This window comes from Luxibacter massiliensis, from assembly GCF_900604355.1.
GTDB classification, from domain to species: Bacteria; Bacillota; Clostridia; order Lachnospirales; family Lachnospiraceae; genus Luxibacter; species Luxibacter massiliensis.
Genome location: NZ_UWOE01000001.1, coordinates 2,591,272 through 2,648,942, shown reverse-complemented (window position 1 = coordinate 2,648,942; position 57,671 = coordinate 2,591,272). Strand labels below are relative to the sequence as shown.

Below are 57,671 nucleotides of genomic sequence, written 5' to 3'. Positions count from 1 at the left end.
GGCTGGACAGGGATCAGTTTATTGAGTATGCGGTAGGGCAGTATAAAAAAGCTAAGGAACGTGGGATCGATACAATTGTGGATGTGACACCCCTGGATCTGGGAAGAGATATTGGGATGATAAAGGAGGTTTCGGATAAGTCAGGAATACAAGTCGTAGCCTGTACTGGCATTTATGGCAACAGTTATGGCTGGCACCTGTATAAGGATCCAGACTACATAGCTTCTTTGTTTATACGGGAAGCAGAAAAAGGCATTGAGGGGACTGATATTAAGGCAGGCGTGATTAAGTGTGCAACTCATGGGGATCATATAAACCGGGATGATGAGAGGATGCTGAAAATTATTGCCAAGGTCCACAGGGAGACAGGACTGCCTATCATTACTCATTCCATAGGGCACTCCGGGTATGAGCAGCAAAATGTATTTGAGGCAGAAGGCGTGGACTTGAGTAAGGTGGTCATAGGGCACTTGGGAGATCTGGATGATGTGGATTATATAGAAAGGGTTGCAGAGAGGGGAAGTTATCTGGGGTTGGACAGGTTCAGCATTGACACCATTATGCCTCTTGCAGTCAGGGCGAAAGTCCTCAAAGAACTCTGCGACAGAGGATACAGGGATAAAATCATTGTAAGCCATGACTGTATGTGCTTTATGGACGGGCAGGACAGCCTGCATATTTTTGGGGGGACATGGGAGGATTTTTATAAGCAGGACCATGAGGATATGGAATACCAATATACGTATGTGTTTGACTATCTTTGGCCTGAATTAAAGAAACTGGGACTGAGCCAGGACGATTTTGACCAATTTTTAGTACGTACACCAAAGGCGTTTTTTGAAGGATAGGAGGCAGCTATGAGGGCGTTAGTATACGATAAGCCGGGCAGGGAAAACGGCAGTATACGGGAGATTCCCGTGCCGGAATGTAAAAGTGGGCAAGTACTGGTCAAAATTATGTCCTGCGGCATATGTAAGCCTGCGGAGAGGAGCCATGACCTGAATGGATCGGTTCTGGGCAGATATCCGGCGGTGCCTGGACATGAGATGGCCGGAATCATTGAGAAAACCGGGGATAAGGTAAGGTCCCTTAAGCCAGGGATGCCTGTCACAATCGACAATGGTGTTCCCTGTAAAACATGTAGTTACTGCAGAAAAGGTGAGTATGCCTTCTGTGAAAATTTTGGGTCCATGGGGCATAATCTGCAGGGGGGCATGGCAGAGTATGTTGTAGCAGATGAAGACAAGGTATATATCCTGCCCGAGGGAGTATCCTTTGATGAGGCTGCAGTATGTGAACTTGTAGGATGTGCACTGCGGGCTGTGGAGAGAAGCCGTGTAAGTATGGGGGATCATGTGCTGATCCTGGGCGCCGGGGCCAGCGGCAATATACTAACCCAGCTGTTTCTCGGCTCAGGGGCCTCATCAGTGGCAGTGACAGACCGGGTGGCCGGCAAGCTGAAAATACTGAAAGAAAAAGGGGCCGTCGTATATCAGGCAGAAGAAGGACAAGAGAGTAGGGTATTCGGCAAAATAGAAGAGGATTTTCCAGAAGGGTTTGATATTATTGTGGATGCATGTGGCAGTCCTGAATTTTCAAGAGATGCCCTTGGGTCTTTAAAAAGAGGGGGTACGTTTGTAGGATATTCTTTCCCCAATGGAGAGTTAAAGGAACTGCCTCTTCCAGTGGCACAGTTTATTGTCAATGAGTGGACGTATGCCGGGTCTACTTTTAACAGTGAATTTGAAACATGTTTAGAGCTTATCAGGAGCGGGAAAGTGGACTGCAAATGTCTGATTACAGGCCATTATCTGCTGGAACAATATTTTGAAGCGTTAGACATTAATCTTAGAGACAGTGAGTCCCTCAAAATTATTATACACCCTAATGGATATACTGGCTGAAGGAGGACATAGCTGCACAGTTGAGCCAGTCCGCGCAGAGGACTGTAAATGGAGGTACTTATGAAGAAGGCAGGTATATGTATAGTAATATGTATGATGTTGCTGGTACTGTCCGGATGTGATGCACTCATAGAGCTCCCGGATGAGCTGGAGGCAGAAAAAGGGCAGACTGCCAGCATAGAAGAAACGGTGTTTGAAGGGCCTACAGAGAAAGCAAAAGCACCTCAGGGGGTAAAGGCGGCGCTTGTCCCGGCCCAGGCATCCCTGTCAGGTTGTATTATCCCGTGTGAAGCAATTGAGGAGATTGGCGAAAGGTACAAATGGGATGTGCAGATGTTCGACGGTAAGGGGACGCCGGATGAGCAAAATGCAGCTATCATGAATGCTGTTGCATGGGATGCAGATATTATTATTACAATATCGCTGGATGCAAGAAGTGTGCAGCAGGGCATTCAGGCTGCAAATGCGGCAGGGATCCCAATTGTCAGTGGATCCAATGGGACGGATGACCCTAACCCCAGGCTGAACTTAGAGGACGAAGGTCTGGTGGATTTCTTATATGATGTAGGTCCTGATTATAAAATGCTGGGGGAGGATATGTCAGCATGGATGGAGGAAAACAAAGAAGGCACGGGGGAGGTTGTCGTCTATAGCTGTCCGGGGTCTTATTCTGTAGAGTATTTCGAGGAAGGACTGTTGGAGGGACTGAAATCAACGGGCCTTGAAGTCGATGATGAGCTGCAAATGTTTACTTTCGAGCAGATGGGGGATGAGCTGAACCGAATGGTAATCGGGTATGTGACGGCCAATCCGGGGACAGAATTTATTTTCCTGCCCTTTGATCCTGCCGCTGTCAGCGTAACGGAGGCCCTTGAGACAGCAGGGATACAGGATGTCAAGGTGTGCGGAGTCTTGGGGAACCCGGAGATGATATCTTTGATACGTCAGGGGACAGTTGCCGCGTGTACGGCTGCATATGATAATGTTTATCTTGGTTATGCAGTGGCGGACCAGGCTATCCGGGTTCTGAATGGACAAGAATTGTCAGAACCGCGGGGAGAAAATCTGCCCGGCCAGATTATTGATATTACGAACCTTCCTCAGGAAGGGGAAGCATGGACTCCCAATATGAATTATAAGGACGAATTTTATAAACTTTGGGAATAGATGAGGTGGGAATATGGGTAAGACAGGTATTCAAAATGGAAATCATGGGTTTATAGAAAAATACGGGATAGCCGGGATACTGTTAGTTATTATCCTGGTTTTCCATCTTCTGTCAGACTCCTTCCTTACAGTACAGAATTTCAGCAACATTCTTATGAACGAGGTGGTGACAGGGTGTCTGGCCCTGGGCGGTATTTTTATTTTAACAGTAGATGAATTTGACCTGTCGCTTGGATATATCCTTTGTTTTTGTATGGTATTAGGGGCTTTTCTTGCAAAATTGGGGTGTACCGGGGTGGCGGTGATTCCTGTGATGGTTCTGGCAGGCGCAGGGTGTGGCGCCATAAATGGACTGATTGTTACAAAATTTAAGGTCAGCTCCTTTATTGCCACAATGAGCGTGGGACTGACCCTGTCGGGCATTACGCAGGCGCTGTCCGGCGGGGGGATTCTAAATACAAATATTCCCAAAATACTGACTTCTTTCTCCAGGGGGAAAGTATTCTGGGTCGGATACAGCGTAATTCTGTTCTTTATACTCTGTGTGATTATCCGCTTCATGCTAAATGAGACAGAGTTTGGGAGGCATCTGTATGCGGTTGGGATATCCGGGCGGACAGCCGCCTATGCGGGGATCAAGGTAGGGCATGTACGTCTGGCGGCCTTTACTTGTGCAGGGTTATTTTGCGGTATTGCCGCAGCAGTTCTGTTGGGGCAGCTTGGAGCAGCAAGCTCTGCATACGGCACCTCACTCCTTTTGCCGGCTTACTCGGTTGTTTTTTTGAGTAAGGCGTCCTTTACCCCTGGCAGGATCAATGTGCCAGGACTGCTGGCGGGATTGCTCTTGTGTGCCCTGGGTGAGAATGGGATTGAGATTGCAGGCGCGCCCGTATGGGGAAGTTATGTTTTCCAGGGGGGTATCCTGATTGTGTCTATCTGGATTTCTATTGTTCTGACAAATAAGAGTCTGAGGACAAAGTAAAGGACGGGAGGTAAACAGGATGTCTGTAGGAATCAAGCATATTTCTGTATCTTTTGGCAATGTAACTGTACTTAAGGATGTGAGTCTGGATATAGAGGATGGAATCATATTAGGGGTGCTGGGGGCAAACGGGAGCGGTAAATCTACTTTGATTAAGGTACTGACAGGGATTTACCATCCTGATGAAGCAGAGGGCAGGGAAATACGGATTGGAGATAAAACGTGTCCGGACATCCCAGATTCCGGCAGGGCCTATGAAATGGGGGTGCGCGCCGTCCATCAGGAAAGTCCTCTGATAGAGGATTTTACAGTTGCCGAATGTATTGCCGCCTTTAAGGGGTATCCTGTTAAGGGCGGAAGGATCGACTGGAAAGCAATCCGGGAATATGCCCTGGGCCTGTTAAGCATATATGAGATTGACTTAAATGTAGAAGAGACAGTGCGCAATTTAAGTGCGGCCCAGAGGAATATGCTGGCCATTGCAATTGCAATTGGCATGGGGGAAGAAATTGGGAGTACAAGCCTGCTTATTTTGGATGAGTCGGAGGCTTCTATCCCTGAGAATGAGGCGGGGTTTTTCCTGGAACGTGTAAAAATGGTGGCAGAAAAAGGGATTCCGGTTATTATGATAAGCCATAGGCTGAAATCTGTCTTAAAATATTGCGACCAGGTTGCCATACTCAATGACGGGGAACTTGTCTTTCATGGAAAAACAGGAGATATTACAGAAGATGTAATTGTCAGCAAGATGCTGAGCCGGGATGGAAATAAGGGAACATATGAGGACACAGCTGGGAAGAATACTTTGGCCGGACTGTGGGATGTATTAAAGCGAAAGACTTGCTATACACCGGGGGAAGAAGTGCTGCGGGCTGAAAATTTGGGATATCATAAACTGAAGCAGTGTTCCTTTGAACTTTATGCAGGGGATATCCTGGGGATAGTAGGAGTTGCTGACAGTGGAATACAAGAAATTCCCTGGCTGTTAAGCGGGGCATACAACCGCCGCAGCGGGGAGATTTATGTGGAGAAAAGGCAGCTTCCCAGACGTATGAGCGTAAAGAAGGCTATACAGAGAGGCATTACACTTCTGCCTTGTGACCGGCCCAGGTCTGGCGGGATTATGGAGTGCTCTGCAAGAGAAAATATATTGCTTCCGGATGAAAAGAAATATTGGGGAAGGAAACAGCTGACAGAGAAGACTTTGGAAATGATGCAGGATATATTTGATATCAGGCCTGCAGGCAGTTTTGAAAAAAGTTTTGGGACTTTTTCAGGGGGGAACCAGCAGAAGGCCATTATGGCAAAGTGGATGAGCTTGAAACCAAAAGTATTTGTGCTGGATGACCCAACCTATGGAGTAGACCCAAATTCCAGGCAGAGGCTGTTTGAGCTAATAAAGGAGGCGGCGGGACAGGGGATGGGAATTATTATATTTTCCACTGAACCGGAGCAGTTAGCTGATCTGTGTACCCGGATCCTGGTTATCCGGGATGGCAGGGCTGCAGGGCAGATACAGAAGAAGGATGGCGTTTTAGAACGAGAAATGATTGCGAGGTGGAGCTATTTATGATACGGAAACCCGATCTTAGAAAAAACGGCCTGTTACTGCTGACATTACTGATGCTGGCAGTGTCTGCATTGTTGGTGCCCCAGTTTGCGAATCTTAGGAATATAAATGTAATCGGGATAGGCAGGGTACCGGTGGCTATGTTCGCAATGGCGTCTTTAATTCCATTGGCAGCAGGCGAATTTGATATATCACTTGGCTATATGCTGGGATTTCTCATGATGCTGGGCGGGAAGATGGCTTCTGTGGGGGGGACCGCACTGGGAGTGTTTGTAGTTATTATGGGGGCCAGCGTGCTCCTGGGGGTATTAAATGGCTTAATTACTGTTGTGTTTAAGATTCCTTCTACTATTTCCACCCTGGCTTCGGGGATGATTATGTACGGTGGGTCCCTGGGACTTAACAGTGGTAAATCATTTACTGGTGTAACCCCTGATCTGCTGCTGTGGATCAGCAAGATAAAAATTGTAAAGCTGAATATAGCTATTTGGCTCTGTATTCTCACGGGGGTGGCAGCCTGGCTGATCCTGGAACATTCACCTCTGGGAAGGTACATTTATGCAGCAGGCCACTCCAGGCGGGTCGTTTCCCTGGCGGGGATCCATACGGATGCGGTCAGGTTTGCCTCCTTTTTGATGGCCTCTGTGATCATGGGATTTTGTGCAGTAATTTTAATCAGCCAGTCTAGAAATGTATATCCAGATACAGGGCCAGGCTATTTGCTGCCAGGCCTGGCTGTTACATTTTTAAGCACCACGGCCCATACACCGGGCCGATATAATATACCAGGAGTAATCTGGTCAGCAGCCCTCCTGGGAATTGTCTTTAATGTGATCAGTATCCTGGGTGCACCCTTTTGGGCGGAAGCTGTCATAAATGGTGCGATATTGCTGGGGGTTGTCCTAGTTATGAATAATAGAAAAAATAAAAATTGAAAGAATTAATATATCCCCCGCTGATAGGAAAGGTACTATCAGCGGGGGATATTTGTATGTATAACCTTAACCTGTGCCCTTAACCGGATTCCTTTTTAAATCCCTGCGTCCACAATTGCCTGATTGATAACCTGCATCTCTTCCTCTGAGAGTGACCAGTCAAAAGCAGCGCAATTTTCCAAGGCCTCCTTTGGGTTCCGCACTCCGGTGAGGGAGGCGCCAATATATGGGTGGTGGGTAGTCCAGTTGACTGCTACCTGGGCAACGGGGACATTGTGTTCCCCGGCAATGGCATCCAGTGTTTTGAGAAGTTCCATAACCTTAGAAAATTTAGGTTCTTCGAAGAAGTCGTAGAAACCAAGGCGGGCGTCTCCTGCCTCAAATTTGGGAAGTTCACGGATGGCGCCGGTGAGTATGCCGGCTCCCAGTCCGCCATAACCCATTGTATAAACCCCCTTTTGAGCATATTTTTTCAGTATGTCTTCTTTCGAGCGGTTGACCATGGAATAAGGGAACTGCACTACATCAATAACTCCCAGGCTATAGAGGCTGGACAGGTCATTGTCCTCAAAGTTTGAAATTCCCGTATAAAGGATTTTTCCCTGCTGCTTTAGGGTGTTTAGGGCCTCTGCTGTCTCCTCGAAAGGTGTGTTGGCATCGGGCCAGTGAATAAGATAAATATCTATGTGGTCTGTCCCCAGCCGTGTAAGAGATTCTTCACATTGTTTGAGAATAGCCGCCTTGCTGCTGTCCCTGATGGGTTGTGAAGCGCCATACTTTGCTTCTTCCGGCCAGCGGATACCGCATTTAGTCAGCAGTGTGACTTTATCCCTGCAGGAGGCGATGGCCTTTCCAACCACCTCCTCAGAATGTCCCCGTCCATAACTTGGGGCCGTATCAATGAGGTTCACACCTTGTTCTACCATAGTCAAAATGGCTGCTATAGAATCCTTTTCATTTACATCACCCCAGCCAGTACCTCCTATGGCCCAGGTTCCCAGAGCAAGTTCAGAGAGTTTCAGGTCTGTGTTTCCAAATGGTTTGTAGCGCATAATCAGATCATCCTTTCTTTATTTGTTTTGTGTTTTCTCACAAATATTGTATACATATTGTATTATAAAAGTCAAGATAAACATGGAAAATAAATTACAAAAATAATACAATATTATTGACAAAGGTGTGGCTCACATATATAATGCGTGTATAAAGTAAAACAAATTAAGGAGGAAAAGGGATGCTGAAAGTATTATGTACTGCAGAATTTGATGATCTGTGGGAAGAAAAAATGAAAGAATACTGTGATATAAAAAGAGTAGGGTTCAGCCTTACAAAACAGCCAAAAGACAGGCTGAATGAGGAACAGCTTATTAAGGCCCTGGAGGGAGTAGAAGTATTTATTGTGGGATACGAGAAAGTGACAGAGAATGTACTGTACAATGCACCGGATGTGAAGCTTTTACTGAGCGTGAGGGATGGCCCTGAGGAAAATATTGATATTGAGGCATGTACAAAACTTGGGATTCCCGTATTGTTCAGTGCAGGAAGGTGCGGCCGCTCTGTACCGGAATTTACATTTCTTCTGATTATGGCTCTGGCAAAGCCGTTGATTAAAGTTGTAGAAGAAGTACGGGCGGGAAACTGGGTCAAAGAGAATGATTTAAAGTTCAGGAGGATAAATGAGAATTCCACAGAAGTATTTGACAAGACGCTGGGAATCATAGGCTTGGGCAGGAATGGGATCGGACTTGCCCAGAGGGCCCAGGCGTTTGGCATGAAAATTATAGGCTTTGACCCCTTTGTAGACAGAGAGGAAATGAAGGAAATGGATATAGAGGTGCTGGAGCTGAATGAAGTTATGGAACAGTCTGACTATGTTGTGCTCCTGGCACGTGTGACAGAGGAGAATAAAGGCATGATCGGGAAAAACGAGATTGCCCTGATGAAACCCTCTGCGTGCCTTGTGAATACAGGAAGGGCCGCGCTGCTGGATATGAACGCTCTGTTTTGTGCCCTGAAGGAGGACAGGATCAGAGGAGCGGCCCTGGATGTGCTGGATGAAGAGCCGCCGTCAAAAGACCATCCCATATATGGAATTGACCCGGATAAGCTGATTATAACTCCCCATACGGCAGGCGTCAGCGTGGAGAGGATTACTTTTCAATCCAGGGTTTTAGATGGGCACCTGAGAAATTATCTGAAGGGAATCCTGCCCCAGTCTTTCTGCAACCGGGAAGTACTAAAGCTGCCGCAGTTTGAGGGACGCGGTAAAAAGCTGTTTGGCGTCACGGAAAAGAGCATTGACAATAGTGATACAATTTTATAGTATGATACCAGGCACGCAAAGGATTTAAATGGGCAAATGGCAGGAAGGATGGTAGAATATGCACGAGGAGATAGGAAACAGAGATGATATGGAGAATGGGAAAGAGGCAATACCCCTTTATCATCAAATTGTTTCTGATATTAAGGATCAAATTAATAAAAATGAGATGAAAAACGGGGATAAACTTCCCACAGAAAAATGGCTCAGCGAGCATTACGGCGTTAGCCGGGTGACTGTCCGGAAGGCATTGGAGGACTTGATAGAGCAGGGGTATCTGGAAAAAAGGCCCAACAGAGGCTGTTTTGTACTCCAGCCTAAGTTTGAGAAAGACCTGTCCAGAATGCGCAGTATGCATCAGGAACTGCTTGCTTCAGGGATCACTCCCACATCGAAAATTATTTCCTACCAGGAAGTGCAGGCAGATTCATGGTTATGCCGGCATTTAGACTGCAGGGAAGATGAGACTGTACTTGTGATAAAAAGAATCCGGTATGCGGATGAAAGGCCCTTTGCAGAGCAGACTATCTATCTGCCGAAATCGCTGTTCTTAGACTTTAACCCATGGCTTTTGCGGGATCATTCCCTCCATGATATTATGCAGGAACAGCATGGGGTGGAAATACGGTATTCCACACAGAGCGTGACGGCTACAGTACCTGCAAAGGAGCGGATGAAGGAGTTGGAGCTTATAAATGAAAAGCCTATTCTCCATATCCGCAGTACAGTCTATACAAAGGATGACAAAATATGTGAGTATTCTGATACATATTTTGTAACAGACGTTGTGAGATATTCATTCACCTGGTATAAATAAGACCCAGGCAAAGGATGCCGTTGTTTTTTCCTTAATTGCAGTAGGACTGCTGTAAATATAGGTCTGCGGCTTACTCAAAATTGGATAAAAGGATACCCCATAGCCAAAAGTGGCGGCTGTGAGGGTATCTTTTTTTGCTTTTTTATAATATTGGTTCCTGGAGTCCTATATGGATCTAAGAGTCAAAGATCCCGATGCAAGCTATGAGGCATCAAACTAGCAGGGATGCAAGCATGGGGGTATAGACCCTCGCGGCAGTCGCCAAATGGACATGTAAACAGGTCCGCCTGGCTCATTGCCCGCGGGAATAAAAATATCTTATTAAATTAAAAAAAAGATACAATAATAATACAAATTGAAAATATTTGTATTGAAATCGTAAAAAATATATGATACAATACAAATACAAAATAAAAAGGAGGAGATACATGAAAAAGACTGGAATTATAAACCCGGAATTAATCCGTGAATTAACAGGCCTTGGCCATTTTGACAGCTTTGTAATCTGCGATATGGGATTTCCGGTTCCACGGGATGGGATAAAGATAGATTTAACGCTTGTCGAAGGCCAACCAAGATTTCTTCCAGTATTAAAAGCCTGCCTGGGGGAAGTAGTTGTGCAGGAGATGGTTCTGCTTGATGGAATAAAAGAGGCCAACAAGGAATTACACGGACATATTCTGGACATGGTACATAATCAGGAAATTTATTATGTGAGCCTGCCTCAGTTTAGGGAAAAGGCGAGAGAGGCAAAGTTTTATATACGGACGGGTGAGACAATGCCATGCTCCAACATACTTCTCGTGTCGGCATCAGGAGTGCGGGAACGGGTTGACAAATACAATATAGCAATTAAGGAGGAGAAGCTGTGAAAGCATTAGTGTATGAAGCACCAGGGAAGGGGAGCATTACAGACATCCCTATGCCTGTATGTGGGGATGACGATGTGATTATAAAGATCGAATCCTGCGGCATTTGTAAGTGGTCAGAATTGGCCCATAATTCTACGGGGACAAGCTTGGCAAAATATCCCTGCACACCAGGGCATGAATTTGCAGGGACAGTATATGAAAAAGGGAAAAATGTGACACAGGTGGAGAGAGGGGATGCTGTAACTGCCGATAATGCCAGTAATTGTGGGGACTGTTATTACTGCCGGAATGACGAATCTCTGTACTGTGAAAATTTTGCTTCCATAGGGCATAACCTGCAGGGTGGCTTTGCGGAATATGTGAAGGTCAAGAAAGACAAAATATTTAAAATCCCTTCAAATCTTTCATTTGATGAGGCGACAGTTGCTGAACCAGTTGCCTGCGCTATTCACTGTATGGATGTACTGGATATTAAAACAGGGGAAAATATCCTGGTGTTGGGAGTAGGCCCTCATGGATTAATACTGGGCCAGCTATGCCACTATTCCAATGCACAGAGAGCAGTGACCATAGGAGGCCTGGATAGTAAGCTGCAGATTCTGAAAGAAAATGGAGTGCCCGTTATTAAGATGGAGAGAAAAGATTACAAAATCCACGAGGAAGCTATCCGCCGGGAGTTTCCCCATGGGGTAGATGCCATTGTGGATACGACAGGGTATTGGCCCCTGGTGCAGAGTGTATTCAAATTCTTGAAAAAGGGCGGAAGGTTTATACAATATGGAAGCTATCATTCTGCAGAAGATTTTGTGATACCGCCAAGTTGGTTCAACGAGATACATTACAATGAACAAAAATATATCGGAGTTTCCTGCCAGACATTCTGTTTTGACCGTGCGCTGGATTACATGGCAAGCGGGAAGGTAAAAGTGGATAAATTTATCACACATAAATTCAGCCTGGATGAATATTTTGAGGCATTGGAAGTAAACAGGACAGACAGAGAAGCGATTAAAGTGATTATTAACCCATAGATAAAGGAGGAAGCAGTATGCTTGTAACATTGACAGAAATTCTAAGAGAGACAAGGGTAAAAAAATATGCGGTGGGCGCGTTTAATGCCACAGATTATCTGCTTGCAGAGACGGTAATCAAGGCCGCTGAGGAGGAAAATGTACCAGTGATAATGATGGTTCCGACCCCAGCTTTTAAGGTAAAGCAGACCCCTTACCTGATGCAGTTCATACTAGACAGAGCCAGGAAGGCAAGCGTGCCTGTCTGCATGCACTTGGATCACGGCAAAGATTTTGATATTGTGATGCAGGCCATCCATTATGGCTGCTCCTCTGTCATGTTTGATGGATCCCTCTTATCCATGGAGGAGAATATCAGCAGGACAAAAGAGATTGTCAAAATAGCACATGGCTGCGGCGTGAGCGTGGAGGCTGAAATCGGGCATGTGCCAGGTTCAAAAAATACCCCGGCTACAGGTGCACCTGATGAAAGTATGTATACAAACCCTGAGGATGCAGTACGTTTTGTGGAGGAAACAAAGGTGGACGCCCTGGCCGTCTCTATAGGTACAGTACATGGCAAGTTTGTGGGCACGCCAAAGCTGGATTTTGACAGATTGGAGAAAATTCGGGGAATGGTCGACGTACCTCTTGTGCTGCACGGCGGTTCTGGACTTTCCGACGAGGATTTCAGAAAGTGTATTGAGCTTGGAATCAGCAAGATTAATTTCTTTACCGGACTCGCAATGGCAATATCAAAAGCAGCCTACGATGCCATGGAAGAATCCAAAGGGAATATTATGTGGCCTGAGATTTCTCCTGTCGCAGAGCAGGCAGGAATTGACGCCACGAAAGAGCAGTTCAGGATCTTTAACACACAGCCGCTGGGTTTAACGCCTCCAAAAGGAAATCTATGATACATATTCTTTCGGGCAGGCCGTAGAAAAAGCTGCAGATTAAAATTCAACTTATTGAGAAATGAGAAAGGGGCATACTATGGAAAAAGTAAAACAAACGTTAGAGGCTGCCAATATCAGGCTTTCTTGGAGAGAGAGATTCAGCTACGGGGCAGCCGATGTATATGGGACATTGTTCGGGAACTTTCTTTCTACATTTATTTTATATTATTATACGGATATACTTGGAATCAGCGCAGCATTAGCTGCCAATATCTTTCTCGTATGTAACCTTGTAGATGCGTTTACTGCCATATCCGCAGGCCCGATTGCTGATAAAGTCAGGACTAAATGGGGTACGTACAGGCCCTTCTGCCTTTTTGGGGCCATTCCCCAGGCGATTGCGCTGGTGCTTTGTTTTACAAAAATCCAGGCTGGGGAGGGAACAAAAGTTATCTGGGCGATGGCTACATATTTACTTGTCAACGTGTGCTATGCTTTTATCAATACAGCGTACAGTACCCTCTGTTCAGCTATGTCCACCAATGTAAATGAAAGGGGCGTGCTGAACGTATTCAAAATTGGCGGTTCTGCAACAGGTTCCCTTGTTGTATCGCTGCTGGCGCTTCCTCTGGTTACCGCTATTGGGGCTGGAAACGAAGCAAGGGGTTATCAGGGGGCTGCAGCTGTAATGGGGATTTTGTCAGCAATTATGTTGTTAATCGCATTCTTTGGGACAAAAGAGCGTGTGGTCGTGGAAAAGACAGAGAAAGTCAGTGTAATTGCAAGTTTTAAAATGGTGTTGAAGAATAAGCCCTGTATTCTTATGATTTTCTTGCTGATGTTTATTGCATGGACATTTAATTTCCGGTTCGCGGTAGTCATGTATTATTGTAAGTATTATCTGGGAAATGAAGGTCTGCTGACGGGGTTTAACAGCCTGGTATCTCTGGTTGGCATACCTGCGATTATTCCAATTCCAGGACTTTATAAAAAGCTTGGCAAGAAGAATACAATGATTCTGGTGGCTGTGCTCACAATCATAAATGGTATTGTATTTTTAATTGCCCAGCAAAACTATTACTTAGTTGCATTCGGATTTATTTTATTCGGCATTACCTTGAACGCCTCTTTTTCAGTTGTTTGGGGGATGATTCCAGACACAATCGAATATGGAGAGTGGAAAACCGGCGTCCGTGCACCTGGGGCCGTAGTGTCCGCCTGTGCTTTCGCACGGAAAATTGCGATTGCAGTGGCAACATGGTCTGTGGGGCAGGCTCTGGCTATTATAAACTATTCTGCTGAGCTTCAGGTACAGTCTGCGGCAACAAATACAGGTATTTACTATTTAAATGCAGTTCCCCTTATTATCGGTGGAATCCTGATGTTGGTCGTGATTCTTCCATATAATCTGACACAGGAAAAATTCGAGAATATTTTAAAGGAGATCGATGCAAGAAAGGCCGGAGCAAAGTAGGGGGCATCTGACGGCTTATGGCGCCTGCCGGAGAAAGGAAGGGGATTATGAAAGAATGTATCATGGTTGTGGATTTTGGCACATCCAATGCCAGGACGAACCTTGTTAATATCAAAGACGGGAAAATTGAGGCGGGGTTTAGCAAACCTGTATTTTATAACAGTCCCCAGAAGGATTTCCATGAGATACAGGCAGATGATTACTGGCTGGCGTCTGTTGAGACTACTGGGAAAATAATGAGTTCCCTTGATAAAGAATGCCATATAGCAGGACTTGTATTTTCTTACATTGGAGACAGTCTGATTCCCACTGACAGTCAGGGGAATGCAACCTACCCCATGCTGGCCTCCTTCGATCTGCGGGCCAGAAATGATATGTCACTCTATACGGAAGTACTTGGAACCAGAGAGTTCGAAAAAATAAGCGGCTGCCCTCTGACTCCCAGGAATACTGGTGTAAAAATACATTGGCTGAAGAAGCATATGCCCCATGTGGCAGAAAAAACAGCTTATTATCTGACATTGCAGCAATATGTCAATATGAAACTGGGACTGGGCCCGGTCAGTGATTATTCTGTGGCTAACAGGAAACTAATGTTGGATGTCAGGACCCGGAAGTGGTCGGACAGGCTGTTAGACCTGATAGAAAGCAGTACACAGGAGATGGGGCCGGCTGTCACGGGGGGAGATAAGTGTATTGGGGAAATAACATCATATGGAGATGTGAGACTGCCATATAAGATCCCTGTTTTTCCGGGGGGCCATGATTCGGCAGTGGGTTTCCTGGGACTGGGTTTAAATAGCGGTGAAGATGGGATTCTGGGGAATGTAGGCGGTACATTTGACCATTATGGCTTCTTAAGGCCTGAGTACCAGGATACTTTATCCATTGCAGATGTCCAGACAGTGGCAGGCCCGGTCAGTGATAGTTATGTCACAATAAAAGCCCATCCTGCAGGAAAAGACTTACTTTGGTTCATCCAACATATAGCAGGCCAAAAGGATATGGGGTTATTGGATCATTATTTTAGGAGAGCTGCATTTGATGGGCAGAATCCGGCATATTACACTACTGGCCTGGATACAGGAAATGGTTCTTTTATTTTTCTGAATAATCTGTCAGGAATCCAGGAAATTTTTGATACCCTTGTAGAAGGAATGACCTTTCTTTCCAAAGAGTATCTGGAGCTATTTGGTAAATTAAACCTGAACTTCCAAACTGTAAGAGTCGGAGGCGGAAGCGGAAAGGCCGACCCATGGCTGCAGCTCAAGGCAAATGCCTTTGGATGCAGGACTGAAAAAGTAAGGAATCTGGAGGTGTCTTCTGTAGGGGCGGCTATCATTGGAGCCGTAGGACTTGGGATATGCAGTCTCCAGGAAGCGTTTGGCAATATGGTAACAATAGAAAGAAGCTTTGAGCCTGATAAGGAGATTCATAGCTTATATCAGGAGAAATATAGAAAATGGAAAGAACTCTGCAGGAAACTGCAGTAGGGATAGAAAAAGGAAAATACCGCAGAATGGCTGGATATTAGCTGCTCTGCGGTATTTTTTCACAAGAATTTAAAATAGGCTGTCCATAGAATGCAGACAATCATACCTTATTGAACTACTAATGTTCAATAAGTATATATTCGTATATCATTTGTGCCAAATCCGGGGTTGCAGCAGAGGGGGAGTTGTGCTAACATATGTATAACAACGAAAGCAGGTGATACTATGCTGATAGAGATTGATTTTAATAGCGATGAGGCTATTTATATCCAACTCCGCAACCAGATTATTATGGGGATTGCGACTTCCAGCATCCACGAGGGGGACTCGCTTCCTTCTGTGAGGCAGCTGGCGGATACTGTGGGAGTAAATATGCATACAGTAAATAAGGCTTATAGTGTTTTAAAGCAGGAGGGGTTTGTCCGTCTGGACAGAAGGCGCGGGGCGATTATAGCCCTTGACATTGATAAAATTAAGGCCTTGGAAGAGATGCGCCAGAATCTTCTTATTTTGCTGGCAAAGGGAAGGTGTAAGAATATTTCCAGGGAGGAAGTGCATAATCTGGTGGATGAAATATTTAATGAATATGAGTCTTATATTGAATAGACGGCAGAATTGCTGACAGGAGGAGAACATGCAGAATTATTACACAAAGCAGGCAGAACGTGCCATCAAATATGCAGGGACAATGGCAAAGAAGCTGCAGCACCCATATATAGGGACGGAGCACCTTTTGCTTGGCCTTTGTAAGGAATATACAGGGGTAGCCGGCCAGATACTGGCCATGAACGGTGTGGATGAGGAAAAGATTATCCAGCTGATGGATGAACTTATAACCCCAGAGGGCGAAATACTTATAAAGGAGCGGCCAAATGAGAGTCCGCGCCTTAGGTACCTGCTGGGAAACAGTGAGAAGGAGGCGGCACACCTTCATACAAAGGATGTGGGGACAGAGCATCTCCTTATGGCGATGATCCATGACGTAGATTGTGTCGCCACAAGAATACTGATAACACTAAATATAAATCTGCAGAAAATTTTGCAGGATATCCTAAATGCTGTTGGGATAGATCCAAAAGAATATCAAGAAGAAATCCAGGAAGAATCTAAGGGCAAGAATGCGGCGGCGGAACAGTTTTGTACAGATTTAACAGCAGAGGCGGCAGCGGGACACCTGGATCCTGTAGTGGGAAGAGAGGAAGAAATTTACAGGCTGATGCAGGTGCTTAGCCGCAGGACTAAGAATAACCCCTGCCTGGTTGGAGAGCCTGGGGTTGGCAAGACGGCGATTATTGAGGGATTGGCGGCAAGGATTTCCCTCGGGGCCGTGCCGGAAAATATGAAGGGGAAGAAGATCTATACCTTGGATCTTCCCGGGTTGATTGCGGGTTCCAAATACCGTGGGGAATTTGAGGAGCGCATGAAAGGGTTGATTGCTGATGTTAAGGCCAGCGGCAATATTATTTTGTTTTTAGATGAGCTTCACACAATGATAGGTGCAGGGGGCGCAGAGGGGGCGATTGATGCCTCCAGTATTTTGAAGCCGGCCCTGGCCCGGGGGGAAATGCAGCTTATCGGGGCAACCACCATTGCAGAATACCGCAAATATATTGAAAAGGATGCGGCCTTGGAGAGAAGGTTCCAGCCAATTACAGTGGAGGAACCTACACAGGAGCAGTCAATGGAGATATTGTCAGGACTTAAGGGGAGATATGAGCTGCACCACAAGGTATCTATCAGTGAAGAGGCGCTGAAGGCGGCAGTACAGCTTTCAGAAAGGTATATTAATGATCGGAATCTGCCAGACAAGGCCATTGATGTCCTGGATGAGGCTTGTTCCAGGGTGAATATGCGTGGATATAAAGTGCCTGCTAATTTGGAAGAGATGGAGAATAGCCTAAAAGAGCTTATCAGGCAGAAAGAGGCAAGCATTAAAGAAGGAGATTTTGCACAGACTTCCCTTCTCCATGCAAAGCAAAAAGAAGTGGAGGGCCGTCTGGCTTCAGTGAGAAAGCGGTTTGAGAGGAAGTCAGCCTTTCAGTGTCCGGAAGTGACAGGAAGTGATATTGCGGATGTGGTATCAGCCTGGACAAAAGTACCCGTTAAAAAGCTGGCGGAGAGCGACACAGACAGGCTTAAGAAGCTGGAACAGGTGCTGCATCACAGGGTAATTGGCCAGGAGGAGGCCGTCAGTGCTGTGGCCAGGGCGGTCAAAAGAGGCCGTGTTGGCTTAAAAGATCCCAGGCGCCCCATTGGTTCCTTCCTTTTCCTGGGACCTACAGGCGTAGGGAAGACAGAGCTGTCCAAGGCCTTGGCAGAGGCTTTGTTTGGCAATGAAGAAGCCATGATAAGGGTGGATATGTCAGAATATATGGAAAAGCACTCAGTGTCTAAAATGATTGGGTCTCCTCCGGGATATGTGGGACATGAGGAGGGCGGGCAGCTCAGTGATCAGGTACGGACCCATCCATATTCAGTGATTTTATTTGACGAGGTAGAGAAGGCCCATCCAGATGTGTTCAATATTTTGCTTCAGGTTCTGGACGACGGGCATATTACTGATTCCCAGGGACGGAAGGTGGATTTTTGTAATACCGTAATTATTATGACTTCCAATGCCGGGGCCAAGGCAATTGTAGAGCCTAAGAAGCTGGGATTTGCCGCCAAGGAGGATCCGGCAGATGATTACCGGCGGATGAAACAGAACGTGATGGATGAGGTTAAAATGATATTCCGCCCAGAATTTTTGAATAGGATAGACGATATTATTGTATTCCATTTATTGGACGGCACACATATGAAAAAAATCGTGACTCTTTTGTGCAGGGAGTTTACGAAGCGTGTTAAATCCCAGATGGATATTACGCTGTCTATCCGTGATTCTGCGAAAAAGCATATTGTAGAAAAAGGTACGGATGCAAAATATGGTGCCCGCCCCCTGCGCCGTGCTATGCAGACAGAGCTGGAGGATAAGCTGGCTGAAGCTATACTAAACGGGGATATAAAAGAAGGGGATATAGTGGAGGCAGGAGTCTCTAAAAAAGAAATTAAATTTTACACAAAGAATATAAATGAGTAGAAAATAGAACAAAATTATTATATAATACAGACAGGACAATTTAAGAAACTGATATACCTAGGAGGACAATTAAAATGGCAGCAGTAAAAGAACTATTACGTGCAGAGGGAGACGGGACACTCAGCTTTGGAGATTATACTCTGGCATCTAAGACAAAATTGGATAATTTCGAATTTGAAGGTGATATTTATAAAGTTAAGACATTTAAAGAAATTACCAAGCTGGAGAAGAACGGCATGTTTGTATACGAGTCAGTGCCGGGAAGCACTGTGGAGAATTTCCAGGCCACAGACACGAAGGTAGCGTTTTATGTATCTGCCCCCGAGGACGTACAGTTCACTTTGGAGCTGGAACCGGATAGTGAATACGAGGTATTCATTGATGAAGTATCCTCCGGAAAGATGGCAACCAATTTAAGCGGCAAATTAAGTGTCAGCATAGAACTGAGTGCAGGTGAGAGAGCACTGGTGAAAGTGGTAAAGTGCTAAGGCATGTTTGATAATTGCTGTGCCTAATCAGGCCGGGGATTTTGCAAGCACCCTTGGGCATGTCGGCCTGTATGTAAGAAGAATGGCAGAAAAGAGACAGGAATAGAAGGCCTGTCTCTTTTTGAGTATTAAGGCTGTGGGAGTGAGGGTAAAGTGACGCTGAATTTGATGTGGTTATAGAAAAATATAAGGAATTTACTGTAAAGCAGCGTGATCCAGGGCAGAAAAATAAAAAGATAAGGTTTGGAGAGAGAATTGTGTGACGATGGAGTGCAAAGGGGACAGACCCCTTTGCAAAAGGGACAGACCCCTTTGTACTCCTTTTAAATTTCAAACTGGGAAGGAGCAGTATGGCTAAGGGTAAGAAAAGTGTATTCTTCTGCCAGAATTGTGGGCATGAAGAGTCAAAATGGCTGGGGCAGTGCCCGGCCTGTAAGGAATGGAATAGTTTTGTGGAGGAGAAGATAAGCACTGCGAAAAGCATTACGGCCAAAAGTAGCCGGGATGTAGAGGTGGTGACTTTGTCGGAGGTGAATGCAGATGACCATGCCAGGATTCTGACTGGGATCGGTGAGCTTGACAGGGTACTGGGCGGAGGGATTGTCCCGGGTTCTCTGGTTCTGGTAGGGGGAGATCCGGGAATTGGGAAATCTACACTTTTGCTGCAGGTCTGCCAAAGCCTTTCCAGGGACAGGAGGCTTTTATATATCTCTGGTGAGGAATCACTGGCCCAAATTAAATTGAGGGCAAACAGAATGGGAGAATTCAAAGAAAACCTAAAGCTGTTGTGTGAGACTAATCTGGAGATGATACGTACAGTGATTGAAAACCAGAAGCCAGAACTTGTAATTATTGATTCTATACAGACTATGTACAGTGAAGATGTGGCCTCGGCGCCAGGAAGCGTTTCCCAGGTAAGGGAATCTACAAATATTTTTATGCAGCTGGCTAAAGGCCTGGGGATTTCTATTTTTATTGTGGGACATGTAACTAAAGAAGGAACAGTGGCCGGACCTCGTGTGCTAGAGCATATGGTAGATACTGTGCTTTATTTTGAGGGGGATAGGCATGCCTCGTACAGGATTTTAAGAGGGGTGAAAAATAGATTTGGCTCCACAAATGAGATTGGTGTATTTGAAATGAGGCAGTCCGGACTTGCCGAGGTAGAAAATCCATCAGAATATATGCTGAGTGGAAAACCCGAGAATGCCTCTGGGTCTGTCGTGGCCTGTTCTTTAGAAGGCACCAGGCCCATCCTCATAGAAATCCAGGCCCTTGTGTGCCAGAGTAATTTCGGGATGCCCAGGCGGACAGCAGCGGGTACAGACTATAACAGGGTGAACCTGCTGATGGCGGTTTTGGAAAAACGCATAGGACTGCCATTTTCTAACTATGACGCTTACGTCAATATTGCCGGTGGAATTAAAATGAATGAACCTGCCATAGATCTTGGGATAGTATTGGCATTAGTATCTAGTTATAAGAACAGGCCCATTGATGAGAAACTGCTTGTTTTTGGGGAAGTAGGGTTAAGCGGAGAGGTGAGGGCAGTCAGTATGCCTGAGCAAAGAGCTGCCGAAGCCAGAAAATTAGGATTTGAAACCTGTGTGGTTCCGGCAGTATCGAAAGACATGGTAAAGGATATAAAAGGGATTAAAGTCATAGGGGTCAAGACTATAAATGATGCAATGAATCTTATATAAAAATAGGAAGGATACAATATGGAATTTACAGAGAAAAATACGTTTTGGGTACATAGACCAGAGGAGTTTTGCTTTGCCCATGGGACAGTTAGTATTACCACAGAGCCGGGAACAGATTATTGGCAGAGGACATATTATGGGTTTCGAAACGATAATGCCCCTACCCTGCTTGTCAAAACAGGAGAACCATATTTCTCATTTACGGTAAAGACTCAGTTTGACAGCAGCCACCGTTTTGACCAATGTGGCGTTATCCTCTATCAGGACAGTGAGAATTGGATTAAAGCATCTATAGAATATGAAAATGAGGAGTTTCAAAGACTGGGGAGTGTGGTGACTAACCAAGGATACTCGGACTGGGCCACAACAGATATTCCGTCAGGCTGTAAGGCCATGTACTATAGGCTGAGCAGGAGGGAGAGTGATTTCCTTATAGAAAACTCTTATGATGGGGTTTTGTTTAAACAGATGAGGATCGCCCATCTTTTTCAGGGCGCAGGCATCATAAATGTAGGTATTTATGCCTGCAGTCCCGAAAAATCATCCTTTCACGCATTGTTTTCAGAAATGAAGTTTACAGAATGCCAATGGAGGGAGCATCAATAATTATTTGTATAATTTTTGTGAGGAGAAACCCCGCCCTTTGACTTCATTGACATGGCTGATAATGATAAATGCGCGGGAATCTATATCCATTACAAGCTTGTTTAGCCGTACCAGCTCTCGGTTTGAGATTATAGTAAGGATAATGGGTTGTTTTACGTTCAAGTAACCTGTCTCTGCCTGGAGAAATGTAGTCCCCCGGTCCAGATGTTTTTGAATTGCCTGGTTAATAGATTCATATTTTTCACTGATTATTTTTACTTGTGTCTGGGAGGTGCCCATCATAAGGAATTTGTCAAGTATTACTGAGTAAATCAGTACAAGGATAATTCCGTAAATTGTTTGTTCTGCATTAGAAAATGTGATCTGGAGTACAAGGATTGTACAATCGAAAGCATAGAGCATGGCAGAAACAGACAGTCCCCATTTTTTATTTAATACCAATGGAGGGATATCCATGCCGCCAGTAGAGGCGCCTGCATGAATTACAAGGCCAATTGCAAAACCAATCATGATTCCCCCACAGATTGTGGAGAGCATCCTGTCATCAGTCAGATGTCCTAGAATAGAAAACTCCTGGAAAATTCCAAGAATAAAGGGATAATAGAATGTGCTGACCAGGGTTGTCAGAGCAAAACGTTTTCCCAGAACAGCGGCCCCAAGGAGAAACATAATAAAATTGAAACAAAAGACAAATGTGGATATAGGGATCTGTAGGTAGTGGTTGAATGTCAGGGCAAGTCCTGTGGTGCCCCCGGTAATCATTCCGTTTGGCAGAATAAACATTGTAACTGCCAATGCATATATGGTATTGCCCAGCAGTACATAAAAGATATTCTTGAGATTTGTAAATGACATATGTTTTCCTCCTGAAATTATCATGTTTTGAGATTGTATAATGCTTCTAAATTAGCAGGCTATCAAGTTACTAAAGTAAAGTAAAGACGCGGGCAAGGAATCTGCCCGCGTCTTATATATGTTCTTTCCTTTATTTTGTAAATAAGCTGTAACTGAACAGCCTGAAAAACTGAAAACATAACTTTTCCACCCCGCTGAATACATTATCATAATGTGGGGAGGAAGTAAAGGGTGGTATAATATTTAAAATACATTTTGGAAATAATGCTATATAATCTGTCTGGCGCTTTGGCATCCATCTGCCTGTCAGGACATTTATTTCCGCCAGTAACGAGCCAAGCGGACATGTTTACATGTCTATTTGGCGACTGCCGGGAGGGCCTAATACCCCGATGCTTGCGTCGCTGCTAGTTTGATGCTCCGTATGTTTGCATCGGGGTCTTTGACTTAGAGGGCAGCCTTATGAATATTGGCTGTGATTGAAATAGATGCTGTAAAACTGTGGGAGGAAAAACGCGCTAAAATTGTATAAATTAAATGAATAAAATAAAAAATATAAAAATTATTGACAATTATGCGGCGCGATGGTAGAATAAAAATCCGTCAAGGGAAAATGTTTGATAAGTACAGACATTAGCAGGTAGTCTAAAAAATCAAGCAGTACCTACAATGTTTATCAATTTGTAGAAACAAGATAAAAAATTGGAAATATTTGTAAAAATAGCCTTGACAAAATGACAAGAAAGATGCTAATATATCAAAGCTGACTCGCGGGAGGCAGCCAGGGGTTTGGAAGGGAACTAAAAAAGTTCTTGACAGAGGACAAAGCCTGTGATATTATATAGCAGTTGCCTGCGGCAGAGGCTGAGGGCAAGGCAGGGACCTTGATAACTGAACAATAGACAACAGACCTTGAAAATTTCAGAAGAGAGAAATTCAGAAGGACAGCATCGAGAGATGCACCCACCACTGGGGAGGCCCAGTGGGAAAAGTAAACGGGAAAGAATTAGCTGGAGTTAATTCTGGACTGGATGCAGACGCTTATAACGAGAGTTTGATCCTGGCTCAGGATGAACGCTGGCGGCGTGCTTAACACATGCAAGTCGAGCGGAGCGCCGCGCACGGAACCCACGGGGGAAGGGCGCGGTGTCTTAGCGGCGGACGGGTGAGTAACGCGTGGGCAACCTGCCCCATACCGGGGGATAACAGCCAGAAATGGCTGCTAATACCGCATAAGGCCGCGGCGGCGCATGCCGCAGCGGCAAAAACTCCGGTGGTATGGGATGGGCCCGCGTCTGATTAGCTAGTTGGCGGGGCAACGGCCCACCAAGGCGACGATCAGTAGCCGGCCTGAGAGGGCGGACGGCCACATTGGGACTGAGACACGGCCCAAACTCCTACGGGAGGCAGCAGTGGGGAATATTGCACAATGGGGGGAACCCTGATGCAGCGACGCCGCGTGAAGGATGAAGTATTTCGGTACGTAAACTTCTATCAGCAGGGAAGAAAATGACGGTACCTGACTAAGAAGCCCCGGCTAACTACGTGCCAGCAGCCGCGGTAATACGTAGGGGGCAAGCGTTATCCGGATTTACTGGGTGTAAAGGGAGCGTAGACGGGCCAGCAAGTCTGATGTGAAAACCCGGGGCCCAACCCCGGGAGTGCATTGGAAACTGCGGGCCTGGAGTGCCGGAGAGGTAAGCGGAATTCCTAGTGTAGCGGTGAAATGCGTAGATATTAGGAGGAACACCAGTGGCGAAGGCGGCTTACTGGACGGTAACTGACGTTGAGGCTCGAAAGCGTGGGGAGCAAACAGGATTAGATACCCTGGTAGTCCACGCCGTAAACGATGACTACTAGGTGTCGGGGAGCAAAGCTGCCCGGTGCCGCAGCCAACGCAATAAGTAGTCCACCTGGGGAGTACGTTCGCAAGAATGAAACTCAAAGGAATTGACGGGGACCCGCACAAGCGGTGGAGCATGTGGTTTAATTCGAAGCAACGCGAAGAACCTTACCTGCCCTTGACATCCGGATGGCCGGCGAGCAATGTCGCCTTCTCTTCGGAGCATCCGAGACAGGTGGTGCATGGTTGTCGTCAGCTCGTGTCGTGAGATGTTGGGTTAAGTCCCGCAACGAGCGCAACCCTTACCCTTAGTAGCCAGCACAAAAAAGGTGGGCACTCTAGGGGGACTGCCAGGGAGAACCTGGAGGAAGGTGGGGATGACGTCAAATCATCATGCCCCTTATGGGCAGGGCTACACACGTGCTACAATGGCGTAAACAAAGGGAGGCGAGGCCGCGAGGCGGAGCAAACCCCAAAAATAACGTCCCAGTTCGGATTGTAGCCTGCAACCCGGCTACATGAAGCTGGAATCGCTAGTAATCGCGGATCAGAATGCCGCGGTGAATACGTTCCCGGGTCTTGTACACACCGCCCGTCACACCATGGGAGTTGGCAACGCCCGAAGTCAGTGACCCAACCGGAAGGGGGGAGCTGCCGAAGGCGGGGCCGGTAACTGGGGTGAAGTCGTAACAAGGTAGCCGTATCGGAAGGTGCGGCTGGATCACCTCCTTTCTAAGGACGAGAGAAGTAGAGGGCCGTTGTCTATTGTTCAGTTATTAAGCAGAGCGCTTGGCGGGGCAGGGCCGGGTCAAGCGGGGGGCAAGGCAAGGAGGAAGCTTAATAACGAGGCATTTTGGCGGCGATGCGCTTGGGGGCAACACCCGTACCCATCCCGAACACGATGGTTAAGGCCCAAGCGGCCGATGGTACTGCACTGGCGACGGTGTGGGAGAGCAGGTGGCCGCCAAATAAAAAAAAGAGGGGCAGTGTTTACCAGCGACCAGGGCCCAGGAAAGATCCTGGGGCGTGGTGGCTGATAAAGCAGCCAGGAATGTACCTTGAAAACTGCATACAAAGTAAGAGAAGATAGACAAAGAAGATATCAAGACATCCGAGGCCATGCCCGAAGGGGCATGGGAGTCCTGAAGAAAACAGGCGTAAAAAAAATTGACCTAATGCCAACCCATGCCACGCTAGGCATGAGTGGCCGTGGGAGTCCCACGGCGGGGGTGGGTATGCTGATAAGGGCATATGGCGGATGCCTAGGCACTAAGAGCCGATGAAAGACGCGATAAGCTGCGAAAAGCTCCGGGGAGGGGCAAATACCCTGCGATCCGGAGGTGTCTGAATGGGGAAACCCACTGGGGGAGCCCCCCAGTATCCCTGGCCCAATCCATAAGCCAGGGAAGGGAACCCGGCGAACTGAAACATCTAAGTAGCCGGAGGAAGAGAAAACAACAGTGATTCCCAGAGTAGCGGCGAGCGAAATGGGAAGAGCCCAAACCGGGGCGCGAGCGCTCCGGGGTTCGGACCGCAAAGATGACCGACGAGCTTAGCAGAATGGCTTTGGGAAAGCCAGCCAGAGAGGGTGAAGGCCCCGTAAGCGAAAAGCAGGCCGGCAAGGCGGGATCCAGAGTACCACGGGACACGAGGAACCCTGTGGGAATGAGCGGGGACCACCCCGTAAGGCTAAATACTACTTAGTGACCGATAGCGCATAGTACTGTGAAGGAAAGGTGAAAAGGACCCCGGGAGGGGAGTGAAAGAGAACCTGAAACCATATGTCTACAAGCTGTGGGAGCGCACAGGAGGCGCGACCGCGTACTTTTTGTAGAACGGTCCGGCGAGTTGCGGCGGCTGGCGAGGTTAAGCGCGAGGAGCGCGGAGCCGAAGGGAAACCGAGCCTGAATAGGGCGCCAGAGTCGGCCGACGCAGACCCGAAACCGGGTGATCTATCCATGCCCAGGCTGAAGCCGCCGTAAAAGGCGGTGGAGGGCCGAACCCACATCCGTTGAAAAGGGTGGGGATGAGGCGTGGATAGGGGAGAAATTCCAATCGAACCCGGAGATAGCTGGTTCTCCCCGAAATAGCTTTAGGGCTAGCCCCAGGCAAGTCTTGCGGAGGTAGAGCACTGAATTTCCTAGGGGGCGTCAAAGCTTACCGAAGAATATCAAACTCCGAATGCCGCGTAGACGGTGCCAGGGAGTCAGACTGCCCGAGATAAGTTGGGCAGTCAAGAGGGAAAGAGCCCAGACCTGCGGCTAAGGCCCCAAAATGTGTGTTAAGTGGGAAAGGATGTGGGGTTTCGAAGACAGCTAGGATGTTGGCTCAGAAGCAGCCATGCATTAAAAGAGTGCGTAATAGCTCACTAGCCGAGAGGCCCTGCGCCGAAAATGTCCGGGGCTCAAACACACTGCCGAAGCCCAGGGGCTGAAGAGATTCAGCCGGTAGGGGAGCATTCTTAAGGCGGCGAAGCCAGGCCGGAAGGGTTGGTGGAGCGTTAAGAAGGGAGAATGCCGGAATGAGTAGCGAGAGGAAGGTGGGAATCCTTCCGGCCGAATATCCAAGGATTCCAGGGTAAAGCTGATCTGCCCTGGGTAAGTCGGGGCCTAAGGCGAGGCCGGGAGGCGTAGCCGATGGACAACAGGCAGAAATTCCTGTACCATGCCATGACAGAACTGTGGGGACGCAGGCGGCGGGGCACGACCCGGGGGAGGAGAACCCGGGGCAAGCGCAGGAGGCGCGCGCAAGGAAAAACCGGCGCGCAAGCCAAAGGCGTGAGGCGGAGCGAAGAGAGAGTAGCGAAGCGTGCAGGCCGGCTGCCAAGAAAAGCCGCTATGGCTCATGGCATGCCCGTACCGTAAACCGACACAGGTGGATGAGGAGAGGATCCTAAGGCCGACGGGAGAAGCATTGTTAAGGAACTCGGCAAAATGGCCCCGTAACTTAGGGAGAAGGGGTGCCTGGGGAGGCCCAGGCCGCAGAGAATTGGCCCAAGCAACTGTTTAGCAAAAACACAGGTCTATGCAAAACCGCAAGGTGAGGTATATGGGCTGACGCCTGCCCGGTGCTGGAAGGTTAAGGGGAGAGGTTAGCGCAAGCGAAGCTTTGAACTTAAGCCCCAGTAAACGGCGGCCGTAACTATAACGGTCCTAAGGTAGCGAAATTCCTTGTCGGGTAAGTTCCGACCCGCACGAAAGGCGTAATGATTTGGGCACTGTCTCAACAATGCACCCGGTGAAATTGAAATACCAGTGAAGATGCTGGTTACCCGCGCCAGGACGGAAAGACCCCATGGAGCTTTACTCCAGCTTGGCACTGGGATCCGGTATTGCATGTACAGGATAGGTGGGAGGCGAAGAGCCTGCGGCGCCAGCCGCAGGGGAGCCATTGTTGGGATACCACCCTTGCAGTATTGGGTTTCTAACCAACAGCCGTGAACCGGCTGGGGGACAATGCCAGGCGGGGAGTTTGACTGGGGCGGTCGCCTCCGAAAGGGTATCGGAGGCGCTCAAAGGTCCCCTCAGGATGGTTGGAAACCATCCGCAGAGTGCAAAGGCATAAGGGGGCTTGACTGCGACACCGACGGGTGGGGCAGGTACGAAAGTAGGACTTAGTGATCCGGTGGTATAAAGTGGGATTGCCATCGCTCAACGGATAAAAGCTACCCTGGGGATAACAGGCTTATCACTCCCAAGAGTTCACATCGACGGAGTGGTTTGGCACCTCGATGTCGGCTCATCGCATCCTGGGGCTGGAGTAGGTCCCAAGGGTTGGGCTGTTCGCCCATTAAAGCGGTACGCGAGCTGGGTTCAGAACGTCGTGAGACAGTTCGGTCCCTATCCGGCGCGGGCGTAGGATATCTGAGGGGAGCTGTCCTTAGTACGAGAGGACCGGGATGGACTGGCCGCTGGTGCACCTGTTGCCCTGCCAAGGGCATAGCAGGGCAGCCAAGCCGGGAAGGGATAAACGCTGAAGGCATCTAAGCGTGAAGCCCCCCCCAAGATAAGATGTCCCATGACGCAAAGTTGGTAAGACCCCTTGAAGACGACGAGGTAGATAGGGCAGGGGTGGAAGTGTGGCAACACATGGAGCTGGCTGCTACTAATAGGTCGAGGGCATAACCAAGGAAGGCAGTAGGGAAGGGTGTGCGTTACTTTGTATGCAGTTTTTAGGGCATATGCAGTGGGAGGAGACAGTACTGGCAGGGTATTGTCTTTTTTTGTCGGCTTGGGACGACAGGGGCCTTTAGGGCCTATTTTTTATATACAAATAATCTGTTACTCTTGACAAATTATGACGTTTTTTTCCAAAGGCTTATGTTAGAATACTTCACATGAATTGGTTTGGAGGACAAGCTGATTCGATTTAAATGAGGAGGAAAATGTCATGAATAAAAAGAGAGGGATACTGTTATTACTTTTGCTGGCACTGATAACGGCAATACTGGCCGGCTGTACAAAGGACTTTGATGCGAGTGGTTATACAAAGGCAGTTCTGGATGTTTCTTATAAAAATGAGATAGAGGATTACATAGAACTTACAAAATCATCAAGGGAAGAAGCAGAAACTATATTTTCTAAAAATATGGACGCCACAATGTCTGATTTTGAGGCTCTAAATTTATCTGACGAGTTGGAAAAAAGTTACAGGACACTTTTTGAGGATTTGGCAAAGAACGTAAAGTATTCTGTTGGGGAAGCCGTGAAAGATGAGGATGATAATTTTACAGTAAAAGTTTCTATTGAACCGATTACTTTATTTGATGATACATACGATGAGTTTCAGTCAAAAGCGCAGGAATATGCAGAAAATATGACAAATGATGTTATGAATGGGAAGGCTATGCCATCTGATGAAGAAATGCAGAATGAAATCTACAAGATATATTATGATATATTGAGAAGTTCTATGGATGAGGGGATTCAGTATGGAGAGGCCCAGACTGTTACAGTGCATGTGAAACAGAATGAGAACGATGTATACGGGATTCCTGATGAAGATATTATTAATATGGATGATGTTATGATATCTCAGGATGTATTGAGCAAGGGGGAAGACAAATAGAAATTTTTATATAGGTTTTTCTTTAGCTGGCCGGTATAATTTAAATACGCTGTAAATTAGTGGGTTAAACTACGTTTACAGCGTATTTTTAGATTATAGGCATTCACTATATACGATAATATAGAAGTAAGGGATACATACCAGAGCTATAGAGACATATAGAAATCTTAAAGGCAAAGAGGCTGGTTGATTGGGAAATATGCTGCTCGGACAGGCATAAGTATTGCAACTATTTATTCTAGTATCCGAACAGCAATCCGAGTCAGGTAATTATCATAACCCTCTACTGTCAGTTCATCCAGCAGGTCATCTTCATAGAAATTTTTATCAAGGCTCAGAGAGTGCATCCGGGCATATTCCATAAGTCTTTGGTAAGCATGGCTTAGAAAATGGAAGTGCCCCTTATGATATGCAAACAGATACGTGCCGGCTGGCTTTATCTTATAATCCGCTTTCTTGGGCGGAGTGTCAAAAAGCATATAAAAGGTGTGATAGTTATCATAAATACCCTGAGTTATATTTTTATAATGCTGAAGGTAACCAATACTATAAGGACTCTTTATGCCTAATTCTGTACAGTAATGAACAAGCCGGCCAATATGGATAGCAAATACCCGGTCGTCTAAGGAGGGGGCGGAGGCTGCAATATAATATTGCTCTGGCACTTTAGATATTTCAATCTCTTCAGGAGACTTATTCATGGCAGTTTTTATAAGAGTTCTTTTATCATGCAGCCACTGCCGGTTTTTTTTCAAATGATGTATTTTATCTCTGATAATTTTTTCTTCTTCCTCTAAAAAAGTGACAAACGCCTGGGGGTTCCTGCCAGCCAGATACTTTTTGATTTCAGCCAGAGGCATGTCAAGTTCCTTTAATGTCCAGATTACATCAAATACTTCTAATTGCCTGATTGAGTAGAAACGGTACCCATTCTCTAGTTTTATTTCGGGTGAAAACAGGCCGATGTCATCATAGTGGAACAGTGTATGCTTGGTGACCCCTGCAATTTTGGCGAATTCTCCGGTGGACATATATATGCTGTTATTCATAGGTGAAACTCTCCTCTTGACTATCGTGTTACCCTATACATTATCATACCTAAGGGGAAATGTATACTCTTGGGAAGGCCCAAAAGTTGTCCCTAAAAGTGGGAGGGTATACAAAATAATAAGAAAGAAACAGGTGAGAGCGTATGAGTAATTCAATTGGACAAGAATTTAAGGTCTTTACTTTATTAAAGTTTGCATTGCCATCTATGGTTATGATGGTATTTATGTCTTTATACACAATTGTAGATGGCATATTTATATCACGTATGCTAGGAAGCGACGCTCTTTCCGCATCTAATATCATTTATCCAGCAGTGAATATTTTGATTGCGGTAGGAATTATGCTGGCTACAGGCGGGAGCGCAGTGGTGGCTAAAAAGCTGGGGGAGGGAAATAAACAGGAGGCAAGGCAGAACTTTACCTTAATTGTAACAGCGGGAGTCGTATTTGCAGCGGCGGCATTGATTTTGGGTCATATCTTTCTGACGCCGCTGGTTAAAATGATGGGGGCGACAGAGAGGATCCTGGAATACTGTGAACTGTATCTGGGAACATTGCTATATTTTGCCCCTGCATGTGTACTGCAGATGCTATTCCAAACTTTCTTTGTGACTGCTGGGAAACCCCAGATTGGCTTGATAGTGACGATTCTGGGAGGAGTGACAAATGGTGTTTTGGATTATGTACTGATGGGGCCTGCCGGAATGGGAATTACTGGGGCGGCAATAGCCACTGGTATGGGACAGATGGTACCGGCTGTAATTGGGGTTCTGTATTTTTTCCTGAACCGCCGGGATCTATATTTTGTCAGGCCGGAATTTAAAATTAAAATTCTAGCAGAGAGCTGTATGAATGGTTCCTCTGAGATGGTCACCAATTTGTCTACTGCTATTGTTACCTATTTATTTAATATGATCATGCTGAAGCTGATGGGGGAAAATGGTGTCGCTGCTATAACAATAGTCTTGTATGGGCAATTTTTGTTTAATGCTTTATATATGGGATATTCCATGGGAGTAGCGCCTGTTATTAGTTTTAATTATGGCAGCGGCAATACAAAAATGCTGAAAAGAATCTACAGAATCTGCATAACGTTTATTGGTGTATCCTCTACAATTGTGACAGCCACGGCACTTGTGGGGGCAGAGTTTATTGTGGAGATTTTTACCTCCAGAAATACAGAGACATTTGACATTGCATCAAGGGGATTTTTTTTATTTTCTTTTAATTATATATTCGCAGGTATGAATATATTTGCGTCAGCTATGTTTACGGCTCTCTCAAATGGGAAGGTTTCCGCAATCATATCATTTTTAAGAACTTTTGGGTTCCTGACAGTGAGTATTCTGCTCTTTCCCTATATATTGGGGGTGGATGGGGTATGGTTGTCCGTGCCCCTTGCAGAATGTCTTACAATTTTTATCTCTTTGGGGTATATGTGGCGAAAAAGGAAAGTATATCATTATGCAGGAGAAGATATGTAAATATAAAACTTTCTTGACAAAAGGCATCAAACAAAATAGTATAAATTATAGTGAGCCTATTTGCTTACCGTAGTATTTGATAAAATGAGAAAGGCAGATTATTATGGCTACAATAGACTTAGTTGTACTGGGAATGTTAAAGAAAGAAGCTTTAAGTGCATATGATATCCAGAAGCAGGTTGAATACCGCAATATATCTAGATGGGTTAAGGTTAGTACGCCTTCAATTTACAAAAAGGCAATCCAATTGGAAGAAAAAGGCCTTATAAAAGGAAATGCTGTAAGAGAAGGGAAAATGCCTGAAAAAGTTGTATACTCTCTGACAGACAAAGGGGAGAGAGAATTTGAAAGGCTTATGTATGAAATTGCCAGCCAGCCTATCCGGATTTTTCTGGATTTTAATGCGGTAATTGTAAATTTGGACAGTTTGTCTCTGGAAAGTCAAAAGGCCTGCATCTCTGAGATAAAGAAAAATATAGCTGAATTAAAAATGTATTTGGAGGACAATATCCAGGAAAAGAAAAGTATCCCTGATATATCCAAAACAGGTATGGCAGTATTAGAACAGCAGATTATATTAGCTAAGGTTATTGAAGAATGGATCGCGTCTCTGGAGAATCAATAAAAGGAAAAGGCCTGCATAATTGATTTAAAGATGCAGGAAGAAAACTACAGAGATAGGGATTGAGGGGAATACAGTATTTGGCGAATCGGCTATAGGACTTAGGGTTTTCGTTATGCTGGCCGGATGTGTGGTTCTGAGTGCCGGCATGTCTATTGTAATTGAGAGTAACAGCGGCACAGGACCTAATGATTTAATCGCTTTTGGTTGGGCCGACGGTTCCGTTCTTTTTGCCAAAGAGCCTTAAAAATATAAAAAAGCTGATTGGATCAATAGAAAATACATAGTATGCTATATTTTTTAGGGTGAAATTTTTTATATGTACCTTTTAGGACAGCCGTGCAGATTATAAGGTTTCTATTTTGCAGACTGACAGGACATTTTTATTTACGAAGAATTTTACTTCCATTCCTGCATATTTCATCCCATAAATCCTATTTGGGTCATTATGATACGAGGGCCTTGGATCCTGTGCAAGGATTTCAAGGAGCGGCGTTCTCTGGGACTGAGGTATCAGGTTCAAATATTCTTCGGGACAATTCACTATAAGCGCATATTCTTTTACATCGCCGCCAAACCCTTCAGCTGCTTCTGGGAAGCTGTCCACATAAGGAAGATAAGGTTTAATATCAAAAATTGGAGTCCGATCCAGAAGATCGGCGCCGGCCACACAGAGAAGGAGGCCATGGTCTCTGTCCGTTTCTATAGCCTCCAGCCTGACGCAGGAGAGTCCCAGGCTATTTGGCCGAAAAGGGGAACGGGTAGCAAACACGCCGACCCTTAAATTCCCTCCTAGCCGTGGAGGACGTACAGTGGGGTTCCATTTTTGCCCCATTGTTTCTGAAAATCCCCAGATCAGCCAGATATGGGAAAATCCATCTAACCCTTTTACTGTGTCAGGAGAAGCAAATTCAGGTTCAAAGAATATTTTTGCTTTTAAGGTGCTAACCAACCCACTCTGGCGGGGAATTCCAAACTTCTCAGGAAAGTCAGTTCGTATATATGCAATGGGTTTTATTTTATAATAAGAATCCATAGTCTAATTACTCCCTTATATATTTTAATGTGCAAAATCCAATCTTTATGATAATGTTTAACGGCATTTAAGGTTACTCTACGGACAATGTAAAATCTCAAAACTCCTTCCCATATGCCCGATCCATTCTATTGCTCCAGATCAAACACAATTATAACATAAAGGTATCCTGGCAGCTATAGGTATAAATCCATCCAGAGGCAAATATTAATATATCTTTATGAAATCCTTATAATTGGCTGTTACTATGTCCTTAATAAACGTAAAAGGAGTAATAGCCTATGGAAAGGACAATGTGTAAACAGATTGTCAGGCATGAGAAGAAAGGGCCTGTACAAAATGAGTATGTTTTAAAAACAAATAAACTGTCTAAAACATTTGCAAAAACATTTGCAGTAAAAGATGTATCTATCTCAGTAAGAGGAAATTCAGTCTATGGTTTATTAGGGCCCAATGGCGCTGGTAAATCAACTTTATTGAAAATGATTACAGGGATAATGAACCCTACTTCAGGTGAAATTTTATTTAAAAACCATCCTTGGAAACGTACAGATCTATTAGACATTGGCTCATTGATTGAATCGCCCCCGCTTTACGAAAATTTAACAGCATATGAGAATTTAAAAGTAAGGGCATTACTTTTGGGGATTAGGGAAGAGAAATGTGATGAAGTCTTGCAGAGCATGGATCTAATGGTCAGCAGGAACAAGAAGGTATGTAATTTTTCCATGGGAATGAAACAACGGCTGGGTATTGCATTGGCGCTGATAAATGACCCGGAACTGTTGATTTTGGATGAACCTGCAAATGGGTTAGATCCTTTTGGTATTGAAGAACTCAGGGAAATGATGCGGATATTTGCGGATTCGGGCACTTCAGTCATTGTATCAAGCCACATATTGAGCGAAGTACAGAAGTTTGCCGATGACATAGGGATTCTATATGAAGGGTCTCTTTTATATCAGGGAAAAAATGATACACATGAGAATCTGGAACAATTGTTTATGGATATTATAAGGGAGAAGGAGGTATACAATGCTGCAGACATACCTAAAAGCAGAATGTTTAAAATTTAGGCGCTCCCTATTCTGGAGGCTTATAGCATGGATACCATCCTCTCTAATTCTGATATCTGGGGTGTTCGTGTATGTTGGTGTAGGATTAAGCGGTTTCTCAGGCGTAATGGTATGCAATTGGGGCATGCCGGTGGCATCTTTGTCAGTTGTATTTCTATGCCATTTATTGAATGGAAAGGACAAAAGGCATCAATACCGAACCCTTTACAGCCTGCCTGTGGATTTGCGGAAGATATTCCTATCTAAAGTAGTTTTAGCCGGGGAAAATTTGCTGATAATATCGTTAGTACTATCCTTTATTATGGCTATTTCTGAATATATGTCATTGGGAGCACGGAGTGCGCTGCCCAATATGGTATTCCCTATATTAGGATTCTTTTTTCTGTGGCTTTCAGTATTATGGCAGATTCCTTTTTGCCTGTTTTTAGACCAAAAAATAGGATTTGTTGGTTCTGTGGTTATCAATTTATTTGCCAGTGCCTTTGGAGGACTGTTCTTTTATCTGACTCCTGTATTTTGGGTATTTCCCTATAGCTGGCCCGGGAGGTTTATGGTTACTTTGTTTGGGATTCTGACAAATGGAATGCCGGCAGATAAAAATTCCAGGTTAATTTTGAGCTCGGGAGAGGGAATATTGTTGTCAGCCATCTCCCTGATGGCGCTGGTTGTGTTTACAGCTTTATTTTCATATTGGCAGGAAAGGCAGGTGTCCCGTAAATGACGATAATAAAGGGGTGTTTTTCTGATTTTATAAAAATCAGGCGGACTATGCTGCTGCCGCTGTATGTATTGTTCCCTGCAATAGTATCCGTGTTATTCTTGGTATATTATGGCCGGGCGGGATACCGGACTATCCAGGATGCACGCTTATTTTTTCTTTTATTGCAAATTTGTTATCCAGTCTTTGTGGGCATTGCCGTACCAATTTTGACTAATTTGGACACGGGCATTCATGGCATTCAAAATGTTCTGGGCCTGGCAGCATCCCGTAAGAGCATATATTTGGGGAAATTGGTTTTTTTATTGTTTCTTTCAGCTATAGATATGGTACTATATGAGGTATGTTTTTATGTAGGAATCCAATGGCTTCTGGGCGCCTTTGCGGCAGATTTTAAATTTTATATTACTGTATTTTATATATCGATGATTAGTCGTTTGTTTATATATGTATTCCATTTATATATTGCCTTTCGGTATGGCTCCTGTATTTCTGTCTTGGCAGGAATATTTGGTACCATTTTAGCAGGCCTGCTTGAAAATCCGATTGGTGATAGGATATGGGAAGCTATTCCCTGGGAGTGGGGGATACGGTTTTTAAAAACATATTTTGGTTTGTTACATGACTCTGTTTTAGGAGGGGTCGTTGTCCTGTCTTTGTTGACGGCAATTGTCCTGTCTTTGTCAATATTATGGTTTGACAGATGGGAAGGTAAACGTATTGGAGAATAAATGAAAGGAGAGATTATGGCAAAGTTACTGGTAGTTGATGATGATCCAGATATGTTGGATTTGGTATGTGCTGTTTTGGAGAGGGAGGGGCATCAGGTGGACACTGAAGAAGTGCCGTCTGCTGTCTCTTCTGGCCGATGCCAGCTATATGATTTACTATTGCTGGACGTGATGATGCCCGGTGAGGATGGCTTTGCTCTTTTAAGACGCATCCGTGCCGAGGTGGACTGCCCTATTTTATTTTTAACTGCCAGGGCAGAAGAGGCAGCCATTGTACAGGGACTTGGCCTGGGTGCCGATGATTATATTAAAAAGCCATTTGGCGTTGCGGAATTGCGTGCAAGAGTGAATGCCCACTTACGGAGAGAAGTGCGTCAGCCCAGCCATACTCTGATCCGGGGTGGGGTACGTTTTAATATGCAGGAAAAAATTGCCGCCACAGATGGCCATGCACTGCCTTTTACCAAAGGAGAATATTCTATTTGTGAGCATTTGGCCCTGCATGCTGGCCAGGTATTTACCAAAGAGCAGTTGTATGAGGCTGTTTTCGGATTTGATGCTGAGGGCGGCCCATGGTCCATTACGGAACACATTAAAAATATTCGCGCCAAGTTTAGGATTTATGGCATTGAACCTATAGAAACGGTCTGGGGGGTGGGGTATAAATGGCGAAAAGACAGCGTTCTATAAGTCTTTCTTTTGTGCTTGTCCTCTTTGCTGTATGTATGATTGGCTCTATGCTGCTATGCGGAGTGGCCTGGTTTGCAGCCAATTCGTGGCTTCGCAGTACTGGAGTTATTTATGAAGGGTATATCTCTAATCAGCAGGTTGAGCAGATGCTGGGCCAAAACCCAGATGTGTTTGTTTCCCCTGGTGAAGATTTTTTGGCGGAGTATGCTTTGTTCGGGACGGAGGGTGAAGTTTTAGAGACCAATGTAGAGGGAAAAGAATTAGAAAACCTGGCCGTGTTTTTACAAGGGGATGTCTATAATACGCACATCTGTCGTTATACTTATCCAGATAAAAGTACGATTATTATCCAATGGCATTTTCGGAAAGAGTTCGCCAACCCGGTACTGAGGAATGCACTGCCTCCTTATGAGCATTTATGGATGGCTACATTAGGGGCAGCATGCGTACTCTGTCTGCTGTTAAATATATTGTGGCTTTACAGGCTTCTGACGGTTAAGCTGGAGATATTCGGGGAAGTGAGTGGAAAGATAGGGGCCCAAGAGCTGGATTTTATAGTTCCTGAGGCAGGCATACGGGAATATGACAGGGCCCTTAATGCGATGGAACATATGAGAAAGGCGTTGTACGATTCACTGTCCTCCCAGTGGACAGCACAGCAGGAGCGGGAAGCGGAGATAGCAGCGCTGGCACATGATTTAAAAACTCCCCTGACTTTGGCCGGCGGCAATGCTGAACTTCTGCTCGATGAAGATTTGTCTGAGTACAGCCGTAAAAGGGCAGAGACAATTGTGGCGGCCAGCAACCGGGCTAGGCAGTATGTTGCCAGCCTGTTGGAAACTTCTGCCGGGATAGAAGAAAGGTTTGATGGCGCCAGTTTGCCGGCTATATTCGACGTCCTTTGTCAAAGTACCAGAAGTTTTGCCAGAGAACAGGAGGTTTGCCTGCAGGTTATAAACAGACTTGAGGGTGCTGCAAAAATTCAAAAGGAACATTTATTACGGGCCTTGAGCAATATCGTACAAAATGCCATCGAGTATACGCCATCTGGAAGGAATGTATATTTAGAAGGTTCTATGACAGAGGATGGATGGCAGGTGACTGTGCGTGACGAGGGGCCTGGATTTAGTGCGGCTGCCCTTCGGCATGGGACTAAGCGCCTATGGCGCGGGGATTCTGCAAGGGGTAGCAGTGGGCATAATGGCCTTGGCCTTTGGTTTGCGGCACGGGTAATCCGTGCACACGCAGGGCAGCTAGAGCTGGACAACTGTAATTCCGGGGGACTGGTCACAATTAAGTTTGGAAGTGTATTTCCTAAAGGGCAGAGGGATATTATCTTATAGCGTACAAAATTTTATGTTAAGAAAAATGGGATGCGGATTTCCTTTTCAAAGACTGGCTGATCATCTGCCCTGCTCCAGCGTCCTCATCTCAATGATTGTGGCATGGATGGCTATTTTGCATTACTTTAGATTATAAGCGGGTTATACAATGAAATTAATGGAGAAGTATGAGGGAGTTTACTAAGTTTTTATAATTTTAATATTTTTATTAGCACTCGCACAAAACGAGTGCTAAATTTTTGTTGACTTTTGAAAAGCAGTGTATTAGAATATCTTCTAGGCAATGAAATAAAGATCACAACAATGTACAATAATTGAAAAAGGAGTGTTATAAATGGGAACAGCAAAAAAGGGCAACTTATCTATTGACAGTGAGAATATATTTCCGATTATAAAAAAGTGGGTTTATTCTGACCATGATATTTTCTTCCGTGAACTTGTATCTAATGGCTGTGATGCCATTACAAAGCTGAAAAAACTCGATATGATGGGTGAATATGAATTGCCGGAAGATTATAAGGCTAAGATACAGGTGATTGTAAATCCAGAAGAAAAGACACTGAAATTTATTGATAACGGCGTGGGCATGACAGCGGCTGAGGTAGAGGAGTATATTACACAGATTGCCTTTTCTGGGGCGACGCAGTTCCTTGAAAAGTATAAGGACAAGACCACGGAAGATGATATGATCGGCCATTTTGGACTTGGCTTCTATTCTGCATTTATGGTGGCGGACGAGGTGCATATTGATACTTTGTCCTGCCAGGAAGGCGCAGAACCAGTGCACTGGGTAAGTGAAGGCGGCACAGAGTATGAGATGCAGGAGGGGAATCGGGCAGAGGTTGGTACAGAGATTACACTGTTCCTGAATGAGGACAGCCTGGAGTTTGCCAATGAATACAGAGCCAGGGAGGTACTGGAGAAATACTGTTCCTTCATGCCAGTCGAGATTTTCTTGTCCAAAGCCAATGCGGAACCAGAATATGAGACCATCGATGAGGAAGAACTTCTAGAGACAGACGAGGTCGTAGAGCATATTACAGAGGAAGTAAAAGAGGGCGAAGAAGGAGAGCCAAAGAAAAAGGCAAAAATTGTAAAACGCCCGGTATCTGTCAGTGATATTCATCCTCTGTGGGGAAGGAATCCAAGCGAATGTACGAAAGAAGAGTATATTGACTTTTACCGGAAGGTATTTATGGATTATAAAGAGCCGTTATTCTGGATTCATTTGAATATGGACTATCCATTTAACCTGAAAGGGATTCTTTATTTCCCCAAAATTAATACAGAGTACGATTCAATTGAAGGGACTATAAAGCTGTATAATAACCAGGTCTTTATTGCGGATAATATTAAAGAAGTAATACCAGAATTTTTGATGGTGCTCAAGGGTGTTATTGACTGCCCGGACCTGCCTCTGAATGTATCCAGGAGCGCCCTGCAGAATGATGGGTTTGTAAACAAGGTAGCTGATTATATTTCTAAAAAAGTAGCAGACAAACTGAACGGTATGTTTAAGACAGACAAAGAGAGTTATGAAAAATATTGGGATGATATCAGTCCGTTTATCAAATTTGGCTGTCTGAAAGATGAGAAGTTCGGAGAGAAAATCAAGGATTCTATTATCTTCAAAAATTTGGATAAGAAATATCTGACTTTAGAGGAGTGTATCAAAGAAAATGGCGGTGCCCAGGAACAGTCTGGCGACACAAAGGAGGCCAACAATACGACAGACGCATCTGAGGAAGCCTCCACAGAGGAAAATCAGGATGCAGAGGAAGAAAAGAAAATAAACATTTATTATGTGACAAACGAACAGCAGCAGAGCCAATATATTAATATGTTCAAGGAACAGGGGCAGGACGCCATACTGCTGACGCACAATATAGATTCTGCGTTCATCACCTACCTGGAACAAAAAAATCAAAATATCACTTTCCAAAGAATCGATGCAGAGGTACATGAGTCTCTCAAGGATGAGATTTCTGAGGATGAGAAGGAAGAATTCCAGAAAACAACAGACAGTCTGGTAGAGATATTCCGCAAAGAACTGAATAATGATAAACTGGAAGTGAAGGTAGAAAAGCTCAAAGATGATAATGTGGCAGCTATGGCAGTTCTTTCAGAGCAGTCCAGACGTATGGAAGAAATGATGAAGATGTACAGTATGGGCGGCGGCATGGATGCCGGAATGTTCGGCGGCCAGGCTTCCCTGATTTTGAACGCAGGCCACCCTCTTGTAAAGTTTATTGTAGAACACAAGGACAGCGAGAATGTACCGATTATATGCAGGCAGCTTTATGATCTTGCAATGTTGGCACATAAACCTTTAAGTCCAGAAGAAATGACAGCTTTTGTCCAGAGAAGTAATGAGATTATGGTACTTTTAACAAAGTAATAGAAAAATATATATGAGGGATGAAGCAGTTAGCTTTCGTGTATATATAGAAAGGGACTGATACAAACTAGATGCTTATACAGTGCCTTGGCGCCGGCTGGGGCCAAGGCACTGTATAAGATTTCTGTTTTGTGTCAGTCTCTTTTTTATGTTATAGGAAAGTTTTTACCAACTCTCCTATAACATAAAAGCACACTTCGTGTAGCAATGGATACTTGCGCGAAGATGAAAAGTACCCTTTTTATAAAATAACTATTGAACTGGGAGCCTAATGGCTTTTTTTACTTTATAGGAAGGTTGGACTTTCGTTGGATCCTAGAATGAAAAAAACGTACAAAAAGCATCCTCTATCCCCTCAAGATTGAGGGACAGAGGCGTTGGATAGGCAAAGACTATTTTTCTTGAGCAATATGGGGATTGGTATACCTTATTGAACATTAGTAGTTCAATTAGTATATATTACCAGAAAGAAACAGAAATACGCAATGCTATAATTTAAATTGAAATGTATATTGAAATGGTTCAATGAATAAGGGTTTCGGAAGTATTGAATTCTGTATTTTTATCTTATATTATTTTCTTATAATCATTCCGGAAATGATAAAAAGTAAGATATTTTATGAAATATTACGTAATTGAGACGAAAAAAGAAAAAATTATAGGAGGTTTGGCATGAATAAAATAGGAATTCATTTTGGCTATTTTAATTCAGATTGGGATACCGATTTTATCCGGCAGATCGATCAGGTAAAGCGAATTGGATTTGATATTTTGGAAGTGGCTCCGGCGCCGCTGATGAAGCTGTCAAAAGAGGAGCGGCAGAATATAGCAGACTATGCCGGGCAGAATGGAATAGAACTGACGTTCTCGGTAGGGTTGGCAAAGGAATATGATTTGGCTTCCCAGGAATCCAAAGTCAGAAAGGCGGGGATTCAATTTACACTGGACACATTCGAGATTATGAAAGAAATGGGATCCAATATGTATTCGGGCGTAGATATCGGGGCGTGGAATCAGACGTACTTGTACGGTGTAACGGACAAAAGCAAGGAGTGGAAATATTCTATCCAATCCGTAAAGGAAATTATGCAGTCGGCAGAGGAAAAGGGAATTACATTTGCAGTGGAAGTGGTGAACCGCTATGAATCGTCTCTCGTGAATACGGCGGAAGAGGCGCTGGAATATATTTCAAGAGTAGACAGTCCGAATTGTAAAATCCTGTTGGATACCTACCATATGAATATTGAGGAAGACAGTTTTTATGATGCAATTAAATTGGTGGGAGACAAACTGGGACATTTTCATGTGGGAGAGGCGAACAGGCGGCCGCCGTGTCCGGAAGGAAGAATGCCATGGGATGAAATTGCCGGCGCACTAAAGGAGATTAATTATGGGGGAGCCGTTGTGATGGAACCGTTTATTAAGATGGGCGGAGAAGTAGGAAGAGATATTAAAGTGTGGAGAGACATCAGCAGGAAGGCATCTATGGACGAGATGGAGCAATATGTAGGTGTTTCTGTGAAAATGCTCCGGGAAAAACTGCGGAGATAAAAGAATCCATGCATACGATCAAAGATGTCGCAAGACTTGCTGAGGTCTCAGTAGGTACGGTGTCTAATTTTCTGAATGGAAAAGAAAATGTGGCGGAAGAAAAGGCGGATAAAATAAAAAAGGCAATGAAGGAACTGGACTACCGTCCGAATTATATGGCACAGAATCTAAAAGGGCAGAAGAGCAGGATTATTGGGATCATATTTCCGAATTTGGACGAACCTTACAGCGATATTTACAGAGGTCTCACTGAATATCTGGACATGAAAAAATTTATTACAGTTCTGAAACTGACGCACAATAATATCGTTCTTGAGAATCAGTTTCTGGATCAGTTGGTCAATATAGGAGTCTCGGGAATTATCATGGTTTCCAATGACACAAAAAATATAAGCAAATACCAGCAGATTGAGAAAAAGGGAGTTTCCTTTGTGTTTGTAGAGAGAAAGGTAGAACAGGGAAGTTTTAACAATGTTTTGTTCGAGAACAAAGAACTGGTCTATGAAATTACGACCGGGTTATTGGAAAGAAATCCGAATGCACAGATCAAAGTGCTGGTCGGGAAACAGGAATTTTCCAGTGAGCGGGACTGTGCCGAGGGGTATCTTGCCGCCAGGCCGGACAGAACAAACGATATAGAAGTTATTAAAGAAATCAATAAGGAGGCTGTATTTTCCCATATTTATAAGTGCATCATCGGATTTTCCCCGATGCCGGATTACATCATTACTTCCTCTGCGGAGTTCGCCAATCTCTGCGTGGAAGCCAGTAATATTTTACAGGAGTACATAGAGATTCATGCATTGGTAGGAGAAAAATGGTATATGACCAATATACAGAATCATGTTATCCAGTACGGGAGAAATGCAATTTTGATGGGAAAACGTGCCGGGGAGAAGATGAATGAATTGTTCCTGAACAGGAATCTGCCGGAGAAGAACACTGTATACATCAAGTCCAAAAAACGGTATGATTTGCAGGAGTCGGGGGCGGGCGTATATTCCGACAAGACAATACGGATTCTCGCTTACCGGTGCGATGCATCGAGGGCTTTACAGAGTCTGGCTGTCAGTTTTCGGAAGTCATATGGAATTCAGATTGAGTGCCATGAAATGGGTTATACGGAACTTAGAAGACAGTTAGAGAAAGAATTTGAAAAGAAATCACCGGAATACGACATTTATATGATTGACCTTCCATGGCTCAGGAGCGTGCTGTCCCGGAATGTGCTTGCAGAACTTTCCAGAGTAATAAAACAGGATAACCTGCTTACACGGTATCCCAGAACGATTATCAGCGCATTTTACAAAGCGGACAGAGGGATTCATGTGTTGCCGATTATTGCAACCACACAGATTCTGGCGTACCGCAAAGATATTTTTACCAATCCTGATATAAAGGCACAGTTTATGCATATGTACGGATTTGAGCTGTCAGTGCCGGGAACATGGTCTAATTTCAATACGGTAGCGGAGTTTTTTTACCGGGAAAAGAATCCGAGATCACCGTTCGAGTACGGAACAGCGGCGAGCGCACTGGAACCGATAGGTCTAATCAATGAGTTTCTTCCCCGCCAGTGGGCGTTCCATGGGGAAATCGTAGATAAGTGGGGAAATGTCGTGGTGGACAGTGAAGAGAACGTAAAAGCACTTGAGAATCTCATAGCTACATTTGAGTATATTCCACCGGATACAGAGACATATTTCTGGGATGAAATATTCGAGATGCTGCTTCAGGGGAAAATACCGATGGCATGTGGATTTGCTTCACATTACCAGCCGGGAAAATATTCGGCGGAGGGCAGATCCTATGAAAAATATCTGAGTATCGCTCAATTGCCTGGGTACAAACCGATGATGGGAGGCTGGGCACTTGGAATCAACAAGTATTCGGAGCATATTCAGGAAAGCTATGAATTTATCAAATGGAATCTGAACGATAAAATTGCAATCTCAAATATGAGGCTCTGCGGATGCGTTCCGGTGACAACCGTCTTTCAGGACGATACGTTAAAAGGCAGTTATCCATGGCTCAATATTGTAAATGACAAGACAGGTCTGGGGCGTCTGAGAGAAGAAATTACAGATCGTGAAAAACAGATTATCAACACAGAGTCTGTGGATCGGATTATATCAAACAGTATCAGAAAAGCAGTCTTTCAGAAGGAACCACCGGCAGATACCTTGCAGAAAATAAAGGAAGAAATTCAAAATCTTATAAATAAAAAAGCAGAGGGAGTGAAACACAGATGAAGAAAATAAAACAGTTACTGCAGGCGGATCTGTCAAGTGTAATTGTGCCGATTATGATTATGTTCTGTCTGCTGTCTGCGGCGAGTGAAGGATTTTTATCTTCATATAATATGTATTCGGTTTTCCAATCCGTACCGATTTATGTGATTGTAGGGTTATCCCAGATGGTTGTCCTGTCCTTAGGGCAGATGAATCTTGCAGTAGGTTCTATCGGTGTATTGTCCAGCGTCGTATTCGGAATTACTATGCAGTCCCTGGGTTTACCGACAGTGGTGTGCATACTTGCCGCATGTGTGGCGGGGACCGTTCAGGGGGTGATTCAGGGGATTATGATTACGAAAACGGGAATCAATCCGTTTATTATTTCTCTGGCGCTTTTGAGCCTGTATAAAGGTATGGCTCTTGTAATTACAAAAGGACAGCCGTTTTCAAATCTTTCCGCAGGATTTAAAGAGTTCGGAAACAGCAGGTTTTTATCGGTATTTCCGATTACACTATTCATCGCGGTTTTCATTTGCGCAGTCATATTTGTACTGATTCGCTATCGGAAAATCGGAAAGAGGCTTCTGGCGTGCGGGGCCAACAAAACGGCAGCCGTTTACTCGGGAATCAATTATGACCGGACTGTGATCATCGGTCACTGCCTGAGCGGGGTGCTTTGTGCAGCGGCGGCTATTCTTCAGGTTTCTCGGTTCGGAAGCGTACAGCTATCTATCGGAGATGACTGGATGCTGACATCGTTCGTTGTTCCAGTACTTGGGGGGACGCTGTTATCGGGAGGTAAAGTGAATGTAATCGGAACATTTCTCGGAGGGATTCTGATGGTACTGATCAACAATGCAATCGTTCTATGGGGAATCAGTTCTTATGCGACCAATGCGGCATTGGGCATCATCCTCCTTCTGGCTTATGAGGTGGATCGGATGCGTAGGACGATGATGAATAATCAGGCGAAAAATGCGGTGAAGAGGGGGGCATAAGGATGGGGTTCAAAGAAATCAGGAAATCAAATGCTTTCAGTGTGTCTTTAATTATACTCTGTATGATCGCGGTTATGTGCGTGTTAAAAAAGAATTATTTATCGGGTGATAATATAAGCGCCCTGCTGAAAGTTCTGTCTGTGACAACACTGGTCGGTTTGTCCCAGATGGTGAGTATCGCAAGCGGCGGGATGAACGTTTCTATAGGAGCAACAGGAGCGATGTCGGCAATATTGAGCAGTATGCTGATGCAGAATGCAGGTGTTTTGCCTCTGCTGGCAGTTCTTGCCGGGATTCTGACGGGCGTCGTGTGTGGCATTGTGAACGGACTTTTAATTTATAGGAACGGGGGAGTGGGTGTCGCAAGTTTTCTGACGACGCTGGCAACCAACTCCGTATTCACTGGAATTATTTATATGATTACAACTGGTCATGGCGTGAGTAATATCCCGCCTGGGTTCCTTGCAATCGGTAACAGTAAAATAGGGGTATTTCCCACATCCGTCTTAGTCGCAGCAGCGCTTTTGACTGCTGTCTGGATGATGTTCCGGTATGCGAAGGCGGGGAGGCAGATTCTTGCTTTTGGGGCCAATCCAAAGGCGGCTGAACTGTATGGAATTTCCAGATTCAAGACAATCATGGCGGTGAATATCATCGCAAGCATCATCGCAGCAATCGCGGGAATGCTCGTCGTAATGCGTGTCGGTTCTGCACAGCCGGATATTGGTTCCGACTGGATGCTTCAGTCATTTGCGGCTCCACTGATCGGAGGAACGAGACAGGCAGGCGGAAAGGTCGACGTATTCGGTGTGGTTCTTGGTGCGCTTGTACTTACCATTATTGAAAATGCACTGGTACATCTCGGAGTAGATGTGTACTGGACAGAGCTTATAAATGGAATCGTGATTATCGGAATCATGGCTCTGGACCGTATACGTGATATGAAAAAGTAAAGAAAGTGGGGAATCATAATGTCAGACTATATTCTGGAACTGGAAAATATTACGAAGATTTTTCCGGGAGTGAAAGCTCTGGATCATGTTTCTTTCCGAATCAAAAAAGGAGAAGTCCATGCGCTTGTGGGGGAGAACGGGGCTGGGAAATCTACTCTGATTAACATTATCTCCGGGGTGTTCGAGCCCACGGAAGGAAAATTAAAGGTAGACGGAAAAGAGGAGAAAATAGGAAGTCCCGGGAAGGCGTTCGATCTTGGAATCGGCGTTGTCCATCAGGAGCGGAATCTGATTGATACATTTGACATCGCAGAAAATATCTGCTTTATGGATGTGTCAACGGGAAAAAAGAAATGGATAGATAAAAAGGAGATGAATATTAGGGCAGAAAAGGCGATGGAGAGAGTGGGACTAGACTTAGATCCCAAACAGAACATCGAGAAACTGACTTCAGGGAAGAAACAGATGCTTGAAATTGCGAGAGCGATGTGTATGGATTCCAAAGTACTTCTGCTGGACGAACCTACGGCGTCCATTTCGCTGACGGAAGCACAGATTCTTTTGGACACGGTAAAACAGCTGAAGAAAGAAGGAGTCTCGATTATCTATATCAGCCATAAACTGGAGGAGATATTTGAGATTGCCGATAGTATTACCGTTATCCGGGACGGAAAAAATGTAGGGGAAACACTTCCTGCGTCGGAGCTTGACAAAGACGGACTCATTGAATTGATGGTTGGCAGAAAGCACGAGACAGCTACATATGAGACACGTGATTTTTCCAATACCCCTGTCGTTCTGGAGGCGAAAGAGATACAGAGCAGGAAGAATCCCGTCCCGAAATCCTTTCATCTGAAAAAAGGTGAGATATTAGGCTGGTACGGACTGGTCGGCTCCGGGCGTACAGAGTGCGCCAGAGAAATCATTGGAATCGATCCGGTCAGAGAAGGACAGATTTTCCTGAACGGGAAAGCGGTGAAAATTGGAAGTTATGAAGAGGCGTTTGAAAAGTACCGGATTTGTTATATCTCCGAGAATCGGAAAGAGGAGGGTCTGTTTTTACAGCATAGCATCACAGACAATATCGGAATCATAGCGCTAAAACAGATCTGTAAAAAGGGCGGATTTGTTTCCTACAAAAAACAGAACGAGATTACGGAGACTTACCGGAAATCTCTCAGTATCAAGGCAAAGGACATCTTTGTGGAGACGGCGAGTCTCAGTGGTGGAAATCAGCAGAAGATCTGCATTGCAAAAGGACTGTGCGTGAATCCCAAAATTATGATTATCGATGAGCCGACAGTGGGGATTGATGTCAATACAAAGGGGGAGATTCACACATTGATCTATGAATTGTCAAAACAGGGCATCTCTGTAATCGTGATTTCATCGGATATGGGAGAACTTGTAAATCTTGCAGACCGGATTATTATATTTCGTGACAATGAGATCAAAGGGGAACTGAAAAATAATAAAGACTATGGAAGTATGAGCACAAAGGTCATGGGAAGTATTTTACTTTGATTTGCTATACGAAACAATGCAAATAAGACGAATAGAGAGGAGAAAGGTTATGAGAAAAAAAGCGATCAGTTTATTGGTTTGTGTATCTATGTTGACGGGGATTCTTGCAGGCTGCGGGAATGGGGGGAGTTCTTCCGGGGATACTTCTGCCAAAAAAGAACCGTCGGCTGCCTATGAGGAAAGTGTGTGGAAAGATGTGGTAGATTACGGTCCGGCAGAAGGAAAAAGTGAAAAAGATTATCAGTTCGGCGGTGTGTTTGGAGCTATCAATTCTTATAGCGATCCGATGCAGGGAGCGGCAGATGAAGCGGCCGAGGAATTGGGCATTTTAAAGACGGAATTTGACGCCCCGAAAGACTGGGTGCAGAACGACCAGAATACAATTCTGGACGGTCTGATTGCAAAAGGTCTGAAAGGAATTTATATGATGACATCGGATCCGGTAGCAGGAAATGAACAAATTTCCAAGATGGTTAGTTCCGGAGTTCCAGTGGTATGTGTGGGAGGCTCTCCGGATACCCCTTCCCAGGCAACACTGACACTTGCGACAGATGTCTATCAGGCAGCATATGACGGAACGATTAACCTGATTGAAGCGATGGGAAAGAAAGGCGGAGTGGTTGGACTTTGTGGTGCGGTGACGGACACAAACACACAGCAGCGTATGCAGGCAATCGAAGATGCATGCAATGAATACGATGAGGTAGAACTGGTACAGATCATTGGGGACATCGATGATTCGGAAGCGTCCATGACAGCAATCGAAAATATTTTGGCAGCGAAAGGCAACCAAATCAAGGGGTTTATCAGTACGGCATATTATCCTTCGGTTTCCCTTGCGAAAATTCTGGCGGACGAAAAGTACAGCGAAGTACATGCTATCGGATGTGATACCGATGAGGCAGTGTTGGACGGAATCAAGAGCGGTGCGTTAGACGGGACGATGGCACAGAATCCATGGGGACAGGCATATCTGGCCACCGTTACTCTGAAGATGCTGACAGACGGTTGGACATACAAAGAAGATGAGGATTTCCTCATCGACTCCGGTTCTTTCTATATCACAAATGACAATGTGGATAAAGTAGAAGAGACACAGAAGGAGGCGACAATGGAAATGGCAGCAGTCTGGGCAGACCGTTTTAATGCTCCAGGAAAGTAAGAAAGGGGCAGCGATGAAACGGGTTGGAAGAATTGTAAAAGTTAAATTGGAAATGAAAGACCGGTACATAGAACTCCATGCAAATCCATGGTCGGAGGTGAGTAAGGCAATCTACGCATGTGGCATACGGAATTTTTCAATATTTGTCAAAGGAGAGATGCTGTTTTCATATTTTGAGTACATAGGGACAGACTACGAGGCAGATATGGAACGTCTCGATCATCTGACAAAGGACTGGCTGAAAGAGACAGATGCGTGTCAGACTCCGGTGGAGGATGCCGCAGACGATGAGCTATGGTGTGAGATGGAAACGATATTTTATCAACAGTAGAAAGACAGTAAAAGAAAGAAGGGTTATCCGATGAAACGTTCTGAGATAAATCGTGCAATAAAAACAGCGGAGGAGGCATTAGATAAGATTCAGTTTAAACTGCCGTCCTTTTCTAAATGGACGCCGCAAGAGTGGAAAGAAAAGAGGGAAAGAACCGGCCGGATTCGGAAGGTGATGCTGGGGTGGGATGTGACCGATTTTGGAAGTGATGATTTTGCCCATGTGGGTGCAGTCCTCTTTACGATCCGAAACGGGTACTTGTATGACCCTGATATCGGAGTGCCGTACTGTGAAAAGGTTATTGTGTTTGACAGCTCCGAAAAGCAAGTGATTCCGCTTCATTTTCATAACAATAAGACGGAGGACATCATTAACAGGGGCAATGGGATTATGGAAATCGAACTGTATAATTCCACAGCGGACGGCAAAGTCGATTATGAGACTCCTGTGAAAATCTTCATGGACGGTATGGAATATGAGACTGAGGCGGGAAAAATCGTGGAAATCATGCCGGGAAATAGTATCTCCCTGACTCCGGGAATCTATCACCGGTTCGGCGCTAAGAAAGGTGCGGGAAATCTCGTTGCGGGAGAAGTGTCCAAGATCAACGATGACAATCTGGACAATGTGTTTGCAGAAGAACAGAAACGATTTTCCGAAATAGAGGAAGACGAAGAAATTTTATATCCACTCTGTAACGAATGCGGAAAATAGGGACAAAATATTGGGCGCTGACAGCGGTTGTCAGCGCCCATATTGCATTCTATTTCATTGCAGGCTGTGCAAGGATATTTTTATGCCGCTTATCCTTCTACCTCATAGGCTATTTGTTTTTGTGAGAAAAATTTCTGGACCATTTTATCCCAGGCCTGTTCCAGAGATTTATCCATGGTAAAGGTTTTCATGGAAGTACCAGTAATACTCAGCAGATTACTTCCGTCATATTTTATGTTTAAATAGAGTCCTCCCACTGCCTCAGGCTGAAAATCCAGATGGTTCTGCTCAATTAGCCGGGTTATATTATGGGGGGATAAACTAAATATAAATTTGAAACTCAATGGGGTTTTTCGCCCTTTAATTAGTGTAAGGCAGTAGTCGCGCAGGGCCCTCCATGAAGAATACTCAGGAATCTCTTCTTCATCGGGGAAAAAAGCCTTCTGTGTGTAGCCGTCAATTGTAAATGTATTGAAAGTGACGATTTCCCCTTCAATAAAAAGAAAAGAATCAAAGGTTTCGGACAGCAGTAAATGTGACATGAAATCCTTGACGCTGGTGAGCCGCAGTGCAATCATATTATATAGAACCTCCGCAGAAAATACATACATTTTTAATAAACGAGAGTATTATAGCATACCATAGAGCTATCCTGCAATATAGGAGGACGGCCGTAGGCATATTTGGCGTATCCATAAGGGGACAGCAGTGATATAGTCCCTGCACGGGGCGGAAACATTGACTTTTTTTGGGAAAAAAAGTATGATAAGATGTACCCACAGGATAAGCGGAAAGGTCTGAAATATAAATGGTAAGAAAGAAAAGACGAAAACTGCTCATATACTGCTGTGCAGTCATTGCCCTTCTTCTCCTTGTGATTTTGACGGTTGAAGGTGTGGACAGTTTTAAGAACAGAAAACTAGATACATCTGAAGGACTAGCAGTTTTAAAGCAGGCGGAGTCCGGGGATGTAGTAAAAATAGAGAGTAAAATACAAAAGCTGGAGGAAAAGGATCAGGCGGACGCCCAAGAGGAGACTGGAGATACTGAAAAAAATTATAAAGCATTATTTGCAAATTCAGTAGTGATGGGGGATTCTATATCAGAAGCCCTCATAGAATATGATTTGCTGAATGCATCCAGTGTTTTGTCAAAGATCGGAGTGGAGATCGACGATTTGGATGAACAGATAGAAAAAGCAGAGAAACTGAATCCCCAGATTATTTTCCTTTCCTATGGGATGAATGATATCCTGGGGACAAATGGAGACACACAGTTATTTATTGAGCAGTATGATTCCCTGCTTAACACATTACAGAAAAAGCTGCCGGATACTAAGATTTTTGTGAATTCGATTCTTCCAGTCCAGGATAAAGAGGTAGAAGAGGAGCCGGTCTATGAAAAGCTGGACGAGTATAATAAGGCTCTTAGGGAACTGTGTGATAAGAGGCAGACTGCATTTATAGATCATACAGATTTGGTGTCAGATAGATATTATGAAGAGGACGGCGTGCATTTCAAAATATCTTTTTATCCATATTGGCTGAACCGTATGGCGGAGGTGGCTTCCTTATGACAAATTATAGTACCGGAAGAAGGGCGCTTCCCGGTAGGAAAAGCAGGAGGCAAAGACAGATTTCGGCAGTAAAATACCTTATACTGGCGGCTATAATTGCCTATATTGTATTACTGCTGCTATTTACTAGCGGAAGCACAAAATCTTTTTCAAAGGTTCAACGCTCTGTGGAGTCTGTTCTTGATACAGAAGTGCTCATCGAGACTGACGTACAGGGCCTGAAGCGTTATTACGGATTGAACAGTGCGGATTATGATGGCGTAATGCTTTACATTTCTGAGGCCAGCATGTCTGCTGAGGAGGTTCTCTTAATTAAGGTCAGGACAGAGGAGCAGGTGCAGAAGGTCAGGGCAGCAGTTGAAAAAAGGCTTGAGAACAGAAAGAATGATTTTTCGGGATATGCTCCCAAGCAGGCTCAGTTGATCGAGCAGGCCCAGTTGTCTGTCAGGGGGAAATATATATTTCTTGCTGTTTCATCAGAGGCGGAGCAGTATAAGGAGGCTTTCTCAAAGAGTTTATAAGTTACAGGAGAGGAAATAAAAAGAGAGCATGGTATTCAGCAGTATTACATTTTTATTTATTTTTCTGCCAGTTTTCCTGGCACTGTATTATATTGTTCCGCCTAATTTTAAAAATGCGGTTATGCTGGCAGCCAGCCTGATTTTTTATGCGTGGGGGGAGCCAGTATATATCCTATTGATGTTGTTATCCATTTTGCTGAATTATGTATGCGGGTTGGATATTGAGGAGAAAAGGCGGGTTCACCAACTGTGCAGGCGCAGCCTTATATTTGCAGTTTCTATTAATCTTTTACTGTTGGGATTTTTTAAATACTATGGATTTCTGCTGGATACAGTGAATGCTGTGCTTCCTGTAGATATCCCTTACAGAGAACTTCCCCTGCCCGTCGGGATATCATTTTATACATTCCAGGCTTTATCTTATATTATTGACGTTTATAGAGGGACTGTAAGGCCACAGAAAAATTTGATGTATTTTGCTCTCTACATCTCTATGTTTCCCCAGTTGATTGCCGGGCCTATTGTCCGCTATGTTGACATTGAGGCGCAGCTTAACCACCGTACGATGAATGTCAGGAAATTCGGGAGCGGGGCACAGTATTTTATTGTGGGGCTTGCAAAGAAAGTCATACTGGCAAACTCTGCAGGGCAGCTCTTTGAACAGATATTTGCACTGCAGCCAGGGCGCTTTTCCGTTCTGACGGCATGGATAGGGTGCGGGGCCTATGCATTTCAAATTTATTTTGATTTCAGTGGATATTCTGACATGGCAGTGGGGTTAGGCCGTATGTTTGGATTTGAGTTCAGGAAGAATTTTGAATATCCCTATATATCACGCAGCGTTACAGAATTCTGGCGAAGGTGGCATATCTCACTGGGCACGTGGTTCAGGGAGTATGTTTACATTCCCCTGGGGGGAAACAGGCATGGTGCGTCCAGGCAGATTAAAAACTTGCTGATTGTATGGATGCTGACAGGACTGTGGCATGGATCGGCCTGGAATTTTCTGTTCTGGGGGCTGTACTATGGAATTCTCCTTATTTTAGAGAAATTTGTCTGGGGAAGCGCTGTTGAAAGGATGTCTCCGGCGGTAGGGCATATATATACACTGATACTGGTTTTTATAGGCTGGGTGTTCTTTTTCAGCCCCAATATCGGCTATACATTTCAGTATATCAGCGCCATGTTCGGCCCAGGGGCTTCTGCCTTTATAGATAAGCAGGGAATGTTTTATATTTTGACAAACTGGCTGCTTCTTCTTCTGGCTATTCTGGGTTCGTCAAAGAGAGGCAGCAACGTGATCAGCCATATTATAGATAGTTTTAATACTGTCCGGACTAGAAAAGCTGCGGCAGGTGTTGTCTATATAGGGATTTTTCTTATTTCGATTGTATACATGGTCACAGAATCATTCAATCCATTTTTGTATTTTAGGTTTTAGGTGGGAAAATGAGAAGAAACAGGAGAAAAAAGAGAAGAGGCGCAGAAGGATTAATAGGCAAACTCTTTATTATCTTTCTGCTTTTATTTATAGTAGGTAATTTTCTGACTCCAGTTAAGTCTATATCAGAGGAAGAAAACCGTATGCTGACGCAGAAACCTGAAATAAGTATAGGCGGCTTGTTGTCCGGGGGGTATATGGAGGAGTATGAGAATTATCAGGCAGACCAATTTATTGGACGGAACTTCCTGAGGCGTGTGAAGGTAGCTTTAAACCGCCTGGGAGGCAGCCAGGAGGAGAATGGCGTCTTTATAGGAAAAGGCAGGCAGCTTTTGGAGGATATTGTAGTCCCTGATGAAGAAAGCCTGAAGAATAATCTGGATGCTATTCAAAAATTTTCTGACAAGTATGAGGATGTGCCAGTGAATATGATCCTTGTGCCAGATGCGGCAAATATACTGAGCGGTCAGCTGCCTTCCCTTGCCACAGTGGCAGACCAGAATGCTAATATTGGATATGTGAAAAAAAAGCTGGGGGATTCTGTACAGTGGGTGGATGCCGTAGGGGCGCTGGAGAAACATAAGGACGAAAAAATATATTATCTTACGGATAATCACTGGACGACCCTTGGCGCCTTTTACATGCTGGAGGAGGCTGCCGGAACTCTGGGCATTACTGCCGACCTTGCCAGCAGTTATGCTTCTTATCCAGTGACGGAAGGGTTTAATGGTACTCTGGCTGCAAAGAGCGGATGCCGGCTGAATGTAAAGGAGGAGATCGAGATATATGTCCCCTCTGAGGCAGATAATGATGTTGTTGTAAATTATGTGGATGAACAAGTGAAAACTACAACCCTCTATGACAGGGACAAACTAAAGACGAGAGATAAATATGCAGTATTTTTGGGAGGGAATACATCTCTCATTGATATAAAAACAATGTCCGCCGGACAAAAGCATCTGCTGGTATTAAAGGATTCCTATGCGAATTGCTTCGTTCCATTTCTGACACCATATTTCCGTGAGATTGTCATGGTGGACCCAAGATACTACAGTGGAAATATAGAGGATGTCATGGAAACATACCAGATAACGGATGTTTTAATTCTTTACAGCGGCAATACATTTTTTAGAGATAATAATATAAGCGGAGTGTTGGAGAGTGGGCAATCAGATTAAAACTCAATTTGAGCATAAAAATGGGCCGGTCAGGCTGAATAAGTATTTAAGCGAAGCGGGTATTTGTTCCAGGAGGGAGGCAGACCGCCTGATTCAGAGCGGCACTGTTACAGTGGAAGGAAAGCCGGCTGAGATGGGGATGCGCATATATCCAGGGCAGACAGTGAAAGTTGGCAGGAAAGTGGTGTCCCGGGGTGACGAGATGGTTGTACTGGCAGTAAATAAACCAGCAGGTATTGTATGCACAGAGGAACCCAGGGAGAGAAATAGTATTGTGCGTTTTTTAGACTATCCCGTAAGGATTACTTATGTAGGCAGGCTGGATAAGGACTCCAGGGGCCTCTTGCTGATGACCAATAATGGAGATATCATTAATAAAATAATGCGTGCAGCCAACAAGCATGAAAAAGAATATAAGGTGACAGTGGACAAGGAAGTGACAGGGCGTTTTCTGGAACAAATGGCAGCAGGCGTCCCTATATTGGATACGGTGACAAGGCCATGCCAGGTCCGGCAGATGGGAAAATATACATTTTCTATTATCCTGACTCAGGGACTGAACAGGCAGATACGCAGAATGTGTGAAGTCCTGGGATATCATGTAAAAGATCTGGTGAGGATCCGAATTATGAATATTAAATTGGGAAAGCTAAGAGAAGGTGAGTACCGTAAGCTTACAGATGCTGAGCTGGACTGCCTGTATGGGCAGATTAAAGATTCATCTAATTAATGACAGGAGAGTATAAATATATATGGCAGATAAGAAGAAAAGGATGCAGAATCTGGTAGAGATTCTGAACCGGGCACGGCGTGCTTATGAGCAGGAAGACCACGAAATCATGAGTAATTTTGAGTATGATAAATTATATGATGAACTTTTGGGACTGGAACAGGAATTGGGAACAACTCTTGCCTCCAGTCCTACCGTTAATGTGGGATATGAAGTGCTAAGTGAACTCCCCAAGGAGAGACATGAACGCCCCATGCTCTCTCTGGATAAAACGAAGGAAGTGTCACAGCTGAAAGAGTTTCTTGGCGCCCAAAAGGCTGTCATCTCCTGGAAGCTGGACGGCCTGACGATTGTACTGACCTACCAGGGAGGACAGCTTGAGAAGGCTGTCACTAGGGGAAACGGCGAAATAGGGGAGGTGATTACCAACAATGCAAAAGTATTTAAGAACCTTCCCCTCCATATTCCTTATAGGGGAGAATTGGTACTCCGTGGGGAAGCGGTGATAGGATATAAAGATTTTGAAAAGATAAATGCAGAGATAGAGGACGTGGATGCCCGTTATAAAAATCCGAGAAACCTCTGCAGCGGCTCTGTGCGGCAGTTAAACAATGAAATCACAGCCCAAAGAAATGTCCGGTTTTTTGCATTTACTCTGGTAAGTGCAGAAGGGGAGGGATTTTCTAACTCCAGATATGAACAGCTTGGCTGGCTGGAGAGACAGGGTTTTGAGGTGGTTGAGCACAGGCTTGTTACTGCGGAAACTGTAGAAGATGAGGTGATACAGTTCGAACAGAAAATTGCAGACAATGACTTCCCTTCCGACGGGTTAGTGCTTACCTATGATGATATTGCCTATGGCCAGTCTCTTGGGGCTACATCAAAATTTCCCAGAGACTCATTTGCATTTAAATGGGCAGATGAAATTAAAGAAACCAGGCTTTTGGAAATTGAATGGAGTCCTTCACGTACCGGCCTGATTAATCCGGTGGCTATTTTTGAACCCGTGGATCTGGAAGGCACAACAGTCAGCCGTGCAAGCGTCCATAATATCAGCATCATGGAAGATCTGGAGCTGGGGGTGGGAGATCAAATCCAGGTCTACAAGGCCAATATGATTATTCCTCAGATAGCGGAAAACTTGACACGCAGCGGAGTGAAGGACATTCCCACGGAATGTCCTGTGTGCGGGGGAAGGACAAAGATTTCCATGGAAAATGATACAAAAACATTATACTGTACAAATCCCCAGTGCCAGGCGAAACAGCTAAAATCTTTTGCGCTGTTTGTCAGCAGGGATGCCATGAATATTGAGGGACTTTCAGAGGCCACTTTGGAAAAGTTTATAGTCAGAGGTTTTGTCAAAGATTTTACAGATATTTTTCACCTGGAGCGCTATGGAGAAGAGATTAAGGACATGGAAGGGTTTGGGGAAAAATCTTATGAGAATCTTTTGAACAGTATAGAAAATGCCAGGAATACAACACTTCCCAAGCTTGTATACAGTCTTGGGATAGCAAATATAGGACTAGCCAATGCAAAGGTCATATGTAAGGCGCTGGATTATGCCCCAGAGCGCTTTTTCGATGTAACTGTTGAGGAGCTGAGCGAAATCTCAGGGGTGGGCGGAGTGATTGCAGGGACATTCACGGATTACTTTTCTGATGAAAACCACCGGGAGATATTCACTAGGCTTTTACAGGAGGTCCACATCCCTAAGGAGGAAATATCCGGAGAAGGGGGGATCCTTGAGAATATGAATTTTGTGATCACAGGCAGTGTAGAGCATTATGCCAACCGGAATGAAGTCAAGGCGGTAATCGAGGAAAACGGAGGCAAAGTGACGGGAACGGTCACTTCGAAAACAAACTATTTGATTAATAATGATATACATTCAAAGTCTTCTAAAAATAAAAAAGCAGCTGAACTTGGTGTGCCAATTATTTCCGAACAGGATTTTCTGGAGATGTTAAAGGGCAAGGCGGCAGACTAGCCTGCTGTCTGCCGCCGCTTATATGGCAGGCTGCAGATGGGGCATAAATGGGCCTGGCCCGGCTGGAAGAGGGCAGGCGCTTTAGAAAAAGTTCATTTGTATATAGAAAAAAACTGCGCTATAATGAAATAAGCAATGTAGCGAAAGAAGGGAGAGTTATGTCGGATAAAGATTTTATTATAATAGATGAATTAAATACTACAGAAGATGAGCAAAAGCACGAAGAGGGCCAGCCTAAGGAACAGAAGAATACTCCCGCTGCCGTGGAGGAGGGTAAGGATGAGGATGGATATGAAAAATATTGCCTGATCTGCCACCGCCCGGAGAGTACCGCAGGCAAGATGATAGACCTGCCGAACAACATCACAGTATGTTCAGACTGTATGCAGAAGAGTTTTGACGCAATGACCAATGGATCTATAGATTACAGCAGGCTTATGAATATGCCTGGAGTCCAGTTCCTGAATATGGCGGATTTAGAAAATATGGCTCCTAAAAGCCAGAAAATTAAAAAGAAAAAAGAGAAGCCAAAAG

General features: G+C 44.8%; 47 protein-coding genes and 3 rRNA genes (2 of these 50 only partly in view). 45 read left to right on the top strand and 5 right to left on the bottom strand.

The window, feature by feature from the left end; translation table 11 throughout:
• The 6 genes in view from EFA47_RS12135 to EFA47_RS12110 are tightly spaced (at most 60 nt apart) and all read left to right on the top strand, a layout consistent with a single transcriptional unit that may run on beyond the window.
• A protein-coding gene (locus EFA47_RS12135; RefSeq protein ID WP_122643520.1) for a phosphotriesterase family protein crosses the window boundary here: on the top strand, nt 1-848 show its 3' portion. Its footprint begins 115 nt before the window's first position; 848 of the gene's 963 nt are visible here — the last part of the coding sequence; its start codon lies off the left edge, out of view; the stop codon is at nt 846-848.
• A 9-nt stretch (nt 849-857) separates the two neighbouring features.
• Nucleotides 858-1,904: an alcohol dehydrogenase catalytic domain-containing protein gene (locus tag EFA47_RS12130; RefSeq protein ID WP_122643519.1), complete on the top strand. Its 1,047-nt coding sequence runs from the start codon at nt 858-860 to the stop codon at nt 1,902-1,904.
• Between the two features lie 60 nt (nt 1,905-1,964).
• Nucleotides 1,965-3,071 (top strand): sugar ABC transporter substrate-binding protein, encoded by a 1,107-nt coding sequence (locus tag EFA47_RS12125; RefSeq protein WP_164689993.1) that lies wholly within the window; start codon nt 1,965-1,967, stop codon nt 3,069-3,071.
• Between the two features lie 13 nt (nt 3,072-3,084).
• Nucleotides 3,085-4,053, top strand: coding sequence for an ABC transporter permease (locus EFA47_RS12120; protein WP_122643517.1), 969 nt, complete (start codon nt 3,085-3,087; stop codon nt 4,051-4,053).
• A 19-nt stretch (nt 4,054-4,072) separates the two neighbouring features.
• Nucleotides 4,073-5,626, top strand: a complete 1,554-nt coding sequence (locus tag EFA47_RS12115) for an ATP-binding cassette domain-containing protein (protein WP_122643516.1) — start codon at nt 4,073-4,075, stop codon at nt 5,624-5,626.
• Nucleotides 5,623-6,558 (top strand): ABC transporter permease, encoded by a 936-nt coding sequence (locus tag EFA47_RS12110; RefSeq protein ID WP_122643515.1) that lies wholly within the window; start codon nt 5,623-5,625, stop codon nt 6,556-6,558. The genes EFA47_RS12115 and EFA47_RS12110 overlap by 4 nt, the downstream gene beginning before the upstream one ends.
• Before the next feature lie 95 nt (nt 6,559-6,653).
• Here the strand turns inward: EFA47_RS12110 and EFA47_RS12105 are convergent, their stop codons facing one another.
• The gene (locus tag EFA47_RS12105; RefSeq protein ID WP_122643514.1) at nt 6,654-7,610 is read right to left on the bottom strand and encodes an aldo/keto reductase; all 957 of its coding nucleotides are present in this window, start codon (nt 7,608-7,610) and stop codon (nt 6,654-6,656) included.
• Nucleotides 7,611-7,792: 182 nt separating this feature from the next.
• Between EFA47_RS12105 and EFA47_RS12100 the strand changes: the two genes are divergently transcribed.
• From EFA47_RS12100 to EFA47_RS12045, 12 genes are all read left to right on the top strand, one after another.
• Complete coding sequence (locus EFA47_RS12100; RefSeq protein ID WP_122643513.1) at nt 7,793-8,881, top strand: NAD(P)-dependent oxidoreductase; 1,089 nt, start codon at nt 7,793-7,795, stop codon at nt 8,879-8,881.
• 58 nt (nt 8,882-8,939) lie between these two features.
• On the top strand, nt 8,940-9,695 hold the full coding sequence (locus EFA47_RS12095) for a GntR family transcriptional regulator (protein WP_122643512.1): 756 nt from the start codon (nt 8,940-8,942) through the stop codon (nt 9,693-9,695).
• A gap of 428 nt (nt 9,696-10,123) precedes the next feature.
• Complete coding sequence (rbsD, locus tag EFA47_RS12090) at nt 10,124-10,567, top strand: D-ribose pyranase (RefSeq protein ID WP_164689992.1); 444 nt, start codon at nt 10,124-10,126, stop codon at nt 10,565-10,567.
• Nucleotides 10,564-11,598: an alcohol dehydrogenase catalytic domain-containing protein gene (locus EFA47_RS12085; protein WP_122643510.1), complete on the top strand. Its 1,035-nt coding sequence runs from the start codon at nt 10,564-10,566 to the stop codon at nt 11,596-11,598. The genes rbsD and EFA47_RS12085 overlap by 4 nt, the downstream gene beginning before the upstream one ends.
• A gap of 17 nt (nt 11,599-11,615) precedes the next feature.
• Complete coding sequence (locus EFA47_RS12080) at nt 11,616-12,494, top strand: class II fructose-bisphosphate aldolase (RefSeq protein WP_122643509.1); 879 nt, start codon at nt 11,616-11,618, stop codon at nt 12,492-12,494.
• Between the two features lie 79 nt (nt 12,495-12,573).
• A complete protein-coding gene (locus EFA47_RS12075; protein ID WP_164689991.1) occupies nt 12,574-13,950 on the top strand; it encodes an MFS transporter in 1,377 nt (458 codons plus the stop codon).
• A gap of 47 nt (nt 13,951-13,997) precedes the next feature.
• Nucleotides 13,998-15,443 carry an FGGY-family carbohydrate kinase gene (locus EFA47_RS12070; protein WP_164689990.1) on the top strand — a complete coding sequence of 482 codons (1,446 nt, stop codon included), beginning with the start codon at nt 13,998-14,000 and terminating at the stop codon, nt 15,441-15,443.
• A 225-nt stretch (nt 15,444-15,668) separates the two neighbouring features.
• Complete coding sequence (locus tag EFA47_RS12065; protein WP_122643506.1) at nt 15,669-16,049, top strand: GntR family transcriptional regulator; 381 nt, start codon at nt 15,669-15,671, stop codon at nt 16,047-16,049.
• A 28-nt stretch (nt 16,050-16,077) separates the two neighbouring features.
• Nucleotides 16,078-18,522, top strand: a complete 2,445-nt coding sequence (locus EFA47_RS12060) for an ATP-dependent Clp protease ATP-binding subunit (protein WP_122643505.1) — start codon at nt 16,078-16,080, stop codon at nt 18,520-18,522.
• A gap of 74 nt (nt 18,523-18,596) precedes the next feature.
• Nucleotides 18,597-19,010 carry an endosialidase gene (locus EFA47_RS12055; protein WP_122643504.1) on the top strand — a complete coding sequence of 138 codons (414 nt, stop codon included), beginning with the start codon at nt 18,597-18,599 and terminating at the stop codon, nt 19,008-19,010.
• A 350-nt stretch (nt 19,011-19,360) separates the two neighbouring features.
• Nucleotides 19,361-20,713, top strand: a complete 1,353-nt coding sequence (radA, locus tag EFA47_RS12050) for a DNA repair protein RadA (RefSeq protein WP_122643503.1) — start codon at nt 19,361-19,363, stop codon at nt 20,711-20,713.
• Nucleotides 20,714-20,731: 18 nt separating this feature from the next.
• Nucleotides 20,732-21,319: a DUF1349 domain-containing protein gene (locus EFA47_RS12045; protein ID WP_122643502.1), complete on the top strand. Its 588-nt coding sequence runs from the start codon at nt 20,732-20,734 to the stop codon at nt 21,317-21,319.
• Here EFA47_RS12045 and EFA47_RS12040 read toward each other — a convergent pair whose 3' ends face one another.
• Nucleotides 21,320-22,174, bottom strand: a complete 855-nt coding sequence (locus EFA47_RS12040; protein ID WP_122643501.1) for a YitT family protein — start codon at nt 22,172-22,174, stop codon at nt 21,320-21,322. It abuts the gene before it with no gap.
• A gap of 1,042 nt (nt 22,175-23,216) precedes the next feature.
• Here EFA47_RS12040 and EFA47_RS12035 point away from each other — a divergent pair.
• The 4 genes from EFA47_RS12035 to EFA47_RS12020 all read left to right on the top strand — a co-directional run bounded on the left by EFA47_RS12035 (nt 23,217) and on the right by EFA47_RS12020 (nt 29,084).
• A 16S ribosomal RNA gene (locus EFA47_RS12035) occupies nt 23,217-24,749 on the top strand.
• 120 nt (nt 24,750-24,869) lie between these two features.
• A 5S ribosomal RNA gene (gene rrf, locus EFA47_RS12030) occupies nt 24,870-24,987 on the top strand.
• A gap of 261 nt (nt 24,988-25,248) precedes the next feature.
• Nucleotides 25,249-28,145: ribosomal RNA gene (locus EFA47_RS12025) — 23S ribosomal RNA — on the top strand.
• The 16S, 23S and 5S rRNA genes sit together here, the layout of an rRNA operon.
• A gap of 261 nt (nt 28,146-28,406) precedes the next feature.
• Nucleotides 28,407-29,084 carry a hypothetical protein gene (locus EFA47_RS12020; protein WP_122643500.1) on the top strand — a complete coding sequence of 226 codons (678 nt, stop codon included), beginning with the start codon at nt 28,407-28,409 and terminating at the stop codon, nt 29,082-29,084.
• Nucleotides 29,085-29,317: 233 nt separating this feature from the next.
• On the opposite strand, the gene EFA47_RS12015 is transcribed toward EFA47_RS12020, so the two are convergent.
• Entirely contained in the window at nt 29,318-30,133 is an 816-nt protein-coding gene (locus tag EFA47_RS12015; protein WP_122643499.1) for a MerR family transcriptional regulator, read from the bottom strand.
• A 143-nt stretch (nt 30,134-30,276) separates the two neighbouring features.
• Between EFA47_RS12015 and EFA47_RS12010 the strand changes: the two genes are divergently transcribed.
• Both EFA47_RS12010 and EFA47_RS12005 read left to right on the top strand, forming a co-directional pair.
• Nucleotides 30,277-31,617, top strand: coding sequence for an MATE family efflux transporter (locus EFA47_RS12010; protein ID WP_122643498.1), 1,341 nt, complete (start codon nt 30,277-30,279; stop codon nt 31,615-31,617).
• A gap of 103 nt (nt 31,618-31,720) precedes the next feature.
• Complete coding sequence (locus EFA47_RS12005) at nt 31,721-32,242, top strand: PadR family transcriptional regulator (RefSeq protein WP_122643497.1); 522 nt, start codon at nt 31,721-31,723, stop codon at nt 32,240-32,242.
• Between the two features lie 343 nt (nt 32,243-32,585).
• On the opposite strand, the gene tsaA is transcribed toward EFA47_RS12005, so the two are convergent.
• Nucleotides 32,586-33,275 carry a tRNA (N6-threonylcarbamoyladenosine(37)-N6)-methyltransferase TrmO gene (tsaA, locus tag EFA47_RS12000; RefSeq protein WP_122643496.1) on the bottom strand — a complete coding sequence of 230 codons (690 nt, stop codon included), beginning with the start codon at nt 33,273-33,275 and terminating at the stop codon, nt 32,586-32,588.
• A gap of 281 nt (nt 33,276-33,556) precedes the next feature.
• Here tsaA and EFA47_RS11995 point away from each other — a divergent pair, with 281 nt between their 5' ends.
• The 14 genes from EFA47_RS11995 to EFA47_RS11930 all read left to right on the top strand — a co-directional run bounded on the left by EFA47_RS11995 (nt 33,557) and on the right by EFA47_RS11930 (nt 49,698).
• Nucleotides 33,557-34,351, top strand: coding sequence for a lantibiotic protection ABC transporter ATP-binding protein (locus tag EFA47_RS11995; protein WP_235853258.1), 795 nt, complete (start codon nt 33,557-33,559; stop codon nt 34,349-34,351).
• Nucleotides 34,311-35,072: a lantibiotic immunity ABC transporter MutE/EpiE family permease subunit gene (locus EFA47_RS11990; protein ID WP_122643495.1), complete on the top strand. Its 762-nt coding sequence runs from the start codon at nt 34,311-34,313 to the stop codon at nt 35,070-35,072. The genes EFA47_RS11995 and EFA47_RS11990 overlap by 41 nt, the downstream gene beginning before the upstream one ends.
• Nucleotides 35,069-35,800 carry a lantibiotic immunity ABC transporter MutG family permease subunit gene (locus tag EFA47_RS11985; RefSeq protein WP_122643494.1) on the top strand — a complete coding sequence of 244 codons (732 nt, stop codon included), beginning with the start codon at nt 35,069-35,071 and terminating at the stop codon, nt 35,798-35,800. The genes EFA47_RS11990 and EFA47_RS11985 overlap by 4 nt, the downstream gene beginning before the upstream one ends.
• A 15-nt stretch (nt 35,801-35,815) precedes the next feature.
• Entirely contained in the window at nt 35,816-36,490 is a 675-nt protein-coding gene (locus EFA47_RS11980; RefSeq protein ID WP_122644522.1) for a response regulator transcription factor, read from the top strand.
• Nucleotides 36,466-37,833: a sensor histidine kinase gene (locus tag EFA47_RS11975; protein ID WP_122643493.1), complete on the top strand. Its 1,368-nt coding sequence runs from the start codon at nt 36,466-36,468 to the stop codon at nt 37,831-37,833. Before EFA47_RS11980 ends, EFA47_RS11975 begins: the two co-directional genes overlap by 25 nt.
• Before the next feature lie 334 nt (nt 37,834-38,167).
• Nucleotides 38,168-40,231 (top strand): molecular chaperone HtpG, encoded by a 2,064-nt coding sequence (gene htpG / locus EFA47_RS11970; RefSeq protein ID WP_122643492.1) that lies wholly within the window; start codon nt 38,168-38,170, stop codon nt 40,229-40,231.
• A gap of 672 nt (nt 40,232-40,903) precedes the next feature.
• Nucleotides 40,904-41,782, top strand: coding sequence for a D-psicose 3-epimerase (locus tag EFA47_RS11965; RefSeq protein WP_122643491.1), 879 nt, complete (start codon nt 40,904-40,906; stop codon nt 41,780-41,782).
• A gap of 8 nt (nt 41,783-41,790) precedes the next feature.
• Nucleotides 41,791-44,034 (top strand): extracellular solute-binding protein, encoded by a 2,244-nt coding sequence (locus EFA47_RS11960; RefSeq protein WP_122643490.1) that lies wholly within the window; start codon nt 41,791-41,793, stop codon nt 44,032-44,034.
• Entirely contained in the window at nt 44,031-45,014 is a 984-nt protein-coding gene (locus tag EFA47_RS11955) for an ABC transporter permease (RefSeq protein ID WP_122643489.1), read from the top strand. Before EFA47_RS11960 ends, EFA47_RS11955 begins: the two co-directional genes overlap by 4 nt.
• 2 nt (nt 45,015-45,016) lie before the next feature.
• Nucleotides 45,017-45,967, top strand: coding sequence for an ABC transporter permease (locus EFA47_RS11950; protein ID WP_122643488.1), 951 nt, complete (start codon nt 45,017-45,019; stop codon nt 45,965-45,967).
• Between the two features lie 18 nt (nt 45,968-45,985).
• On the top strand, nt 45,986-47,491 hold the full coding sequence (locus EFA47_RS11945; protein WP_122643487.1) for a sugar ABC transporter ATP-binding protein: 1,506 nt from the start codon (nt 45,986-45,988) through the stop codon (nt 47,489-47,491).
• Nucleotides 47,492-47,540: 49 nt separating this feature from the next.
• On the top strand, nt 47,541-48,653 hold the full coding sequence (locus EFA47_RS11940; RefSeq protein WP_164689989.1) for a sugar ABC transporter substrate-binding protein: 1,113 nt from the start codon (nt 47,541-47,543) through the stop codon (nt 48,651-48,653).
• A gap of 13 nt (nt 48,654-48,666) precedes the next feature.
• Entirely contained in the window at nt 48,667-48,984 is a 318-nt protein-coding gene (locus EFA47_RS11935) for an L-rhamnose mutarotase (protein ID WP_122644521.1), read from the top strand.
• 30 nt (nt 48,985-49,014) lie between these two features.
• A complete protein-coding gene (locus EFA47_RS11930; RefSeq protein ID WP_122643485.1) occupies nt 49,015-49,698 on the top strand; it encodes a D-lyxose/D-mannose family sugar isomerase in 684 nt (227 codons plus the stop codon).
• Nucleotides 49,699-49,787: 89 nt separating this feature from the next.
• Here the strand turns inward: EFA47_RS11930 and EFA47_RS11925 are convergent, their stop codons facing one another.
• Nucleotides 49,788-50,276, bottom strand: coding sequence for a DUF5721 family protein (locus EFA47_RS11925; protein WP_122643484.1), 489 nt, complete (start codon nt 50,274-50,276; stop codon nt 49,788-49,790).
• A gap of 230 nt (nt 50,277-50,506) precedes the next feature.
• On the opposite strand from EFA47_RS11925, the gene EFA47_RS11920 reads away from it, so the two are divergent.
• From EFA47_RS11920 to clpX, 7 genes are all read left to right on the top strand, one after another.
• On the top strand, nt 50,507-51,274 hold the full coding sequence (locus EFA47_RS11920; protein WP_122643483.1) for a GDSL-type esterase/lipase family protein: 768 nt from the start codon (nt 50,507-50,509) through the stop codon (nt 51,272-51,274).
• Nucleotides 51,271-51,795 carry a DUF4358 domain-containing protein gene (locus EFA47_RS11915; protein WP_122643482.1) on the top strand — a complete coding sequence of 175 codons (525 nt, stop codon included), beginning with the start codon at nt 51,271-51,273 and terminating at the stop codon, nt 51,793-51,795. Before EFA47_RS11920 ends, EFA47_RS11915 begins: the two co-directional genes overlap by 4 nt.
• A gap of 28 nt (nt 51,796-51,823) precedes the next feature.
• Nucleotides 51,824-53,236: an MBOAT family O-acyltransferase gene (locus EFA47_RS11910; RefSeq protein ID WP_122643481.1), complete on the top strand. Its 1,413-nt coding sequence runs from the start codon at nt 51,824-51,826 to the stop codon at nt 53,234-53,236.
• An 8-nt stretch (nt 53,237-53,244) separates the two neighbouring features.
• Nucleotides 53,245-54,414 carry a DHHW family protein gene (locus tag EFA47_RS11905; RefSeq protein WP_122643480.1) on the top strand — a complete coding sequence of 390 codons (1,170 nt, stop codon included), beginning with the start codon at nt 53,245-53,247 and terminating at the stop codon, nt 54,412-54,414.
• Nucleotides 54,398-55,144 (top strand): pseudouridine synthase, encoded by a 747-nt coding sequence (locus EFA47_RS11900; protein WP_122643479.1) that lies wholly within the window; start codon nt 54,398-54,400, stop codon nt 55,142-55,144. Before EFA47_RS11905 ends, EFA47_RS11900 begins: the two co-directional genes overlap by 17 nt.
• Nucleotides 55,145-55,166: 22 nt before the next feature.
• The gene (ligA, locus tag EFA47_RS11895) at nt 55,167-57,137 is read left to right on the top strand and encodes an NAD-dependent DNA ligase LigA (RefSeq protein ID WP_122643478.1); all 1,971 of its coding nucleotides are present in this window, start codon (nt 55,167-55,169) and stop codon (nt 57,135-57,137) included.
• Nucleotides 57,138-57,295: 158 nt separating this feature from the next.
• A protein-coding gene (gene clpX / locus EFA47_RS11890; protein WP_122644520.1) for an ATP-dependent Clp protease ATP-binding subunit ClpX crosses the window boundary here: on the top strand, nt 57,296-57,671 show its 5' end (the start). It continues 1,094 nt past the right edge of the window; only the first 376 of its 1,470 coding nucleotides appear in the window; the start codon lies at nt 57,296-57,298; its stop codon lies off the right edge, out of view.

Excerpts from the sequence above, each read along its gene's own strand:
- EFA47_RS12110 (WP_122643515.1), top strand. The coding sequence starts at position 5,623 with ATGATACGGAAACCCGATCTTAGAAAAAACGGCCTGTTACTGCTGACA.
- EFA47_RS12100 (WP_122643513.1), top strand. The coding sequence starts at position 7,793 with ATGCTGAAAGTATTATGTACTGCAGAATTTGATGATCTGTGGGAAGAA.
- EFA47_RS11960 (WP_122643490.1), top strand. The coding sequence starts at position 41,791 with ATGCATACGATCAAAGATGTCGCAAGACTTGCTGAGGTCTCAGTAGGT.
- EFA47_RS11975 (WP_122643493.1), top strand. The coding sequence starts at position 36,466 with ATGGCGAAAAGACAGCGTTCTATAAGTCTTTCTTTTGTGCTTGTCCTC.
- EFA47_RS11980 (WP_122644522.1), top strand. The coding sequence starts at position 35,816 with ATGGCAAAGTTACTGGTAGTTGATGATGATCCAGATATGTTGGATTTG.
- EFA47_RS11985 (WP_122643494.1), top strand. The coding sequence starts at position 35,069 with ATGACGATAATAAAGGGGTGTTTTTCTGATTTTATAAAAATCAGGCGG.
- EFA47_RS11930 (WP_122643485.1), top strand. The coding sequence starts at position 49,015 with ATGAAACGTTCTGAGATAAATCGTGCAATAAAAACAGCGGAGGAGGCA.
- EFA47_RS12065 (WP_122643506.1), top strand. The coding sequence starts at position 15,669 with ATGCTGATAGAGATTGATTTTAATAGCGATGAGGCTATTTATATCCAA.
- EFA47_RS12105 (WP_122643514.1), bottom strand. The coding sequence starts at position 7,610 with ATGCGCTACAAACCATTTGGAAACACAGACCTGAAACTCTCTGAACTT.
- EFA47_RS12075 (WP_164689991.1), top strand. The coding sequence starts at position 12,574 with ATGGAAAAAGTAAAACAAACGTTAGAGGCTGCCAATATCAGGCTTTCT.
- tsaA (WP_122643496.1), bottom strand. The coding sequence starts at position 33,275 with ATGGATTCTTATTATAAAATAAAACCCATTGCATATATACGAACTGAC.
- EFA47_RS12115 (WP_122643516.1), top strand. The coding sequence starts at position 4,073 with ATGTCTGTAGGAATCAAGCATATTTCTGTATCTTTTGGCAATGTAACT.
- EFA47_RS11955 (WP_122643489.1), top strand. The coding sequence starts at position 44,031 with ATGAAGAAAATAAAACAGTTACTGCAGGCGGATCTGTCAAGTGTAATT.
- htpG (WP_122643492.1), top strand. The coding sequence starts at position 38,168 with ATGGGAACAGCAAAAAAGGGCAACTTATCTATTGACAGTGAGAATATA.
- EFA47_RS12080 (WP_122643509.1), top strand. The coding sequence starts at position 11,616 with ATGCTTGTAACATTGACAGAAATTCTAAGAGAGACAAGGGTAAAAAAA.
- EFA47_RS12045 (WP_122643502.1), top strand. The coding sequence starts at position 20,732 with ATGGAATTTACAGAGAAAAATACGTTTTGGGTACATAGACCAGAGGAG.
- EFA47_RS12015 (WP_122643499.1), bottom strand. The coding sequence starts at position 30,133 with ATGAATAACAGCATATATATGTCCACCGGAGAATTCGCCAAAATTGCA.
- ligA (WP_122643478.1), top strand. The coding sequence starts at position 55,167 with ATGGCAGATAAGAAGAAAAGGATGCAGAATCTGGTAGAGATTCTGAAC.
- EFA47_RS12130 (WP_122643519.1), top strand. The coding sequence starts at position 858 with ATGAGGGCGTTAGTATACGATAAGCCGGGCAGGGAAAACGGCAGTATA.
- EFA47_RS12055 (WP_122643504.1), top strand. The coding sequence starts at position 18,597 with ATGGCAGCAGTAAAAGAACTATTACGTGCAGAGGGAGACGGGACACTC.
- rbsD (WP_164689992.1), top strand. The coding sequence starts at position 10,124 with ATGAAAAAGACTGGAATTATAAACCCGGAATTAATCCGTGAATTAACA.
- EFA47_RS11905 (WP_122643480.1), top strand. The coding sequence starts at position 53,245 with ATGAGAAGAAACAGGAGAAAAAAGAGAAGAGGCGCAGAAGGATTAATA.
- EFA47_RS11950 (WP_122643488.1), top strand. The coding sequence starts at position 45,017 with ATGGGGTTCAAAGAAATCAGGAAATCAAATGCTTTCAGTGTGTCTTTA.
- EFA47_RS11935 (WP_122644521.1), top strand. The coding sequence starts at position 48,667 with ATGAAACGGGTTGGAAGAATTGTAAAAGTTAAATTGGAAATGAAAGAC.
- EFA47_RS12095 (WP_122643512.1), top strand. The coding sequence starts at position 8,940 with ATGCACGAGGAGATAGGAAACAGAGATGATATGGAGAATGGGAAAGAG.
- EFA47_RS11920 (WP_122643483.1), top strand. The coding sequence starts at position 50,507 with ATGGTAAGAAAGAAAAGACGAAAACTGCTCATATACTGCTGTGCAGTC.
- EFA47_RS12125 (WP_164689993.1), top strand. The coding sequence starts at position 1,965 with ATGAAGAAGGCAGGTATATGTATAGTAATATGTATGATGTTGCTGGTA.
- EFA47_RS12040 (WP_122643501.1), bottom strand. The coding sequence starts at position 22,174 with ATGTCATTTACAAATCTCAAGAATATCTTTTATGTACTGCTGGGCAAT.
- EFA47_RS12020 (WP_122643500.1), top strand. The coding sequence starts at position 28,407 with ATGAATAAAAAGAGAGGGATACTGTTATTACTTTTGCTGGCACTGATA.
- EFA47_RS12120 (WP_122643517.1), top strand. The coding sequence starts at position 3,085 with ATGGGTAAGACAGGTATTCAAAATGGAAATCATGGGTTTATAGAAAAA.
- EFA47_RS11990 (WP_122643495.1), top strand. The coding sequence starts at position 34,311 with ATGCTGCAGACATACCTAAAAGCAGAATGTTTAAAATTTAGGCGCTCC.
- EFA47_RS11945 (WP_122643487.1), top strand. The coding sequence starts at position 45,986 with ATGTCAGACTATATTCTGGAACTGGAAAATATTACGAAGATTTTTCCG.
- EFA47_RS11910 (WP_122643481.1), top strand. The coding sequence starts at position 51,824 with ATGGTATTCAGCAGTATTACATTTTTATTTATTTTTCTGCCAGTTTTC.
- EFA47_RS12010 (WP_122643498.1), top strand. The coding sequence starts at position 30,277 with ATGAGTAATTCAATTGGACAAGAATTTAAGGTCTTTACTTTATTAAAG.
- EFA47_RS11995 (WP_235853258.1), top strand. The coding sequence starts at position 33,557 with ATGGAAAGGACAATGTGTAAACAGATTGTCAGGCATGAGAAGAAAGGG.
- EFA47_RS11940 (WP_164689989.1), top strand. The coding sequence starts at position 47,541 with ATGAGAAAAAAAGCGATCAGTTTATTGGTTTGTGTATCTATGTTGACG.
- EFA47_RS11965 (WP_122643491.1), top strand. The coding sequence starts at position 40,904 with ATGAATAAAATAGGAATTCATTTTGGCTATTTTAATTCAGATTGGGAT.
- radA (WP_122643503.1), top strand. The coding sequence starts at position 19,361 with ATGGCTAAGGGTAAGAAAAGTGTATTCTTCTGCCAGAATTGTGGGCAT.
- EFA47_RS12005 (WP_122643497.1), top strand. The coding sequence starts at position 31,721 with ATGGCTACAATAGACTTAGTTGTACTGGGAATGTTAAAGAAAGAAGCT.
- EFA47_RS11915 (WP_122643482.1), top strand. The coding sequence starts at position 51,271 with ATGACAAATTATAGTACCGGAAGAAGGGCGCTTCCCGGTAGGAAAAGC.
- EFA47_RS12070 (WP_164689990.1), top strand. The coding sequence starts at position 13,998 with ATGAAAGAATGTATCATGGTTGTGGATTTTGGCACATCCAATGCCAGG.
- EFA47_RS12060 (WP_122643505.1), top strand. The coding sequence starts at position 16,078 with ATGCAGAATTATTACACAAAGCAGGCAGAACGTGCCATCAAATATGCA.
- EFA47_RS11925 (WP_122643484.1), bottom strand. The coding sequence starts at position 50,276 with ATGATTGCACTGCGGCTCACCAGCGTCAAGGATTTCATGTCACATTTA.